The organism is Acidiphilium sp. C61, assembly GCF_905116885.1.
Classification (GTDB): domain Bacteria; phylum Pseudomonadota; class Alphaproteobacteria; order Acetobacterales; family Acetobacteraceae; genus Acidiphilium.
On the sequence record NZ_CAJHNI010000005.1, the window covers coordinates 1,088,275 to 1,142,524 of the forward strand.

The window sequence follows — 54,250 nt, forward strand, 5'->3', positions numbered from 1 at the left end:
ATCGCCGCACTCGGACTTGAGCGGGACGCGCTGATCCAGGCGCTCGGGCTGATCTTTTCTGCGGCGTCCCTCGCACTCGGCGCCGGACTGGCGTGGCACGGCGCGCTCCCCGCAACCTCTCTGGAGATATCGGCCATCGCCCTCGTGCCGGCCCTCGCCGGGATGAAGCTCGGCACCCGACTACGACGCAAGGTTCACCCTGACCGCTTCCGCGCCCTGTTCCTTTACGGCCTGATCGCACTCAGCGCGTTCATCATCTGGCAAGCGATCTCGGGCGCTGCGTGACCTCAGCCGGATCACCGGCAGGTGCTCGATGATCCCCCCTGCCGGCGCGCCGTTCCAACATGTCGGCGAACGCGTCGAGGATGCGCTGAACGGCCTGATTGCGATAGGCAAACTCCGCCTCCCGCTCAGGATGAACCAGCATAGCGGCATTCGCCTCGAAGACGAGAACTCGCCCGTCTGGAAGGATGGAAAAATCGATACCGGCATAATCGAGATCGAGGCGGCGCCCCACCGCGCTGACCGCCTCGAACGCTGCGGAACCCAGCACTGTCACGGGATCGTCGAGAAACCGAGCTTCCTCGGCCCTCCGCGCGGGATCGAGATCCATCCCCGCGGTCCAGTAATGCACCATCCAGTGCGGCCCGATCGCGAGATGATAGGGATAGACCTGCCGATCGACGAAGATCATCCGGTATTTGCGATAATAGCCGTCATCGCTCCGATAATCGATGAAACGGCTGAGATATTTGTCGCCGGCTTCGTGTGACGCTGCCGTCAGCTGCTCCGCGGTCTCCACGCGACGCAATCCATGGCCGCCATGCGTTCCCACAGGCCGGACAAGCGCCGGCAAACCAATGCTGACGGGAATCTCGCCAGCCGCAACCCGCAGCACCGGCGGCACCACAAGACCGTCGATCCCCGCGAGCAGCGCCGGCAGCGACGTACGCCCGGTGCGCATCACCGCCTCGGGCCGGTTCATCACAGGAAGTCCACCGGCGAGAAACCCGATTGTCGCGCCATCCAGCGGCGGCATCAGTTCGGCCTCGCCGATCGCATTGAAAACGAGGTCGTGCGGCGGCAGGTGGGGCAGATGGTTCACAGGATGATCGATGAACCAGTCGGTCAGCGCGTAGCGGGCATTCGGCAGCAAATGCTCGATGGGCAGGCTGGCTTCGGCGAGGCAGGTGAGTACCAGCACGCGCAATGCGTCTTGTGGTCCCGGGCGGACAAATACAGGGCCATTCCGGAACGCGACCTCGCGGTGCGCCGCGGCCGATTCGGGCTCGCTTCCGGCCAGCAGCACGGCAAGCGTGCGATGGGCGTCGATCAGTTCGGGACTGCACCGCAGCGCCGCTCGGGCGGCGTCGATCGCGAGGGCATTCTGCCCGAGGCGGGCCCGTGCCGAAGCCAGATTGGCAAGCGCTCGCCCGCTCGGATCATCTGGCGCAGCGCGCGCGAACCAGGTGGTTGCCTCTTCAAGCCGCCCGAGTTCGGCAAGACAGTTTCCAAGCGCCACCAGCACCGGCGCCCCCGTCGCACCGGCAGAGATCGCGGCGGCGAAGCCCTGCACCGCGGGTTCGAACTTCCCCAGCGCACGCAAGGCTCGCGCATGCACAAGAAAGACGCCGGGATCTGCGGTATCGGTGGCCGCACCGGCAATGGCGCACGCCGCCTCAGGATCTCCTCCCTCCAGCAACGCCGTCGCATAGGCCGCGACGATGCCGGGCTGACGGGGATCGGCAGCATGGAGATCACGATAGATACCGATGAGGTCGATCGCTCCATCCGCTGCGGCAAAGTTCATAACAGGAGTTTGACACGGCAGAGTGAAGGCTCGGTTAATCTTTCAGGCAGATCACGCAAGCCCGAATGAGGCCGCGTTGCGGTAAAGCATATAGACCGCCACGGCGAAAACAAGCCCGGCAAAAATCCGGTTGAGCGCGTCGCGCCGCCCCGCGAGGTGGATCGCCAGGCGCGTGCCGAGGAGCCCGCCAATCACGCCCCCCAGGATGAACTCCACGGCAACGGCCCAGTTCACAAGGCCGGAGGCCGCATAATTTACCGCTGTGGTCAGCCCGAAACTGCCGACCGAGAGCAGCGAGGAGCCGATCGCGAAAATCATCGGCATCCCGGTCGAGAAGAGCAGGCCAGGAACGATCAGGAAGCCCCCGCCAATGCCGAAAAAACCCGACAGCACGCCGACCGCGAGTGCCGCAACCGCTACCGCCAGCAGTCCGGTCATGTTCAGCCGTTCAGGCTGCCCGGTCTCGCGGTCGGCCATCTTGCGGGGGCGAAGCATCACCAACCCCACCGCGATCATCAGGATCGCGAAAAGAAACAGCAGCTTCTTGCCATCAAACGTCTTGCCGAGGGTGGAACCGGCCGCGGCGCCGACAATGCCAAGCACCGCGAAAATGGCAGCACTCCGCCACCGCACATTGCCCTTGCGGGCGTGGCCGCCAAAATTCGCAAAGGCATTGGCCGAAACCGCGAGCGCACTAGTGCCGATCGCGACATGGGGTGCCAGGCCAATGACGTAAAGCATCAGCGGGGTCGCCAAGATCGAGCCACCCCCGCCGATCAGCCCCAGCGTGAAGCCAACAGCGCTGCCGGATACAAGGGCAAGAACCGTCTCGATCATGGAAAATCTCCCCTGGCGGGTTACGCCACAAGACATTCTTATTCGCGAATATGTCTAGCCCCTGATATATCAGATTTCAAGAATACACCCCGCAGCCGCTTCAGGGCCGAACGATGACGTATCCCTTGCCAGCAAGTTCCATCAGCCGCGGCACGCCATAAGGAACCTGCTGCGCCTTTGGGTTCAGCACCGGCACATGGCCGGTCTCGCGCTTCAGAGTCTCGATCGTGTTCATGCAAACGTCGAACTCGACATTCTGCGCGATCAGGCTGTCGACCTGCTGGCGCAGCGGTGAGTCGGCAAAGGTAATTTCCACGCCTGGGCCGAAAGCCACCACGATGATCGACGCCGTCTCGGGCCAGACCTTCAGCACCGCATTGGCGTTGTTGAGAACCTCACGCTGCTTGCTCATCACCGAATCCGAGAGCTGCAACGCCAGCAGATGGGTGGCAAAAGGATTGTTGACGGCAGCGCGGCTCACACCCATTGCCGCCGCCGCAACGCCAAGACCGCCGAACAGCCTCCGGCGCGAACTCATGGGACAGCGTAGCCCGGATTGCCGGCGAGCCCGAGCACCTTGACCCGGTTGGGCCGCGTCAGCTTCACCGTCTTCACCTGGCGCAGATGCCGGGCCACCACATCCCAGACCGGCGCGCCGGTCTGCGGCAGTGACACCGAGGCCCAACTCGCAACGGTGTATTGTTTCGCCGCCTCGACCTTGGTGCCATTATCAAGCTCCATCGCGGAAATCCGGTGGCCGATCGATTGCCCCGGCGCGCAGGCATAGTTCATGCCGCCAACCCGGATCATGTCTCCCCCCTGCTGATAATACGGGTTGGGATTGAAGAGATTGTCACAGACATCTTCCATCACCGCCTTGATCTCGGCGCCAGTCATGGTCTGCTTGTACACCATCGGATAGGTGATGGCCGTTTCCGCCAGCAGATCGCCCATCGTCAGCGCTCGGTCGCCAAGCACCGTATTGCCCCAGCGAAAGCCGGGCGAAAAGGCGATCTGCGCACCGGTTTCGGCCCGCAGCGCGTCCATGATCACCTGATCGACAGAGCCGTAGAAATTGTTGCGCCGGTAGAGCAGCGTTTCCGTCTCGGCCAGTTTTTCATCGAGCATCGCGCGGTGCGGCGCCTCCTGCGCTTCCACCGCCGCCACCACCGCCGCGTCCTGCTTCACCTGATCGGCATAGATCGGCAGCAGCCGATAATGCACGTCCCTCACCCGGCCTTTCGTGAGTTCGAGGTCGAGTATTGCGACGAACTTGCCCCCCGTTCCGGCATTGGTCACCAGTGTGATGCCGCCGGGATTCTTTACCGGAACCGGATGCGGCACCGCATCGTGCGTATGGCCGCCGAGAATGACGTCGATCCCGCGCACCTGCGAAGCGAGCTTGAGATCGACCGGCATGCCGTTATGCGAGAGCAGCAGCACGGCATCGACCTTCTGCACCGCGCGCAATTCATCGACAAGCTTCTGTATCCGGCCGGGATGGATGCCGAACCGCCAGTCCGGCGTGAACCTCCTCGGATGCGCGATCGGCACATAGGGAAAAGCCTGGCCGATCACGCCGACGCGATAACCGCCAAGCTCGCAGATGATAGAGGGCTGAAACACGCGGCCGGTCTTCTGGTCGAAGGCGGGCGCGCCCATCATCTGCGATTCCGCCGAGAGAAATACGTTCTGCGCGATGAAGCGGCCGTGCATTGCCTTGATGAGCGCCTCGATCCCGTCCTGCCCGTAGGTGAACTCCCAGTGCCCGGTCATCGCATCGATGCCCAAAAGGTTGCCGAGCGCCACCATGTTCTGGCCACGGGTGAGATTGGCAATCCCCGTGCCCTGGCAGAGATCGCCGCCATCGAGCAGGATCGAGCGGCCCGGTCCGGCACCGGCGCGCAGATTGTCGATCACCGTCTTGAGGCTGGCGAACCCGCCAAGCCGCCCGTAGCGGTGCGCCAACGCCTCGAAATCGAGGAAGGTGAAGGCATGCGCATCCCGTGTGCCGGGTTTCATGTGATAAAAATCGAGGAAGGCAGCGCCAACCAGATGCGGCGGCTGCCCTGCTGCGCGACCAACCCCGATATTCTGCGTTGGCTCACGAAAATGCACCGGCCTTGCATTCGCATGCGTGTCGGTCTGGTGGATGATGCGGACATCGCCGCTCATCTTCACGTCATAAGGATCGGCGGCCGACCAGGCGAGCCGCGGCAGCAGCGATGTGCTGGCCGCAGCGGTGAGAAGAGCGCGTCGTGCAATCGTCATCCATTCGGTCTCCGCCTGGCCGGCTTAGAGCGCTGTCCGATCCTGATGGATCGGATGATGCTCTAGCGCGTTACTGCATTCCGCCAGAGGCGCTTCTGGCTGCGCGCCTGGGCAATCGAAGCGGCGGCCAGCGCCGCGGCCCGTTTGGCCGTTGCCTCGGCCTTCGCGTAATCGCCGGCAGCCTCGGCCGCCTTGGCTGCCTTGAATGAAGCGACCGTCGGCGTCCACTGGTCATCCAGCGTCGCGGCGGTCTTCATCTTCGCCGCCGCCGCGGCGATCGCCCGCGCTGCACCGTCCTTCCCGGCGGCATGGGCATGGGCAACGCCAAGACAAAAAGTCGCAGCAACCAGCACACAATTTATCCGTTTCATGATCGCGCCCCCGGGCCCGCGATCGGCAGGCCGTTGCTCATGTACGTGAGGAAATAGGCAAGGTCCCGATACGCCGCCGAATCCGGCTTCGCCGGCACCGAACGCACCTTCCTGTTGCAGCCGATGAACCGCCGCACCAGCGTGCCGACATCGCCCCATTTCGAACGATAGACGGGGAAAGAAGCCGTGATGCCAAGCGCCGGCGCGAGATACTGCCCCCGCAGCCGCTTGCCCGCTGCCTGCACATGGCAACTGGCGCAGGAAAAATTCAGCTGCCCCCTGCGGGAATAGAAATATTCCTTGCCCGCCTCATAGGCTGCAATGGCCCGCTTGTCGTTCGGAATAACGACATGGATCAGCTTGCCATCCGAGGTTGAGGTCATATAGGCGACGATATCGGCGAGTTCGCCCTTGGTCAGGCTGAGCGGCTTCAGCCCATGCCGCTTGCGGCATTCATTGATGGCGATGCCGATCGTGACGACCTTGCCGGTCTTTTCATCGAACTTCGGATAATCCTGTGCAATGCCGATCCCGCCCTGCGAAAAACACGAAGCATAGTCTGCACCATCGGGAAACTTCGTGCCGAATGCCGTCTTCCCGGCATCCACCGCGAAGGAATAGGGCGGGAATTCCAGTATCTGCTTCCACTGCGCCCGGTCATTGGCGCTGAAATTATAGGGCCCGTCGACGTAATTCTTCAGCGCGAGCATTGGAAAACGTGTCTGGAAATAGGCCTGGAACGCCTTCAGATCCGCCGCCGGCCCGGCCTTTGCAAGGGGCGCTGTACCAAGTGTCAGCGTTGCAAGAGCCACGATCATCGCCGATGTGCGTTGCATTGTCTGCTCCTCCCAGCCGCGCGCGCCGGCACAGAGGATGCCGACGCGCCTCGCTCACATGATTGACGCCGACATGTTGGCGGTTTCACCCTTGTTATCGACCCATGAAACCCCGATGGGATCGCCCGAGGCGCCGCCCTTGAAAGAGAATCTGATAAAGGGATTCTTGGAAACCGCGGGGCCCCAGAAGCCGCGCAGAACGAGCTTGCCCTTGTGGGTGAACTCGACGACCTCGATGTAATGCGGCGGAATGAGCTTGCCGTCCTTGCCCTTCACGAAGCCGGAATCCATCGGGTGCTTGATCAACGCCTCGACGGTCGTCACCCCGCCCGACGTGGTTGCGTGAACCAGAATCTGATGTGCCATCGTTCCTCTCCTCAGCCGCACCCGCCAAGCGTGACCTTCACCTGCTTCGACGTCGCGTAGAGCTTGCCGCCCGCCTTCACCGCCGCGACGACCTCCGTGGTACGGGCAAGTTTGAGGCGGCTCGAGATGGCCGGACTCGTGCCCTCCGGAATTTCATAGGCACAAGCCAGCGAGTACGGATTGTGCCGCGCCAGCAGGGCCGCACCGGTAATGGCGGTCTCGTTCGCATCGACGGAGATCGGCACCACGGCGCCATTTTCGGCGATATCCGGTGCCTCCATCTTCACCTGGTCGGTCGAAACCAGAGTGGAGCTGCCCCACAACGCCTTCAGCGCCGCATCGGGCACGGTCGCCTTGAAGGCCGCTTCGGGCCATAGCGAAGCCTTTGGCGCCGGCACCGAAGCGGCGGCGAGGCCGGAGCGCGGCATTGCCAGCGCCGCCGCGGCCCCTGCGGCGCCCAGCAGCACCGTCCGGCGTGCGGGCCCTGTCTTGCGTGGTTCGGTCATCATCGTGTGTTTCCCCATCTCTTGTCTGCTTCGGCGCAGTTCGGTCTTCATTTGGTGTAGAGAAAATCGATTACTTCGTTGATCTGTTTTGGTGTCAGAATCAGGTTCTTCCCGAAGGCGGGCATCACCGTCTGCGGATTTCGCGCCTGCTCGTCGAAGACGATCGCATAGAATGTCTTGCGATCGGGCATCATTGCCTTCACGTTCTTCAGCGTCGGGCCGACATTGCCCGGCTCCACCGCGCCGGCGAAACTGTGGCATGCGGCGCAGTTGCCGAGCGATTTCGTGGTGGCGATCGTCTCGCCGGCGGCAATCTGCTGCGGCGTGGCAGCCAGCGCGACAGCGGGCGACGCCGCGACGGCAAGGCCCAGCAGGATGGTGGCAGGCTTCATTTCACCCTCCTCATTTGCTGCTGCCCTTCATGTCGTCCACCGGGCCGGTGGTGCGCGGGGTCAGCCCCATCTTTGCCGCGCTCGAAGTGATCCTGACGGATCCGGGCGGCGCGCAGTTCTTCATGCAGGCCATATTATGTGTGACAGGACGCGGATCTTTCCAGTTGAACGAGTTGCGGTTGGGCATCTTCACCCGCGGTATGCTCTGCGCATCGGCGACGAATTTGGCGTTCACGATGCCGTTGAGGTTCAGGATGAAGGCAGTCAGCGCATAAGTCTGATCGGGCTTCAGCGTGTGCGGGGCATAGAACGGCATCGCGCGGTTGATGTAATCCCACAGCGTCGTCGCATAGGGCCAGTAGCTGCCCACCGTCTTCTGGGGGGCAGCGCCCGCCAGCGACCCGACGCCACCGGCAAGCGCCGGATAGCCGTGCGCACCCTCGCCGAAACCGCCATGGCACATTGCGCAATCGCTCGAAAAGAGCTTTTCGCCGGCAGCCACAGTGCCGCTACCCGGCGGCAGATTGGAGCCGTCGGGCGGCACGGCGATGGTCCAGCCGCCGATCTGCTGCATCGTCGGCGCGGTGCCGATGCCGTAATGGCCTGGCGGCGTCGCCGGCTTGTAATGCGTCAGCGCGCCATTGCCGGTGCCGAGATCGCGCCAAACCTCCAGCGTCGCCGCCGGCACGATTCCCTTGTAGGATGGCGCCGGTGCATCACCCGCGCGGGCCGCCGCAATCGCTGCGGCAAACCCGGTGACAGCAAGCAGAACCTTACGAGAGCTGGACATTGTTCACCGTCCCGTCGGCCAGCACCTGCCATGTCTGGATGGAGTTGTTCTCATAAACCGGATCACGCCCCCAGAATTTGTGTTTCTGTGCGATCGTGGGCTGAACATAACCGGTCTCGTCGGTCACGCGGGACTGGATGAGCGCCGGCTTGCCATCCCACCGCCAGTTGAAGGTGAACCGGGTGAGGCAGCGCGAGAGAACGGGTCCGTCCAGCGCGGCGCGATGATAGCTCACCCCGCCATCGAGCGAGACATCGACATGCTTCACCCGCCCGTTGCCGCTCCAGGCAAGGCCGTGGATCTGGTAAAAGCCGGGTCCGCCGGTCAGCGACCTTTCCGGGCAGGGGAAGGTGATGACCGATTTCGCATTCATCGCCCAGGTGAAGCCAAGCGATTTTCCATCGCCCAGCAATTCGCTGTACTCGCTGGTCTCCTCGCGGGTAATCCAGGGCTCGGACCCGACCTCGAGCTGGCGCAGCCATTTCACGTTCACGTTACCCTGCCAGCCCGGCACGACGAGCCGCACCGGATAGCCCTGCTCGGGGCGGATCGCCTCCCCGTTCTGCCCCCAGGCCACGATGCAGTCATCGAGGCATTTCACCATCGGCAGGGAGCGATCCATATGCGCGCCATCCGATCCGGTGGCGAGCACCCAGCGGCTGTCGGGCAGCAGCCCCGCCTCGTCGAGCAGGGTCGACAGCCGTACCCCCGTCCATTCGGCACACCCGATCATCCCGTGGGTAAACTGCAGCGAATTGAGCTGCGCCGCCGGCCATTCGGTTGCGCCATTGGCGGGGCACTCGATGAAATGGATGCGCGATACCGAGGGGTATCGCATCAGCTGGTCGAGCGTCAGCAGCAGCGGCCGCTTCACCCGGCCGGAGATCATCAGCCGGTAGTCCTTGGGGTCGATGCTGGGCCGGCCCGAATGGTAGCGCTCGAAGAACAGGCCATTCGGGGTGATGATTCCGTGATGGTCCTGCAAGGGCGTGAAGCTCGCATCCGCGTTCCTGGTTGGCGAAAGCCACGGCACGTAGCGACGGATGACGTTCTTTTCGAAGCGCGACGGCCTGCCGTAAGGGCGGGAGTCGACGCCCGCACCCAGCGCATTCGACCAGGCATTGTCAGCAGGCGGTGCGACCGTAGCCGCGCGAGCGCCGGTGGAAGCGGCTGTGGCGATCGCACCAAAAGCGGCGCCGAGCCTGAAAAGGCCCCTTCGATCGGTTTTGGACATTTCCCCTCGCAGCAGCAAAATTCTTCCTGATTGGGCGTCAGGAGCGATATTTTTCTGTCAAACCGACATTCATATAGTAAATCGAATATGTCAAACAGAAAATAAATATGGTGCAGGATCATGATCGCCATCCTCTCCTACATGCTGCTTTGGGCCAGCTTCGGCGCGGGGCACAGTTACCTGGCAGCGCCCGGCGGCCGGGCTTTGCTGTTGCAACTCGCCGGGCGCGGCGACCGCCTGGCCTATAACCTGATCGCCGCGGCACATCTCGCCCTGGTGCTGGCGATCGGCCGGCTCCTGTTCCCCGATCATGCCTTCAACCTGCCGCGCGAAATCATCCTGCCCGGCTGGATCGCGGCAGGTGCGGGCGCCATTGTCGTCGGGTTGGCAGGCCGGAACTACGATCTCGCCCGCTTTACCGGCCTTGCCCAGTTCCGGGCCGGCAAGCCCGACAGCGCCTCTCCGCCCGAACCACTGGCGATCGGGGGGATGAACAGGCTGGTGCGCCACCCCCTCTATCTCGGCCTGCTCCTGATCGTCTGGGGGCTTGCAACGTCGCCATTCCGCCTTGCCACCGCAGCCGCCGCAACGGTCTACCTTCTCATCGGCATCCGCTTCGAGGAACGAAACCTTCTGCGTCTCTACGGCGAGGCCTATCGAGACTACCGCGCCAAAGTGCCAATGCTGTTGCCGTTACTGCCAAAACGCCACTGAATTTACTTGACGCAAACGGCAATTGCCCCGACCCTGCCGCCCGAGGGAGGACCACCACCATGAACGTGACGACAAAGATCAATCCGCCTGATGGAATATCAGCCGAAGAATGGCAGATCCGCTGCGACCTTGCTGCGCTTTACCGGCTGGTCGCACATTTCCGGATGACCGATTTCATCTACACCCATATCAGCGCGCGCGTGCCCGGCCCGGAACATCATTTCCTCATAAATGACTACGGCGTGATGTTTCATGAGATGCGGGCCTCCGACCTCGTGAAGATCGACCTCCACGGCAACCGCGTCGAAACGCCGGGCATGTCGGCCAAACGCGTGAACCAGGCCGGCTTCACCATCCATTCCGCCATTCACATCGCCCGGCCCGACCTCGTCTGTGTCGTCCATACCCACACCGCCGCCGGCATCGCGATCGCAGCGCAGGAACAGGGGCTCCTGCCGATCAGCCAACATGCGATGAAATTCTATGGCCGCCTGTCCTATCATGGCTATGAGGGCATAGCACTCGACCTCGACGAGCGTGAGCGCATCGTGCACGATCTCGGCCAGAACAAGGCGATGATCCTGCGCAATCATGGACTTCTGGTGGGCGGGCGCAGCATTCCCGAAGCGTTCCACGAGATCTATTTCCTGGAGCGCGCCTGCCAGGCGCAGGTGGCCGCGATGTCGGGCGGCGCCAAGCTGGTAATCCCGCCACGCGAGGTTTGCGAGCATACCGCGGCCCAGTTCAACATGGACGAGGCAAACCGCATGGCCCATTACGAGATGGCATGGCAATCTGCCCTCCGTCTCATCGAAGGAAACGGCGACTACCGGAGCTAGAGCATTTTCCGATCCTGATGGATCGGATGTCGTGCTCTATCTTGTTGATAATTAGAGCATCTTTATCCGATCAGATGATTCCATCTGATCGGATGATGCTCTAAATCGTGCGGATTCGAAATCAAGCAGCAGCAGTGCTTACCCTTGCGGTCAGTGCGAAATACACGACACAAGACACCAGGGCGGAAACCGCAAACGAGATATCCCCAAACCCCGGATGAGTTGCCGCGAAACTTCCGACGAAGAGCGGATACTGGTTGAAGAACGGAACACTTGCGGCAATGCCGGCGATCCAGGCGGTAAATGCGGCATTGACCCCGCTTATCCGGCTGTGCCGGCGCGTGTAATGCGACAGCATCGTGACGGCGATCCAGGGGGCGGTCCAATATCCCAGGAAAAACAGAAAGCTCTCGTAGCTCTTGATGAAATGGGTGGCGGCAAGAACCGAGATCGCGGTGCCGATCGCGCCACTCAGCAGCGCGGCCTGATATTGCTTGAGCCGGAAACCGAGTGCCAGCGATGAAAGTGTCGCGGAGTATATGTTGATGATGTTGGCACTGATCGTGCCGACCACGATGGCAATGATCAGCGGCGCGTGGAACCAGTGCGGCATCCAGGGGGTGAACAGGTCCGACGGTTTCGAAAGTGCGACGGTTGCGCCGATCAGCGCCCCCAGTACTTCCATCCAGACGCAGGAAAGGAAGGTTGCCAGAAAGGCGTTGGTGAAGACGGCCCGACCGGTCACCGACCGGTCGCCAGTATGGTGAAGGTAGCGCGTGTAGTCGGACGAATAGGGAATCCAGCCGAGAACATAGGCGACGATGATCGAGGTGGTGAGGATAAAGGCACCGGACACACCACCGACATTCTTCAGCATTTTCGGGTTGGCGGGCGGCAGATGTCCGACATGGCCGGCAGCGAAGGCGGTGAGCACCAGAAAGATCGCCACCAGCAGGAAGAAGAAATATTTCTCCGCCGCATGGATGAGGTCATGACCGATCGCGGCGATCGCGACCTGGACCACGCACAGCGCAATGATGTTCGGGATCAGCCCGGTGCCGAGCATGTATTCGAGAGCATAGCCGCCGATGATGGTGTTGACGCCAAACCACGAGAAGCCGCCGAAGAAGTTCAGGAACGACGGCAACCGGTTGCCGAGGGGGCCAAACCATGCGGCGCCCTGGATCATCTGCGGCAAGCCGTATTCCACCCCGAAGGTCGAGAACATGCCCAGCAATACGGCGCCAATCAGGTTGCCGAGCAGGATTGCGGCGATTGCGTCGACCGCGGACAGGCCGAATACGCCGGTTGCCAGCGCGCCCGTGGTAATGGTTGCGAACTCCACGTTCGCGGCCATCCAGAGCCCGAACAGCGCGCGCGGGCTACCGCGGGTTTCGTCCGGAGTGACCTTGTCGATCCCTTTTGTCTCGACCGTGATTGTGCCCGCTTCGGCCATTCCCGCCTTGCCCCTGTTGTTTGTTCCTGTGCTTTCGGATGCAGCAAAAACCGTGCCTGTGTAAATAGGCTATGGCGGGCCAGGGATGGGCAAAATCAAGGCCAGCCTGCCCGTTCTGAAGGCAATCAGAGCCCCGCGCCGGGCAGCAGCACCCAGGCGGCCCCGGCGGCAATGGCGATGCCGTAGGGCAGAGCCGCCTTCCGGGCACGCCAGCGCTCGACCATCCACAGGCGGCGAAGCAACCCGGCACCGCGCGGGAGCGGCCGCAAAGGCAGGCGCACCATGCGCAAGGCCAGATAGGCGAGCGCCAGCACGCCACCGGCAAGGGCCGTCGCGAAGAGGAAACCGGGAAGGGCCAGAGGCGGAAAGCCGATGGCGAGCGCCACGATTAGCTTCACATCGCCTCCGCCGACCAGCCGGCGCAAATACAGCAGGAGCAGTACCAGAAACAGCGCCGCAGCCACAGCCAGGCTCACCGCCAGAGGCTGGATGCCATCGCGAAGGCGCAGCGCCATCCCCGCCAGGGCAAGCAGCATGGAAACGCCGTCAGGGATGCGGCGCAGCAGAAAATCCTGCCAGCAGGCGACCGCCAGCGGCACGAGCATCGCGATCTGCACCACATGATCCATTGAGGCTTCCAAGGCTTGCGCCCCGCCGGGGCTCATCCGGCACAGAGTGACAGGCCCGGACGAAGGATCGGTTAACGCGACACCCCGATCGCCAGCACGATCAACTCCTTCGTCTTGCGATCGAGCGCGCCGCTAGAGCACTTTCCGATCCTTTCGGATCTCCCCCTTCATCCCGACGCGCCGGCCAGCATCAACGCCACCGCACAGGAGGCAAGGCGGGTGCGGGCGTCATCCGCCCGGCTGGTGAGCACGATCGGGATGCGCGCGCCGACGACGACGCCGGCGGCATCGGCCCCGGCCAGGAAGGTGAGCTGCTTCGCGACCATGTTGCCCGCCTCGATATCCGGCACCAGCAGGATATCGGCCCGGCCGGCGACCGGCGACTCGATTCCCTTCTCGGCTGCGGCGCGCGCGTTCACCGCATTGTCGAAGGCCAGCGGACCATCGATGATGCCGCCGGTGATCTGCCCGCGCTGGCCCATCTTGCAGAGCGAAGCGGCATCGAGGGTGGACGGCATTGCGGGGTTCACCGTCTCCACCGCCGACAGAACGGCGAGGCGGGGCGTCTCGATCCCGATGGCGCGGGCAAGGTCGATCGCGTTCTGGGCAATATCGCGCTTGGTCGCGAGATCGGGGGCAATGTTGATCGCCGCATCGGTCACCAGCAACGGACGCGGATAGCTCGGCACGTCCATGACATAGACATGCGACAAACGCCGCCCGGTACGCAGGCCATTCTCGGCCAGCATCACCTCGTGCATCAGCTCGTCGGTGTGCAGCGCGCCCTTCATCAGCAGCTTCGCGGTGCCCTCGCGGACCAGTTCGACACCGCGCGCGGCAGCGGCGTGGCTGTGGGGAACCGGCTCGATCCGCAGATCCCCCAGATCGAGCCCGGCCTTTTCGGCGGCAGCACGGATCTTTGCCTCCGGCCCAACCAGGATGGGCACGATCAGCCCGGCCCGGGCCGCATCGAGCGCGCCGCGCAGGCTGACATCGTCGCAGGGATGCACCACGGCGGTGACCAGCGGGCCGCGCGCCCGCGCCTCGCCCAGCAGGATGTTGAACCGCTCGTGCCGGCTGAGCCGCACTTCTGGCAGCGGCATCGCCGGTCGCCGCACCTTCTCGGTCGGCGCGGCGACGAGGGCGGTACCGCGGAGCACTTCGGTACCCGACTGGTTGACCGCCGTGCAGGCGAGGGTGACCCGATGCCGCGCCGGCTCGAGCTCGGTCACCGTCACCGTTGCGGTGATCTCGTCCCCCGGCCCGACAGGGGCGCGAAACTGGAGGCTCTGGTCGAGATAGATCGTGCCAGGGCCGGGCAATTTCGTGCCGAGCACCGCAGAAATCAGCCCCGCCGTCCACATGCCATGGACGATGATATGGTGGAACACGTCACCGCGGGCATATTCGGGGTCGAGATGCGCCGGATTGATATCTCCAGAGATATAGGCGAACAGGGCTATGTCATCGGGCCGCAGGATGCGGCTCACGCTCGCGGTATCGCCCACCTTCAACTCGTCGAACACACGGTTCTCGATCATCGGCGCCGCGAGGGGAGCGGGCACCGGTCCGATATCGTTCATCTCGGTCTCCGGTCAGCGTTCGTGGATATAATGTCCGGGGGCGGCGCCGAGCACCGGATATCCGGCCTCCTCGCGGCCGAGCGGCGGCGGCGCGGCTGGCGCGCCGGAATGCACGCCGAGGAAAGCGACCCATTCCGGCCACCACGAACCATCATGCTGCGGCGCCTCGTCCTGCCAGGCCTCCGGCGCGAGATAGGGCTCGCCCGGGAGGCGCTGGAGCAGTACATAATGGCGATGCGGATGGCCCGGCTCGCTGACAATGCCTGCATTGTGCCCGCCGGAGGTCAGCACGAAGGTGATCGGGCCGCGGTTGAGCAGGTGCAGCTTGTAGACCGAGTGCCAGGGCGCAATGTGATCGCGCTCGGTACCGACGACGAAGAACGGGACATCGATATCGCCGATCGCAACCGGCCGGCCGCCGGCCGAAAGCCGCCCCTCGGCGAGATCGTTATGCAGGAAGAGATGGCGCAGATATTCGGCGTGCATGCGATAGGGCATGCGCGTCGCGTCCATGTTCCAGGACATCAGGTCGTTCGTATGTTCCTGCTCGCCGATGAAATAGCGGCGGATCATCCGCGACCAGATCAGGTCGTTCGAGCGCAGCATCTGGAAGGCGCCAGCCATCTGCTTGGTGTCGAGATAGCCCTGCTGCCACATCAGGTCTTCGAGGAAGGCGAGTTGCGCCTCGGTGATGAAGAGCTGGAGTTCGCCGGCCTCGGTGAAATCGGTCTGCGCGGCGAAGAGCGTGACGGAGGCGAGACGGCTGTCATGGTCGCGGGCCATGGCGGCGGCCGCAATCGAGAGCAGCGTGCCACCGAGGCAATAGCCGGTGGCGTGGATCTTCCGCGCACCAGTGATGGCGCTGACGGCATCGAGCGCGGCCATCACGCCATCGGCACGGTAATCATCGAGGGTGAGGTCGCGGTCGCCCTTGTCGGGGTTGTGCCAAGACATCATGAACACCGTATAGCCCTGCCCGACGAGGTAGCGGACCAGCGAGTTCTCCGGCGAAAGATCGAGGATATAGTATTTCATGATCCAGGCCGGGACGATCAGCACCGGCTCGGGCCGGACCTCACCCGTCGTTGGAGAATACTGGATCAGTTCGATCAGCCGGTTGCGGTAGACCACCTTGCCCGGCGTGACCGCGACGTCGCGCCCCGGCGCGAGCGGCAGCCGGTTCTCATGGTTCAGGGCGATCTCGGTATCCTTGAGCAGGTTGCGCAACCCGGCACGGATCGACTCGCCATGACTTTCGCGGGCCGCATGTTCGACTTCCGGATTGAGCATCGGCAGGTTGGCGGGCGCCATCGCGTCCAGCGCCTGGCGGATCATGAAATCGACGATGCGCTCATGGGCGGCATCGACCCCGGCGATGCCGGTTGCCGCATCGTGCCACCAACGTTCGACCCGGAGGAAATATTCCTTGTAGAGCCGGTACGGCATGTCCTGCCACCGGGGATGATCGAAACGATGATCATTGTCGCAAGGCGGGGTGACGGCCTCCTCAAGGCCAAATGCCACACGCCAGACCGCAGCCCAATCCTCCATCGCGCGCCGGGCGAGGTCCATCCGCCGTGTGGGCTGGTTCGCGAGATGCGCCGCCCAGTCGCGCCAGGCCAGCGCGATACCGGCCGGCGCCAGGCCAGCGGTGAACCGGGCCTCGGCCGCGTGCAGCGAACGGTCGAGCGCATCCGTGGTCGACACCGGCTCGTGCGGCGCGATCGAGGCAGGCAGCACGGGTGGCGGCAGGGGCGACGGCCTGATCGCCTCGGCAGGCGGCTTGGGGCTTTTGCCTGTTCGGCTGCGGCGGGTCTCGGTGCTCACGGGTCTGATTGTCCTTGCAAGTCTGTCGGTGATGTCACGCCATGATGTGTTGTCCGCCATCCACCGGCACAACCGTGCCGGTGATTCTGGTGGCGGCCGGACTGGCGAGGAAGGCTGCAAGGGCGCCGACATCCTCGATCGTCACCAGATGACGCTCCGGCGCCAGACGGGCGGCTTCGGCCAGGAGATCATCGAAATGGTCGATCCCGCTTGCCGCCCTTGTGGCGATCGGCCCGGGCGAGAGCGCGTTGACACGAAGGCCGCGCGGGCCGAGTTCGGCGGCGAGATAGCGCACGCTGGATTCCAGCGCCGCCTTCACCGGCCCCATCAGGTCGTAATGCTCGACCACGCGGACCGATCCCTCGTAGGAAACGCAGAGCAGCGCCCCGCCAGCGCGCATCAGCGGCTCGGCAAGCCGGGCACAGCGGATGAAGGAATGGCAGGAAACGTCCATCGCCTGGGCAAATCCGGCGGCGGAGGAGTCGACAAGCCGGGCGCGCAGGTCGGCCTTCGGCGCGAAGGCGATGGAGTGGAGCAGGAAATCGAGCTTGCCCCAGCGGCGGGCAATCGTGTCGAACACGGTTTCGAGCGCACCCTCCTGCTGCACATCGCAGGGCAGCAGCATGTCGCACGGCAGGTCGCGGGTGACGGTCTCGACGAAGGGCTTCGCCCTGTCGTTCAGATAGGTGGCGCAAAGACGCGCGCCGGCGGCGGAAAAGGCACGTGCACAGCCCGTCGCGATCGAATGCTCGTTGGCAATGCCGAGGATAAGCCCGACCTTGCCGGAGAGATCGACGACGGGTGGCGCCATCGGCTCAGGCCGCCGCCCGGCCGCTCTCCCGCCCGGCCGCGCGCCCCATCCGCTCCGCGGCAGGAGCGCCCATGCGGAACACAGCCTCCATCATGCCGAACTGTGCCTGCATGATGGCCTGCATCAGCGCGAATTCAGCCTCGGCCACACGCATCATGCTGCCGGCCATCGTCTCGAACATCACCGGCGAGAGGCTCGACATGAGGAACATTTCGGCTCCCTTGCCCATCCGATGCGCCTCGAAAGTGCTGGTCATCGTACCCTCCGTTTTTTCAGGCGTCTCGTGATGTCATGCAGACTCGCCGCCGTCCTTGATGCAGGTCAAGCCGGGAACGCGATTGTCCCGATATGTTCATCGTGTCGCGGATAAAACCCCGGCACAGCCCCCGGCACTGCCGGGTGAACAGGAGACGGCATGGGATGGCGCGCGGCGCTGCGGCAGGCTGCGCCGGTCGCGGTCGGGGTGGGGCTGGGGCTTGGCCTGGCCGCACGCGCGGCCGGCTTCGATGACCTCGCCGCCGGATTGTGGATCGCGCCGGCACTGCTGGTCGCAGCCGAGGTTGCCGCCGATTTCATCGCCGGGGTGCTTCGCGGGATGCTGGGCGTCGACCTGATCGCGCTCCTCGCCATACTGGGCTCGGTGCTGCTCGGCCAGCACCTCGCCGGCGTGATCATCGCGGGCATGGTGGCCGGCGGCGCAGCGCTCGAGGATTATGCCGGCGCGCGCGCCCGGCGCGAACTTTCCGCACTGGTCAAACGCACGCCAACGACAGCGCACCGCCACACGGATGGCACAATCGAGGACATTCAGGCAGCAGCTGTCGTCATCGGCGACAATCTTCTGGTCAAGCCCGGCGAGATCGTGCCGGTCGATGGCACGCTGCAGAACGCCGCCACGCTCGATGAGTCGGCCCTGACCGGCGAACCGTTGCCGGTTGCGCGGCTGGCCGGCGACGCCGTGCGCAGCGGTGTGCTGAACGCGGGCGGGCCGGTTTCCCTGCTGGCCACGGCAAGCGCCGAAGCGAGCACCTATGCCGCGGTGATCAGGCTGGTTGCCGCAGCCGAACGGGAACGCCCGCCAATGGCCCGCCTGGCGGATCGCTGGGCGGTGGGATTTCTCACTCTCACACTCACGGTCTGCACTGCCGCCTGGCTGGTCAGCGGCGACCCGTTGCGCGCCCTCGCCGTGCTGGTCGTCGCCACCCCATGCCCGTTGATCCTGGCCACGCCGGTCGCGCTGATCTGCGGCATTTCGCGGGCGGCCGGGCGCGGGGTGATCGTCAAGGGCGGCGGCGCGCTGGAACGCCTGGCGCGCGCCGACATCGCCCTGTTCGACAAGACAGGCACGCTGACCGCCGGCACCCCATCGCTCACCGGCGTTGCAGCACTCGACGGTTTTGCGCCGACGGATGTGCTGCGCCTTGCCGCCTCGCTCGAACAGGTCTCCCAGCACGGCGTGGCCGGGGCAATCGTCGCCGCCGGGCGCGCTTCTGGCCGGCTGGCCACACCGGCCGGAGTCACCGAGACGCCCGGCCTCGGCCTTGCCGGCCAGGTCGGCGCGGATTTCGTGATGGTGGGTGGCCCCCGTATGTTCGAGACCGCGGGAATATCACTCCCGCGCGACAATCATGTGGCCGAACAGGCAAATGGCGCGGCGGCAACCGCCTGGGTCGCCATCAACGGCGTGCCGGCTGGCGCGATCATGCTGACCGACGCGATCCGGCCCGACGCGAAGCCGCTGGTCGCATCGCTCCGCCGGCTTGGCTTCCGCCGCATCGTGATGCTGAGCGGCGACCGCGCCGAACCGGCGGCGCGGGTGGGCGCCGAACTCGGGCTCGATGCGGTCCATGCGGGGCTGTCGCCGGCGGACAAGATCGAACGCGCGCGCGCGGAACGGGCGCTCGGCACGACGATGATGATCGGCGACGGGATCAACGACGCTCCGGCCCTGGCGGCGGCGGATGTCGGCATTGCCATGGGCGCCCGCGGCACCGCCGCGGCAGCCGAAGCCGCCGAGGTGGTGCTGATGCTCGACCGGCTGGACCGAATCGCCGAAGCCGTGTCGATCGCGCGTCGTGCCCGGTTCATCGCACTACAATCGATCGTGGCCGGCATGGGACTCTCTCTGCTGGCAATGGCTGCTGCCGCCGCCGGCTATCTCCCGCCGGTTGGCGGGGCCTTGTTGCAGGAGGCCATCGACGTCGCGGTGATCCTCAACGCACTCCGGGCACTCGGATCGGGGCGCTGAAACCGCCCCGAAATCACAGCCTGTCGCCTATGGCTTCAGATAGGCGAACCCATGGGCTTCGAGCTGCACGATACGCTCCGCGCCCGCCGGCACGACCACCGCCTGCGGCACCAGCTTCGGCATGTGACCGAGATGCCGGGCCATCGCCGCCATCGTGTTGTGGCAGACGTCGAACTCCACTCCTTGCGCATCGAGTGCCGCCACCCGCCGCGCGAGAGGCGAGTCAGCCAGCAGCATCTTCAGCCCGGGCCCGAACGCCACCACGACGATCTGCACCTTTTTCGCCCCCAGCGCGGCAAGAAGATTCTGCGCATTATTCAGCGCCATGAGCCAATGGCCCGGCGCGGCCGCGCTGACCTGGATCACCACATGACGGGTCGCCGCGGGGTTCGCGTGCAGAAATGCCGGATGGTCGAAATCGAAGGTCCCGAGCATCGAGGGATTCGCCCGGGCCATACCGCCAGAGACGGCAAGCGCCAGAATCGTGGACAGAATCGTGGCCAGAACCGCCACGGCGCGCCGCGCGATACGCATGACCCGCATCGGCAGATCCTCCTCTGATGTCATCACCTCAGAGCATCATATCGACCGTCATGATGGTGAAGACAACGGAAAATCCGGGATATCTGCCGAACGCGAGGCAGCCCTGGCGCCGCCTTATGGCCGGCCCGGCCCGAAGCCCGTCATCCCCGGGCCATAGCCACCGCCAAATCCACCCATCATGCCCCAGCCGCCGAAGCGATGACGGCCATAGCCAAGCCCATAGCCTGCCTGTGCCAGACCCGGCAGAACCATGCTCGCCTGCCCCTGCTGATATTCGCTCAAATGGGGCAGCAGGGCCTCGGCGGCGGATTTCTCGCTCTCGAACGTCTTTTTCCGCAGATCAAGCATGTCCTGCATGTAGGCAAAGCGCTGGTCTGGCGTGATGCTCATCATGGAGCCCGGCCGCATCACCGACTGCATGCCGGACCAGGCCTGCTGGTGGGCATCCGTCACGGCCTTCACGTAACGATTCCAGGCCGGCTGCTGGGCGGTGGTGATCTTCAGCATCTGCCGCAACGCATCGAGCCGCGCGGCAGAATACTGCCGCCCTGCCCGGCCACTCCAGGCACCTTGCCCTTGCCCGTTTCCGCCCATCATGCCCGGCCCGTAACCGCCGGGGCCTGGCCCCTGCGCCAAAGCCAGGGTGCTTCCCGCGGCCAGCAGGACAGAGGCTGCCGCAAGTTTCCATTTGATCGCCATCGGCATGCTCCTTTCGCCTGCGGGGGCATGCTGCCCCCGCAACGTCAGAAAGCTAGCCGTTGGAGTTTACGGGGTCGTTGACCTCGATCAAGCGGCCGTGAGCGGCCGGTTGGCGCGGGCCAGCACGACATCGAACAGGATCTGCGCACCGGCCTCGGCCTCGGCCTCGGTGATCGACTCCGCCTCGTTGTGCGACAGGCCATCCTTGCAGGGTGTGAAGATCATGGCGCTCGGCACCACGCGGGCGAGGTGCACGGCGTCATGCCCCGCGCCGGAGACCATCTCCCGGGCGGCCAGCCCGCGTTGCCGGCAGGACGCGCGGACAAGATCGACGCAAGTGGGGTCGAACGGCGTCGCCTCGACGCGAAAGACAGGCGTGATCACGATCTCGAGCCCGCGCGCCGTCGCGAGTGCCGTCGCCTGCTCGGGAAACTCCCGTGCGAGACGGACGATCTCGGCATCCGACGGGTTGCGGAACTCGGCGGCAAAGCGCACCTCGCCGGGAACCACATTGGGCGAGTTGGGATGAACGCTCAGCCGCCCGACCGTGCCGCGCCCCTGCTCACCGCAATCGCGCATCAGCCGCTCGACCAGGAGAATGATCTCGGCGGCACCTGTCAGCGCGTCACGCCGGACGGCGGGCGGGGTGGTGCCGGCATGGGAGTCGCGGCCGGTCAGCACGATATCGAACCACACCTGCGCCTGCGCGCCGGTGACAATGCCGATCGCCTCGCCCCCGGCCTCAAGCAGCGGCCCCTGCTCGATATGCAGCTCGAAGAACGCATCCGCCGGACGATGGGTCGCTGGCTCGCCGCCCTCGGCGCCGATCGCGGCCAGCGCCTCGGCAACGGTGATGCCCGATGCATCCCGCAGCGCCCGGATCGTCGCCTCGGGCTGCACGCCGGCCCAGACCGCGCTGCCCATCATCGCACGGCCAAAGCGGCAGCCTTCCTCATCGGTCCAGTTGACCAGCTCGAGCGGCGCCTCGGTGACGATGCCAAGCTCATCGAATGTGCGCATGACCTCGAGCCCGGCGAGCACGCCGAGCGCGCCATCGAACTTGCCGCCGGTGGGCTGGCTGTCGAGATGCGAGCCGAACATCACCGGCGGGCGGGTGGGGTCGCGCCCCTCACGGCGGGCGAACATGTTGCCCATCGTGTCAGTCCCAAGGCTTAACCCGGCGGCGGCGCACCATTCGGCGAAACGGGCGCGGCCAGCGCGGTCCACCTCGGTCAGCGTCACGCGGTTGACCCCGCCTTTCGGGGTCGCGCCGATCTCGGCCATCTCCATCAGCGCGCGCCACAGGCGGGCGCCATTGATGCGGTAATTCGTGTTCTGCGTCATGAAGGCATGATGGCCTCCGACGCCGCCCGCGCGCAAGACCGCACCCCGCGCAGCCGCGCCGACACGGAACATCATGACACACCGGAAGGCGGGGTCATCGACCCGATTGTGGCACGGCCGGCCCTGTGCCGGCCCATCCGTGGCTTAACCGGCCTCAGATGACCGGCGCGAACGCCGCCTGGTCCGGTGGGCCTGCTGCAAACAGGAACCGCGCGCGTTCACTGCCGAGGCCGATCAGCGCCGAGGACACGGTGCCGAACCCACCGCGCGGGCCGACATTGAGCGCGGTATCGTCAGGTGGGGCGCGATCCGCCAACAGCGCCCGCCAGGCGTCCCACGCATCGGCGGCGGGATCGGGGCGGGGAGCTGCCTCGAACACGCCGCGATAGCGGGCGATGCGCGGGCTGTCCGGATCGTTCGGGTCATGCGCGGTGATCATGGTGATGCCGGGGTCGAGCCGCATCGCCTCCGGCGCGCCGCGTTCCAGCCCGCGCAGGACGTATCCGCCGGCCGCATCGGCAACGAGCAGGTTGAAGCTGCGGTAGCGCCCGGCATCGAGCCGGGTGAGACGCGCCGCCGCCGCCGCCGCCGAGCGCTCCTCCAGCGCCAGCAGCGGCAACGCGCCCCGGCTTGCCTTGTCCGGCGCGGGGCCGAGGCTGCCGGTGCGGTTGAGCAGGGCGGCGACTACGCCATGGCGGTTCAGGCCGAGCCAGGTGCCGCCGGCGGTGCGATCGCGCCCGGCGATCACGCCGGGACGGTCCGGCCAGTGCGCGGCCGGAGGGTCCCACGGCCGCGCCAGCATCTCGTCACGATTGGCGCCGATCACGACCGGCCAGGCATCCCCCGGCAGGAACGACAGGATCAGCGAGCACATCGCGCGATATCGGTCAGTGCGAGCCGAACACCCGGTCGAAAATGGCATCGATCCGGGCGAGATGCAGGCGCGGGTCCATCGCCGCGTCGATCGCCTCCGGGCTGATCCGGCCGGCCACGTCCGGGTCTGCCAGCAGATGATCGCGGAAGCGACGGAAATCGGGCTTGCCGAGCGCGGTCCAGGTCGCCATCGCGTTGCGCTGGATGATCCGGTAGGCATCCTCGCGCGAGATCCCGGCGCGGGCGAGCAGCAGCAGCACCTCGCCCGAATGCACCACGCCGCCGAGCGATTCGATGTTTTCGGTCATCCGCTCCGGATAGACGGTCAGCTTCTCGATCATGCCGGCGAGCCGGTGCAGGGCGAAATCGAGCGTGATCGTCGCGTCCGGGCCGATCACCCGCTCGACCGAGGAGTGGCTGATGTCGCGCTCGTGCCAGAGGGCGACATTCTCCATCGCCGGCACCACATAGCCGCGGACGATGCGGGCAAGGCCGGTGAGGTTTTCCGACAGCACCGGGTTGCGCTTGTGCGGCATCGCCGACGAGCCTTTCTGCCCGGGGTGGAAGAATTCCTCGGCCTCGCGCACCTCGCTGCGTTGCAAATGGCGCACCTCGGTGGCCAGCCGCTCGATGCCGGAGGCGATCACGCCGAGGGCTGCGAAGAAGGCGGCGTGGCGGTCGCGCGGGATCACCTGGGTCGAGACCGGCTCGGGCCGCAGGCCGAGCTTCTGCGCCACATGCGCCTCGATCGAGAGATCGAGATGCGCGAAGGTGCCAACCGCGCCGGAAATCGCGCAGGTCGCGATCTCCTCGCGCGCGGCGAGCAGGCGGGCGCGGTTGCGGGCGAATTCGGCGTAGTGGCCGGCGAGCTTGAGGCCGAAACTGGTTGGCTCGGCATGGATGCCGTGGCTGCGGCCGATGGTCGGCGTGAGCTTGTGCTCGATCGCCCGGCGCTTGAGCGCCTCCATCACCGCGTCGACCCCCTCCAGCAGCAGATCGCTCGCCTGGGTGAGCTGCACGGCGAGGCAGGTGTCCAGCACGTCCGACGAGGTCATGCCGAGATGGACGAAGCGCGACTCCGGCCCGATGCCCTCGGCCAGCCAGGTGAGGAAGGCGATCACGTCATGCCGCGTCTCGCGCTCGATCTCGGCAATGCGCTCGACATCGGCCTCGGTCATCGCCGCGATGCGCGCGCCGCCCTTCTCGCGGATGATGCGCGCGGCCTCGGCCGGAACGTCGCCGGTGGCGGCCATCGCCTCGGCGGCCAGCGCCTCGATCTCGAACCAGATCCGGTAGCGGTTCAAGTCCTGCCAGATCGCGACCATCTGCGGGCGGGCGTAACGCGGAACCATCGAAATTCTCCCCATCTTCAAGGCCGGAGGCCGGCGCGGCGCCGTTTTGGGCCGGGGCCGTCCGGTTGACAAGACCGGCCGGCTCCGCGAACCCGATACGATGGAATTGATGCTCGCCGATGCGCTGGTGCTCGCGCAGGTCCTGATGATCGACCTCGTCCTCGCGGGCGACAACGCGATCGTCATCGGCCTCGCCGTGGCGCGGCTGCCCAAGGCGCAGCAGAAACAGGCGATCCTGATCGGCGTCGCGGCCGCCACCGTGATCCGCATCGCCCTCGCGCTGGTTGCCCTCCGGCTGCTGGCGATCATCGGACTGACGCTCGCAGGCGGCATCCTGCTGCTCTACGTGGCATGGAAATCCTGGCGGGAGTTCAACCACCGGCCAGAAGGGGCAACAGCCGCCCCACCGGGCAAGCTGCGCGACGCGGCGCTGCGCATCATCATCGCCGACATCTCGATGAGCCTCGACAATGTGCTGGCGGTCGCCGGGGCGGCGCGCGATCATCCCGCCCTGCTCGCCGCCGGGCTGCTGGTCTCGGTCGCGCTGATGGGCATTGCCGCCAACCTGGTCGCGCGCCTGCTCACGAAACGGCGGTGGCTGGTCTGGGTCGGGCTCGCGATCGTGCTATATGTTGCGCTTGAGATGATCCATGGCGGCATCCTTCAGGTGGCGGCGCGTCTTGGCTGGCACCTGCCGGGCTGGTTCGGATGAGCGAGGCCGCAATCGAGATCGCGGGCGGCGCGGACGGGCCGGTGATCGCCCTGACCGGGTCGCTCACCGCCGCCGCGCTGACCGAGGCCTGGCCGCGCGCCATTGCCGTCGCCCGCGCGGCGCAGGGGGTGATGACACTCGATCTCTCGCGCGCGGCGCGGATCGACACTTCGGGTGCGGCACTGCTGCTCGCGCTCGAACGCGGCCATGCGGGGGAAACCCGGTGGCAGGGGATGACGCCGGCAGCCGAGAGCCTGATCGCCCGGCTGCGCACCGCCCTGCCCGCAACCGACACGCCACCGCCACCGCGCGTCGTGCGCATGCAGGGGCCGCTGCGGACCCTGGGCGTGCGGATCGCCTTTTTCGGCGAAACCATTCTTGCCACGATCGGCCTGCCGGGGCGCCGGCGCTTCCTGCGCGGGGGCAATTTCTTCCGCATCGCCGAGCGTGCCGGCGCACAGGCGCTGCCCCTGGTGATCATGCTCGGCTTTCTCATCGGCATGATCCTCGCTTTCCAGTCGGCGATCCCGATGCGGCAGTTCGGCGCAGACATCTATGTGGCAGCCCTGGTCTCGCTGTCGCTGTTCCGCGAGCTTGGTCCGCTGCTGGCGGCCGTCATTCTCGCCGGGCGCACCGGCTCGGCCTTCGCCGCCGAACTGGGCACGATGATGGTGAACGAGGAAGTCGCGGCGTTGACAACGATGGGGATCGACCCCGGCACCATGCTCGTCATCCCCCGGATGGCGGCGGCGATGCTGGTGATGCCGGCCCTCGCCCTCGGGATCGACGTTTCCGGCGTGCTCGGCATGGGCTTCGTGATGGGCATTCTCGGCTTTCCGCCCTCGGCAATCGTCGCACAGATGCAGATGGCGGCCAGCCCGCACGACGTGCTGCTCGGGCTGATGAAATCGGTCGTCTTCGGTGCCGCGGTCGGGCTGATCGGCTGCCGCGCCGGGCTGACCGCCGGCGGCGGGCCGCGCGCGGTGGGCGAGGCCGCGACCTCGGCGGTGGTGGGTGGCATCGTCGCGACCATCCTGCTCGATGGGCTTTTCGCGGTGGTCCTCTACAGGCTCGGCCAGTGAACGGCGAGCCCCCCGCCATTCGCGTCGAAGGCGTCGCGCAGAGCTTCGATGCGCGGGTGATCTTTCAGGACGTCAGTTTCGAGGTCGCGCGCGGCGAGGTATTCGTCGTGCTCGGGGGCTCGGGCTGCGGCAAATCCACCCTGTTCAAGCAGATGATCGGGCTGATCCGCCCCACCGAAGGGCGGATCAGCGTTGCCGGGCACGACACGGTGACCGAGGTCGAGGCCGTCCGCCGCGAGATCGGCGTGATGTTCCAGTCCGGCGCGCTGTTCGGCTCGATGACGCTGCTGGAGAACGTGATGCTGCCGCTTACCGTCTTCACCGATCTGCCGGCCACCGCACGCGCCGAGATCGCGCGGGTGAAGCTCGCACTGGTCGGCCTCGCGGACGCGGCGAACCTGCTCCCGGCGGAGATTTCCGGCGGCATGGCCAAGCGTGCCGCGATTGCCCGTGCGCTGGCGCTCGACCCGCCGATCCTGTTTCTCGACGAGCCCTCCGCCGGGCTCGATCCCATTACCGGCGCCGGGCTCGACCGGCTGATCCTCGACCTGCGCGCCGCCCTCGGCTGCACCTTCGTCGTGATCACCCATGAACTCGCCTCGATCTTCGCGATCGCCGACCGCTGCCTGATGCTCGACCGCGAGGCACGCGGCATGATCGCGCTCGGTGTGCCGAGGGAACTCAAGACCACGGCCGCGCATCCGCGTGTGCGCGCATTCTTCAACCGCGAGGAGGATCCCGCATGAGCCGGATCACGAGAGAGCGCTGATGGAACCCAGAGGCGCCGCATTGCGCACCGGCCTGTTCGTGATCGGCGCAATCGTCGTGCTGATCGGGCTGGTCTTCCTGCTGTCTGGCAACATGTTCCAGCGCGGAGCGGTCTATGAATCCTATTTCCGGGAGTCGGTCCAGGGGCTCGATGTCGGCTCGGCGGTGAAGTTCCGCGGCGTCACCATCGGCAAGGTGACCGCCATAGCGCTTGTCGCCGCCGAGTATCCGCCGCCTGACAAGAAAAACCTCAATCGCAAGGTCTATCATCAGGTCGTGGTCCAGTACCGGATCGACCCGCGCAAGCTCGGCCGCGATGCCGACATCCGCGAGGCGATCAGCCACGGGCTGCGCGTGCAGGTGGCACCGCAAGGGATCACCGGCCTTGCCTATCTCGAACTCAGCTTTGCCAATCCGCAGACCAATCCGCCGCAATCGGTGCCGTGGGCGCCGCATCACCTCGTCATCCCCTCGGTGCCGAGCACACTGACCGAGGTTCAGGATGCGGTTCAGGGCCTGCTCAACAACATGCGCAACGTCAAGCTGGGCCGTACGATCGACACGCTCACCTCGATGATCGACACGGTGAACCGGGAACTGAGCACCGGCAGCGCTCATGACGCGCTCGTCAATGTCAACGGCCTGCTGGTCGAGTTGCAGCAGCAGGTCAAGCAGGCCGACCTGCCGGCGACGACAAGCTCGATGCGCACCCTGGCCGACGGCACGCAGACCCGCGAAATCCTGCAGCAGCTCGAAGCCACAAGTGCTGCTCTCGCGAAGGCAAGTGCGGCGATGCCCGCGCTGGTCGCCCAGTCGGCCGCGACCATCCGCCACGCCAACGAGGCGACGGCGACAGTCGAACGGCAGATGCTGCCGATCCTGCAATCGCTGAAGCAGGCATCGGCGAATCTCGAAGACCTGTCCGATACGCTGAAACGCAATCCCGCCGCCGTGCTGCGCGGCCGGGAACCTCCGAGAGGGACGCCATGACCCCGATCTCCCGCCGCCTCGCTTTCGCAGCCCCGCTGGCGCTTGCCGGCTGCGGCACGGTGCTGTCGGAACAACCCTACCGCCCGCGCATCGACTGGCCGCTCGCGCCGCCGCCGGATCTCCGCGCGGCATCCCGCCCTTCACGCAGTGTGGTGAAGGTGCATGGCCTCGATGCCGGCCCGGCGCTGACCGATCGCGGGCTGATCACGCTCGAAGCCAATGGCAGCATCCATCGCGGCTACTACAACCGCTGGGCCACGGCACCGGCGGATGCGGTGACCGCCGCGCTGATCGCCTGGCTGCAGGCCTCGGGCGATTTCGCCGCGGTGGTCGGGGATGGCTCGTCGGTGACGGCGGATCTGACCGTGGGCGGCACGCTCGATACGCTGCTGGCAGCACCCGCACGGGGCGAGGCGCGCGCGGCGCTGACCCTTGTCGTGGCAAAGCCGGTCGGCATCGGCGACAGGCCGCTGGCGCAGCGACGCTTGTCCGGCTCGGCACCGCTCGCCGGCACGACGCCGGAAGACCTGGTTGCCGCGCAGCGCAACGCCCTCGCCGGCGTGCTGCGTCAGGCGGTTATCCTGGTCGCGCGGTTTCGAGCCTACAGAATGGGATGATGCTCCCGAGCCGGTTATCCGTTCAGCCCTCTTCCGGCGTGTTCGGATCGAGCGTCGCGACCACGGGCGTGGTGCGCGTCAGGATCTGGTAGGGCTGCTGCTGCTCGTTCGGAACCGGCTCACGCACCCGCTGCCGCCAGACCCCGAAGCCGACCGCGGCCAGCGCCGCGAGCGCGAGAAAGATGAACAATCCGCCCGGGCCTGTCCGTGTCATCGCAATGGCTGCGATCACCGGCCCGATCGCAGCGCCGATCGAGTAGACCAGTACAAGGCCGCCGCTTGCCCCGACACGCTGCTCGGGATCAAGAAAGTCGTTGGTATGGGCGACGCAAAGCGGATAGAGGGTGAACACCAGCCCGCCGAACAGCAATCCCAGCGCATCCACCACTCCGGGTGGCCAGAGCGGAGCGCCGAGTATCATGCTCACGATTCCGGCCCCGGCGAAGGTTCCGATGATGACCTTGCGGCGATCGAACCGGTCTGAGAGGCGACCTATGGGAACCTGCAGCACGACGCCCCCCATGATCACCACGCTCATGAACAGCGCGGTCTGCGACCGGGCCATGCCGAGTCCGTGGGCGTAGATCGCGCCGAGTGCGTAGAAGCCGCCCAGCATCACCCCGGTCATCGCCGCCCCGAAGATCCCGAGCGGCGAAATCCGGTAGAGCCGGAGGAAGGAAAGCGGCGTCGAGACGCCCAGCACGGGACCGGGAAGCCGGGTCAGCGCGATCGGGATCACGGCCAGCGACAGCAGGATCGAGGCGGCGATGAAGGGCAACGCCGGGGCGCGGTTGCCGAGGTCGAGCAGGAATTGCCCGGCCCCCTGCCCGGCATAGAGAGCAACCATGTAAAAGGCGAGAATGGCACCGCGGGTCTGCGGCGTGGCCCGTTCGTTCAGCCAGCTTTCGATGCAGATGAACACGCCGGCCAGAGATACGCCCTCGACGAAGCGCAGCACCGCCCAGAAGCTGAAATCCTGCCAGATCGTGCATGCCAGCGTGCTCGCCGAGAACAGCGAGACGAACGCGGTGAAGGCGCGGATATGACCGACCCGCTCGATGATCCGCCCCGCGCGCAGCGCGCCGAGGGTGAGCCCGGCGAAATAGGCGGTGCCGATCAGGCCGATCAGCAACTGGCTCGTCCCGTTCGCCTCGAGCCGCAAGCTCATCAGCGTCGAGAGAAAGCCGCTGCCGGCCATCAGCATGAAGATCGAGAGCAGCAGGCTGCGGACGGAAATCAGTGAAGCAACCATCAGACCTTACCTTCCTGCACCACCTTCCTGCCCCGCGACAACGCAGACACGCGACGGCAAGAGATGGTCCGTCCCGAAAGTTGAGCCATCGCCTAGGCGTGGTTCTTGGCCTGGTCAATGCCGCCGGCGTCGGTCAGTTGCACACGGATGCGCGATCAGGCTGCCGCAAGTAGCTTACGGCCCTCGTCATCCTCCGCCATCCGGCATTCCACCAGCGCTGCATGCAGGGCGCGGATTGCGTCATCGAAACGGTCAGCATCGAGGATGAACTGGATGTCGACATTGCGCATCTGATGCTGCATCGCCTTCACCCCGATTCCCGCCGCGCCGAGCGCACCGAGCGCGCGGGCAACGCAGCCCTCCTCGCTGAGATCACTGCCGATCAGCGCAACCATGGCCAGGCGCGGCGCCGAGACCTCGGTATTCGGAAACCGCGCCTCGAGATCGGCGATCACCCGGCGCACCGTCGGCCCGCCGGCAGCGAGGTAATGGGTGATGGTATTGGCGTTGGAGGATTTGCTGACAATGCGCGCGCGGTGTTTCGTCAGCGTGTCCAGAATTGCCGCGTCATAGCCTTTCTTCCCGACCATGTCCTGCTCGAAGAACTGCAGGGCGCGGACCTCGCGAATGCCGGTAACGATCTCGATGCGCGGCGCGGCAGAGACGTAATCGGCGCAGATCAGCGTGCCCTCGTCGTGCCGGTCGAATGTATTGCGCACCCGCAGCGGGATGCCCGCCTGACGCAGGCCGCGCGCCGCCCCCGGGTGAATGGCCTCGACGCCGAGATTGGCGAGCTGGTCGGCCACGTCGTAATTGGTGCGGCCGATCTTGCGCGCCTTGCCGACGCCGACGACCTTCGGATCGGCGCTGGAGAGATGAAACTCCTTGTGGATGATCGCCTCGCGCGCGCCGGTAAGCACGGCGAGCCTGGCAAAGGTCATCTCGGTGTAGCCACGGTCGTATTTGCGGACCATGCCGTCGCTGCATTTCGCATAGCCGGTGACAATCGGCAGGGTGGTCGCGAGGTCGATCCCGTCGAGCCCCGTGCGGATTCGCTCATCGAGATCGAAATTCCGCCCATCCTGCCAGCCGGTCAGATCGACGAAGGCCGCATTGACGCCACGGGCGCGCAGCAACAGGGCGGTATTGTGCGCGCTATGCGCCTCACCGAGCCCGGCAAGCAGCTCGCGCAAGTTGGCGAGCGGCTCGTCGAGTCGGAAATGGCCGTGGCCGCGCAGGCTGTCGAGATCATCGAGACAGGCTCGGGTCTCGCCGATCCGGGCGTTGACGAACTCATCCGCCACGGTGCGCTCGGGCGCGTTGCCGAACACCTCCTTGTTGCAGGCGCGCATCGCGGCGGCGACCGTATCGAGCGCGTCGTGCCAGTCACCCTTCTCGCCATCGGCGGCGAAGCTCGCATAAAGCCCGGGCGGTTTCGCGGCGTCGGTCTTCTTCTTCGGCTCCAGCAGCAGGTCGGTGATCCCGCCATAAGCCGACACCACGAAGATCCGCCGGTAGAGATCGCGGCCGGCGCGGCCGGCGATCAGCACGTTGTCAGCGACCGCATCCCTCGCCGCGATCGACGTACCGCCGATCTTCTCGACACTCGGGGCCACGCTCATGCCGCGCGCTCGCGCCGCACCAGCGGGCCCTTCACGATGTCCACGGTCCTGAAATCGCGACCGGCGATGAATTCCGGCCGCCGTGATTTCGGGCCGAATGGCTCGACCAGGCTGTTCGCCTTCGCGTTGAACACAAAGAACGCGTTCGACCGCGGGAAGGGCGTAATGTTGCCGTTCGAACCGTGCATCGTGTTGCAGTCGAACAGGACCACGGTACCGGCCTTGCCGGTCGGCGCGACGATGCCATGATCGCTGGCGAGGGCCGTCAGCATCTCGCGGTCAGGCACGCCGTATTCCTGCTTCTTCAGCGAGGAGCGGTAATGGTTCTCCGGTGTCTCGCCGACGCAGGTGAGATATTTGCGGTGCGAGCCGGGAATGACCATCAGCGGGCCGTTATTCGCGGTGTTCTCGGCCAGCAGGATCGACATCGACAGAGCCCGCATCCGCGGCATGCCATCCTCGACATGCCAGGTCTCGAAATCCGAGTGCCAGTAGAACTCCTTGCCCTCGAAGCCCGGCTTGTAGTTGAGCCGCGACTGGTGGATGTAGACATCGTCATCCAGCAGGAAACGCGCCACGCCGGCAATTCGCGAATCCGCCGCGAGCCGGCCGAGCAGTTCATTCTGCGCGTGGATCGCGAAGATCGAGCGCACCTCGTCGCTGCCGCGCTCGGTTATGATGGTCTCACGGTCGAGCCCGGCTGGATCGGCGAGCAGGTCCATTGACTCGGATTGCAGCAACGCGATCTCGGCGGCATCCAACACGTTCTCCAGCACGAGATAACCGTTGGTGTCGTAGAACCGTGTCTGCTCGTCGCTCAACGGCGCGCCGGGCGCCCACCGCCCATGCACCACCGGATCATGGCGCGGCAGCAGCGACGGGGTGGGTTCGCGGCGCGAGGGATAGAGATCGTCCATTGTCAGTTCTCCCACGTTTCGTTCGTTGCGGACCACGATCTCAGGCTGCCTCGCCCACCGGGGCGGGCGGATAGGCGCCGGACGCGTCATGAACTTCCTGCCCGGTGACCGGCGGGTTGAAGACGCAGGCGGTCACGATGTCGGTCTTCGGGCGAACCACGTGGCGGTCATGCTTGTTGAGCAGATAGAGTACGCCCGGCTTCAGCTCGTGGGTCGCGCCGGCGTCGAGATCCTCGATCGTGCCCTCGCCGCTCAGCACGAAGACGGCCTCGAAATGATGCTTGTAGTGCATCTGCAGTTCCTTGCCCGCGTACATCGTGGTGATGTGGAACGAGAAGCCCATGCCGTCGTCGCGCAGCAGCATGCGCACGCTGTCCCAGCCATCGGTGACGACCTTTCGCCCGGAGGCCTGCGCCTCCTTCAGAGTCCGGATGATCATGTTTCTGCTCCTTGATCGGGTATCGCTGCGCGTTATTCGGCGGCGATGCTGTAGGTGGGCGCCGCGGCCTCGTTCACGGCGCGTTCGAGAATGTCGAGCCCGGCCGCCAGCAGATCGTCATCGATGGTGAGCGGCGCCAGCACCTTGACGATCTCACCGTCGGCACCGCTGGTCTCGATCACCAGCCCCTCGCGGAAGGCGATGCCGGTGATGCGGTCGGCCATCTCGCCGGTGCCGACATCGATGCCGCGCATCATGCCGCGCCCGCGCGTGCTCATGCCATGCCGCGCCGCGATCGCCCCGAGCCGGCGGCCGAGCAGGTCGCCGCGCCTTGTGATGTCGGCAGCGAAGGCGCCATCGCTCCAGAAGTGGCGGATCGCCGCAGCCGCGGTGACGAAGGCGTGGTTGTTGCCGCGGAACGTGCCATTGTGCTCGCCTGGCTTCCACTGGTCGAGTTCCGGGCGGAACAGGGTCAGTGCGAAGGGCGCGCCAATGCCGGAGAGCGATTTCGCGAGGGTGATGATGTCCGGGCGGATGCCCATCTCCTCGAAGCTGAAGAAGCGGCCGGTGCGGCCGCAACCGGCCTGGATGTCATCCACGATCAGCAGCGCGCCGTGGCGCTTCGCGAGGGTCGCGATCTTGCGCAACCATCCGGCGGAGGCGGCGTTCAGCCCCCCCTCGCCCTGCACCGTCTCGACCAGGAACGCCGCCGGCGCATCGAGGCCGGACGAGCCGTCGGCGAGGCGCTGCTCGAGCAGATCGGCGGTATCGATCCCCGGTCCATAATACCCGTCATAAGGTTCGTGGCTGACATGGGCGAGCGGCACGCCGGCACCGCCGCGCTTGCCCTCGTTGCCGGTGCAGGCGAGCGCACCGAGCGTCATGCCGTGGAAACCATTGGTGAAGGCGATCACGGTCTGCCGGCCAGTCACCTTGCGGGCGAGCTTGAGCGCGGCCTCGACCGCGTTGGTCCCGGTCGGGCCGACGAACATGGCGCGATAGTCCATGTCGCGCGGCTTCAGGATCACGGTTTCCAGCGCGTCGAGGAAATCGGCCTTCGCGTCGGTGTGGAAATCCAGCCCGTGGGCAATGCCGTCGCGGGCGATGTAGTCGATCAGCGCCTGTTTCAGCACCGGATGGTTGTGGCCGTAATTCAGCGACGAGCAGCCGGCGAGGAAATCGAGATATTTTCCGCCCTGGCTGTCATGCATCCAGGCACCTTCGGCCCACGTGAACTGGCGCGGAATCGCGGTGCAATAGCTACGAACCCTGGATTCCATGCGCTCGTAGATGGCGGTATCCGGCTTGCGCCGGGACGGGCGCGGCAGATCGGTCATGTCATGTCCTTTCATGCTTGGTCGGTGACAGGTCGGGGCAAGCCGATCGTCACGGCAAACTCGGTGTCGTGGCGGCCGGCGAAATGGGTGGCGCGGTCGAACCGCACCGCGCGGACGAAGGAAGCGCCGCGCCGACGCGCGAGGCTTTCAAACAGCCGCCACGAGGCTGTGTTGGCTTCGGTAATGGTTGTCGTCAGGGCGCGGGCGCCCGCCACAGCTTGGCGGTCGAGCAGCGCATCGAGCATCTGGCCGCCGAGGCCGATGCCGCGCGCAGCGGCCGACACCGCAACCTGCCAGACAAAGATGCGCGACGGGTTGGATGGCGGCAGATATCCCGAGATCCACCCTACCACCTCACCCTCACGTTCCGCGATCACGCAGGTTTCGGCGAAATCCGTGCATTGCAGAAGGTTGCAATACGCCGAGTTCGTATCGAGCGGCGGGCACTCCGCGATCAACGCAGTCACCGCCGGGCCATCGGCAGCTATTGGCCGACGCAACGACACCGCGCTGCCGCACGGTGCCGCAAGATGATCGAGTTGACCCAAAATTATTTTAAACTCCGAAGCAGTATTATGTCGTATGATGCCGCACTCGGCGACCTCGTATCTTACAATTTGTGAAATCACGCTCGTTTTTCAAGTTTTTTATCGAGGCATTCAACCGCGGACCGTCGCCGCTTCAGAAAATTTCTTCGTTTATCGAAATACCATGTGGTTGCAAACGCCCGGATTCTCAGGCTCCATCACCCGCATGGACGATGTTCTCACCAGCGCGACCTTGCGCGCGATCCGCCGCATCCTGCGGGCCACCGATCAGGGCAGCCATCGCCTTTACGCGGCGACGGGGCTGACCACGTCCCAGTTTCTCGTGTTGCAGGAAATCGACCGCCGGGGGGATGCCACGCCGGGCGCCATCGCCACGGCGCTGCAATTCGGCCAGGCGACCATTACCAATATCGCCGACCGGCTCGTCGGCGCCGGGCTGATCACCCGACGGCGCGGCGAGCGGGACAAGCGCCAGATGATCATGGCCGCGACCGATGCCGGCCGTGCCGCCCTCGGCAGGGCGCCAGACCTTCTACAGGAGCGCTTCCGCGACAGGTTCGAGACCCTGCCGCTCTGGGAACAGGCAATGATCCTCGCCGCGCTCGAACGCGTCGGAACGTTGCTCGACGCGGCGGAGATCGACGCCGCACCGCTGATCGCCGCGGGCGCCATCGACCGCCCCGCCGGCCCGTCGCAAGGCTGATTCCCCGCCCGGCGGGCGCAAGAGTGCTACCCTGCCTCTTCCTCGCGGAAGATTGCCTTTGCCATGCGGAAGCCGGCATTCGCCGCCGGCACCCCGGCATATATCGCAACCTGCATCAGCGCCTCGGCGATTTCCTCGCGCGTCGCACCGGTGTTGCGGGTCGCGCGCAGATGCAGCTTGAACTCTTCCTCGCGCCCGAGTGACGCGGTGATCGCCAGCACCAGCAGCGAGCGCATCGCCCGCGGCAGGCCAGGCCGGGTCCAGACCTTGCCCCAGGCGGTTTCGGTGATGAAGTGCTGGAAGTCGCGGTCGAACTCCGTCGCCCCTTCCAGCGCGCGGGCGACATAGGCAGGGCCGAGCACGGCCCGGCGCATGTCGAGCCCGGCTTCGAACGCATCGCCCCCATTGCGGGCGGCGAGGAAGTCCAGCATCGCGCGGGTGACCTCGTCGGGCTTCTCGACGGTGGGGATATGCGCGGCATTCTCGATGACCACGAAGCGCACATCCGGCGCGCCGCCCTCGGCCAGCGCAGTCATCAGCGCCTGCGCGCTGGCCACCGGCGTCGAGACATCGCCATCGCCGACCAGCACCAGAGCCGGCATCTTGAGCCGGCGCGTCGTCGGCGCGAGATCGGCCATCGCGATCGCCATGGCGCAGCCGGCATAGCCATCGACGCTGGTGCCGCGCAGCATCGCGCGCAGGCCGCGCGCCGGCGGCGCGTCGATGAAGCCGGGCGTCACCCAGCGCGCCAGCACGCCGTCCTCGATCGAGCCGATCCCGTGCGCGCGCAGGTTCGTCACCCGCTCGCGCCAGGATTCGAACGAGGGGATCGCCATCGCGGTGTCGCAGAGCATCAGCGCCTCGGTGCGCCCGGGATGCCGCGCCGCGAATTCCTGGGCGATCATCCCGCCGATCGAGATTCCGCCGATCTCCGCAGCCCCGACGCCGAGCACATCGAGCACCGCGGCGACATCACCGGCCAGTTGCGCCATCGTGTAGTCGCCCGGTGTCGCCTCGGTCAGGCCGTGGCCGCGCATGTCCGGGCGGATGACGCGGAAGTTCCGCGCAAGTGCCGCGGCCTGGTCATCCCAGACCCGGTGGTCGGTCCCGAGCGAATGGAGCAGCACCAGCGGCGGCGATCCGTCCCGCCCGTCGATCCTGACGTGAACATTTATGTCACCCGCCGTCACGAACATCGCCCGCTCCTCTTCTCGCGCCGTTGCGCGGCGGACCATAAGGCCGACGCGTTGCATCCGGCAACCATCAGCCCCCTTGATCGCCGCTCCGCCGCATGATCTTGTCATCAATGTGTGACGATACTGTCATCGCCACGCCATGCAGTCGCGTTAACTGGCTACGCCAACTCCAGTCAAAGGGACTTCTCATGAAACGTCGCACCCTGATCGCCTCGGCCCCGGCCACGGCGCTGGTCGCCGCCACCGCGCGCGCCGCAGCCCCCACACGGGTCGTACTCTGGCACGCCATGGGTGGCGCGCTCGGCGACAAGCTGCAGTCGATCGTCGATGCCTTCAACAAGAGCCAGCCGGATTTCGCGGTCGACGCCGTCTACAAGGGCTCCTATCCGCAGGTGCTGACGGCCACGATCGCTGCCTGGCGCGCCGGCAAGGCGCCCTCGATCGCCCAGGTGTTCGATGTCGGCACCGCCGACATGCTCGGCGCCGGCCGCGCGGTGGTCGATGTCTACAAGCTCGCCGAGATGACGGGCGTGGCCATCGAACCCTCGACCTACATTCCCGCCGTGCGCGGCTATTACAGCCTCAATGACGGAAAGATGGGGGCCGCCCCGTTCAACTCCTCGACCGCCCTGATGTGGATCAACGAGGACGCCTTCGAGAAGGCCGGGCTCGACCCCAAGGCCCCGCTCGCGACCTGGGATGACGTGATCAAGGCCGCCCGGGCGATCAAGGCGAAGGGGGCGGCCGAGATCCCGGTGATGACCTCATGGCCGACCTGGGTGCATTTCGAGCAGTTCGCCGCCATCCACAATGTCGAATACGCGACACTGAACGACGGGTTCGGCGGCCCGAACCCGAAGCTGCGGCTCGACTCGCATCCCTTCGTGCGCAATCTCGACACGCTGCTGACGATGCAGAAGGACGGCCTGTTCCACTATGAAGGCCGCGACGGCAAGCCGAGCCCGATCTTCTACTCGGGCAAGGCGGCGATCACCTTCGACAGTTCCTCGATCTACGGCCAGCTGGTGAAGAGCGCGAAGTTCCGCTTCGCCAATGCCTATCTCCCCTACCACCAGTCGATCATCAAGAGCCCGATCAACTCGATCATCGGCGGCGCCGCGTTCTGGGCGATGACGGCGCCGGGGCGCGACAAGGCCGAATACGAGGCCGTTGCACGTTTCTTCAAGTTCATCTCCGAACCGCAGAACGATGCCGGCTGGGCCGAGGCCACCGGCTATGTGCCGGTGACTCTGGCGGGGAACGACTACATCGCCAAGCAGGGCTTTTACGCGAAGCAGCCGGGCGGCGATCTCGCGGTCAAGCAGCTGACCCGCACGGAGCCGACGAAATATTCGCGCGGCATCCGCCTTGGCGGCATGCCGGAAGTCCGCGTGATCATCGAGGAGGAGTGGGAAAGCGCGATCCAGAGCGGCACGCCGGCCCACAAGGCGCTGGCGCGCGCCCAGCAGCGCAGCCAGGCGGTGGTCGACCGCTTCGCCCGCGCCCTGCACGGCTGATCCACCCGGCGCGATGGAGAGACGCACCCTCTTCGGCGGCCGGCTGCTGCCGGCCGTCCTGGTGGCCCCGCAGCTCGCCATCACGGTCCTGTTCTTCCTGCTCCCCGCCTGGCGCGCTTTCTCAGAAAGCGTCCAGGCGACGGATGCGTTCGGGCTGAACACCACCTTCGTCGGCCTCGCCAATTTCCGCACGCTGCTGGGCTCGCCGGTCTATCAGGCGGCCCTGCTGCGCACCGTGATCTTCTGTGCGGCAGTCACCGTGCTGTCGATGGCGGGCGGCCTCGTGCTTGCCTGCTTCGCCAATCGCGGCATACGCGGCCAGTCGGTCTATCGCGTCCTGCTGATCTGGCCCTACGCCATCGCACCGGCGCTGGCCTCGGTGATCTTCGTTTTCCTGCTCCAGCCGCAGATCGGGCTGCTCTCCAACGTCCTTGCCCGGTTGGGGATCGATTTCAACTACGCCACCAACGGCACCGACGCCTTCGGCCTGATCGTGCTGATCGCCGCCTGGAAGCAGGTCAGCTACAATTTCATCTTCTACCTCGCGGGCCTGCAATCGGTGCCAGCCTCGGTGATCGAGGCCGCGACGCTCGACGGCGCGCGGGGCTTCTACCGGTTCCGTACCATGATCTGGCCGCTGCTCGCCCCCACCACCTTCTTCCTGCTGGTGATCAACACCGTCTATGCCGCCTTCGACGCCTTTGCGCTTATCTTCGCGCTCACTGGCGGCGGCCCCGGCAGCTCGACGACGACGCTGGTGGTCAAGGTCTATCGCGACGGGGTGATCAATCTCGATCTCGGCGGCTCGGCCGCGCAATCGGTCATCCTGATGGCGCTGATCATGGTCCTCACCACGATCCAGTTCCGCTACACCGGCAAGCGCGCGACATGAACCGCAGGCCCGATTACCTTGCCCATGCCGTGCTCATCATCGGCGTACTGATCTTCATCTTCCCGATCTGGGTCGCCTTCGCCGGCGCGACGCAATCGGCCGGCGCGATCAATCGCGGCGACCTGTCGCTGATCCCGCGCCTCTCGGGCCTGCCCGTGTTCATACACGCGCTCGGCTTCGGCAACACCGCCAAGGGCGGCGTACCGATCTGGCACATGATGATGGTCAGCGCGCTGATGGCGCTCGGCATCGCCATCGGCAAGATCGCAATCTCCTCGATCTCGGCCTTCGCCATCGCCTTCTTCCGCTTTCCCTTCCGCATGGTCGCCTTCTGGCTGATCTTCATCACGCTGATGCTGCCGGTCGAGGTGCGGATCATCCCGACCTATTCGGTGATGTCGGATTTCCACCTGATCAATACCTTCACCGGCCTGACCATGCCGCTGATCGCCTCGGCCACCGCGACGCTGCTGTTCCGCCAGGTCTTCCTCGCGGTGCCGGACGAGCTGGTCGAGGCGGCAAAGCTCGACGGCGCCGGGCCGATGCGCTTCTTCTTCGATATCCTGCTGCCGGTCTCCGGCGCCAATCTCGCCGCCCTGTTCGTGATCCTGTTCGTCTATGGCTGGAACCAGTATCTCTGGCCATTGCTGGTCGCGACCAACGGGCGGCTCGATACGATCGTGCTCGGCATCGTGCAGTTGATCACCTCGGACCAGCTCACGCCCTGGAACCTCGTCATGGCGGCCACCATCCTTGCCATCGTGCCGCCGGTTTTCGTCGTGGTGGCGATGCAGCGCTGGTTCGTCGCCGGCCTCACCGAAGTGGACAAGTAATGGCAACGCTGGAACTGCAGGGACTGACCAAGAGCTTCGGCGGGACGACCGTCCTGCACGGCATCGACCTGCGGCTCGCGGATGGCGAGATGCTGGTCATCGTCGGCGCGTCGGGCTGCGGCAAGTCGACCCTGCTGCGTCTTGTCGCCGGGCTGGAAGCGCCGAGCGGCGGCCGCATCCTGCTCGATGGCCGCGACATCACCGATGTCGATCCCTCGAAGCGCGACATCGCGATGGTGTTCCAGAATTACGCGCTCTACCCGCATATGAGCGTGTTCGACAACATGGCCTACGGGCTGAAGCTGAAGGGCATGGCGAAGGCCGAGATCGCCCGCCGGGTGGAGGATGCCGCCGACACGCTCGGGCTTTCGGAACTGCTCGGCCGCAAGCCGCGCGCGCTCTCCGGTGGCCAGCGCCAGCGCGTCGCCATGGGGCGCGCCATCGTGCGCGAGCCGAAGCTGTTCCTGTTCGACGAACCACTCTCCAACCTCGATGCCAGGCTGCGCGTGCAGGTGCGCGCCGACATCCGCAAGCTGCAGAAGCGCCTCAACGTCACCAGCCTCTACGTCACCCATGACCAGGTCGAGGCGATGACACTGGCCGACCGGCTGATCGTCATGCACCAGGGAGTTGCGGCGCAGATTGCCCCGCCGGTCGAGGTCTTCGCCCATCCCGCCGATACCTATGTCGGCGGGTTCATCGGCGAGCCGGCGATGAATTTCTGCGCCGCCCGCCTCGGGCCCGAAGGCCGCAGCGCCCGGCTCGATGCCGGGCCGGAGATCGCGCTGCCCGCCGGCTCATGGGGGCGCGAGGGCACGGGTGTTACAATCGGCATCCGCCCGCAGCATGTGGCGCTCTCGACGGCTGCCGATGCCCTGCGCGTCACGATCGATCTCGTCGAGCCGCTCGGCTCGGAAACCCTGCTGCACGGCCATCTCGCCAATGGCGACGCTTTCTCGATCCGCGTCAGCGGCCCGGCGCCCGACGCTGCCGAACTTGAGGCTGCCGAACTCGGGGCCGGCGAACTTGGGGCCGCCGAACTCGGGGCCGACCTGCCCGCCGAACAGCTCCATGTTTTTGACGGAGAGTCCGGCCGCCGCCTCGCGCCCGGCTGAAGGTTCAGGCTTTCGGCAACCGTCCCATCGCGAAGAATTCCGGGTTGGGCTGCATCCCGGCCATGTTGGCGAGCCGGTTCGACATCGCGAAGAATGCCGCGATCGCGCCGATATCCCAGATCTCGTCGGCGTCGAACCCCTGTTCGCGGAGTGCCGCGTGATCGTCTGGCCCGACCGTGTCCGACGCGGTTGCGACCTTCATCGCGTAATCGATCATGGCCCGCTGGCGCGGGGCGAGTCGTGCCTTGCCCGGGTTGACCGCCAGCCGGTCGGCGATTTCCGGGTCCTTCGCATAGATCCGCAGGATCGCCCCGTGCGCCACCACGCAATAGAGGCAATGATTGACACCCGAGGTCGCGACCACGATCATCTCGCGTTCCGCCTTGCTCAGCCCTGCGGGACGCAGCATCAGCGCATCGTGATAGGCGAAGAAGGCGCGGAACTCGTCGGGCCGGTGCGCGAGGGCAAGGAACACGTTCGGCACGAAGCCCGCCTTTTCCTGCACGGCGAGGATTTTCTCGCGGATATCCGCGGGAAGCGAGTCGAGATCAGGCACGGAAAACCGGCTGATCGCGTCATGCTGCATGTCGTTCATCGCCATCGCGCCCGTCTCCGACCCTGTTTTGCCCTGCACATTCGGCGCGTGGGGTCAGAAAATCAACCGGGCCGCGGCGGGCTCAGAGGCCACAACCGGCACGGCAGAGCTTGATGAAACCGGCGACAGCAGGGCCCTGCGGCCGGCCGGCGATCGCGGCAAGGCGCACCTCGCGGTTCAATGGTGGCTTGGCGAGGCGGCAGGTCACCAGCGGCGACGGCACCGCCATCCGTTCCGATAGAATGGCGATGCCAAGCCCCGCCGAGACAAGATCCAGCATGTTCCCAATGCCGCCGTCGCAACGTCGCACGCGGAACGTCCCATCGCAGGCCGCGCGCAGCGCCTGGACGAAGCCGCCGCAGCGCTCACCATGCAGCAGCACCTCGCCGTCCAGGTCGGAGGCAGTGATGCTTTCGGCATTCGCCAGCCGGTGCTGCGGCGGCATGACCACGACAGCACCCTCGTCATAGAGTTTCCAGTGATTGAAGCGTTCCGGCAGGGCGCAGTCGGCGGGCAGCACCGCGCAATCCAGCATGTCGGAGAGCATCGATTCGACGAGCATCGCCCCAGCGGCTTCCTCAAAGCGGACCATAAGGTCGGGCATCAGCGACGCGACCTCGCGCACCGCACCGGCAATCGCCGCAGCGCCCACGCCGGGGCCCAGACCGATCTTCAGGCTCGCCACCGGCTGCTGCCGCCGCGCCTCGGCCAGCGCCGACGCATTGTCCGCCGCCTCCAGCATCGCCTCGAGATGCGGCAGCATGGCCCGGCCGAGTTCGGTCAGCTGCGTCAGGTTGCGTTCGCGATAGACCAGCGGCCCGCCAAGTTCGTCCTCCAGCCGCTGTATCGCCCGCGTCAACGCCGGCTGGCTGACATTGCAGGCATCGGCGGCGCGGGTGAAGTTGAGCAGCCGGGTCAGCGCGACGAAATACCGCACCTGGGTCAGCTCCATCGCGTCTACTCCTGTTCCGGCGCGGCAAGGCGGCGCAGCTCGCCGAGAATGCGATCGGGCGCAGCGCGGCGGGTGAAATCGACACTGACGAATCGCCACGCGACCCGCCCGTTGACATCGAGCAGGAACACCGCCGGCACCGGCAGGAACTGCGACCCGTTCCCGTGCCGTTCAGCGAAATCGATCCCCGCCCTCATGAGGCGTGACCGATAGAGCGCCGGAATGCGGAACACCACCCCGGCCGCGAGTCCAACCCCGTAATCCACATCCGACAGCACTTCGAACGTCGCGCCGTGATTCTGCTTGGCCTGCCGCGCCCAGGGGCCCATGTCCGGCGTCAGCGCCAGCAATGATGCTCCGGCCGCCTCGATCTCCGGCAGGGCGGCCACCAGCGCGTCGAGCATCAATCGGCAGAACGGGCACCACTCGCCACGGAAGAACTGCACGACAACCGGCCCCTCGGCGAGACGGCTGGCAAGCGAGACGAGCCGCCCCTCGGCATTGGGCAGCACGAAATCCGGAAACGCGGCAGTTTCCCCGAGCACGCCGGAGAGAAAACCGTTCTGGCTGAGCGTCGTGAAGACGTCCTCATAGGCAAGGCGGACGGCGTCATCTGCAGTGCGGCGTTGGCGTTCCGCCTGAAGCTGCTCGTCGAGGCCCATGGCCGATACTGTCTCCCTGGCTTTCTTATAGTAGCAAAGTCGCCATCCCGATCAATTGCCGGCCAGAGATCCAATAAAATAGAGCACGTCCCGAGCCGCAAGGGCCGGAACGTGCTCTGAAGCCGGGACGATCAGGCGGCGGCTGCGATGGATCGGGGCATCCATCGATCCGACAGGAGCGAGAGCGCCCTACGAGGCAGGGTGGCCCATCTTGTCATGACCCATCTTGTCATGGCCCATCTTGTTGTGACCCATCGTGTCGTGACCCATCGTGTCGTGACCAATGGCGGTGCCGTGGCTCATCGCACTCTTGTGGCCCATCGTGTCGTGCCCCATCGCGCTGGTGGTCTGCGCCTGGGCAACGCCGGCGACGAGGCCGAGGGCAAGGGCGGTGGTGGCGAGAATGCGGATCATGGTGGTCTCCTCTGTGTGGGGGGCGGCGCCCCGGTCTGCTTCCTGCGGACCGGTCATCGTGGTCCGCCCCGCAAACATGACCGGCCATGCGCGGCCGATCCAATGCCGTTTGGTCATCGTTTCGATACCTCGACCCCGGCGCCGCGGCGGGCGCATCATGGCGCCATCGCAACAACAAGCGAGGAAACCGAAAATGCGCCGATACCGCCCCATCCACCCGCTGCCATTGCGAATCATGCACTGGCTGAACGCAATCGCCATCATCACGCTGATCGGCAGCGGCTGGGAGATCTACGATGCCTCTCCCTTCCTGCCCTTCACCTTCCCGCAATGGGCGACGATCGGGCAATGGCTGGGCGGGGCGATCGCCTGGCATCTCGCCGCGATCTGGCTGCTGATGCTCAACGGGCTCGCCTATCTCGTCTGGGGCACGGCAAGTGGCCATTTCCGCCGCAAGCTGCTGCCGGTCACGCCCCGCGCCGTGCTGCGCGACATCTGGGCCGCCCTGCGCCTGCACCTGCCGCATGAAGTCGGCGTCTACAACGCGGTGCAGCGGGTGCTCTATCTCGGGGTCATCGCGCTCGGCGTTCTCGCCGTGCTGTCGGGGCTTGCGGTCTGGAAGCCGGTGCAGCTCTGGTACCTGTCGGATCTGTTCGGCGGATTCTTCGATTCCCGCGTTGTCCACTTCGTCGCGATGGCCGGGATTTCCGGCTTCCTGATCGTCCATGTCCTGCTGGTCGCCCTGGTGCCGCGCGTCCTCCCCGCGATGATCACCGGCGGCCGCCTGCCCGATCCTCTTCCCAAAATAACCGAAGCCGCGGAGTAAGACCCATGCGCACGCTCCTCAACCGCCGCGCCCTGCTCGGCCGCAGCCTCGCCTTCGGCGCCGCCGCCAGCCTCACCGGCTGCGACTACGACGACCTGAAACATCCCGACCTTGCGGACCGCGCGCTCACCGCGATGTCGCGCTGGAACGACGAGGTGCAGGCTGCCCTGTTCGACCGGCATACGCTAGCGCCGACCTTCCCGGCCTCCGCCATCACAAGGCCGCCGCGCTTCAACGCCTTCTACAGCATCGACCAGGCGCCGCGCGTCGATCTCGCGACCTGGCGCCTCGGCCTCACCGGCCGCATCGGCGACAAGCGGCACTGGCGCCTCGCCGAACTGCGCGCCCTGCCGCAGGAGAGCCAGATCACCCGCCTCGCCTGCGTCGAGGGTTGGCGCGTTGTCGGCCAGTGGAGTGGTGTGCCGCTCGGCCATTTCCTGCGACGGGTGAATGCCGATCTCAAGGCGCGCTATGTCTCGTTCCAGTGCGCCGACGGGTATTACGAGAGCATCGACATGGCTTCCGCCCTGCACCCCCAGACGATCCTCGCACTCGATTTTCTCGGCGCGCCGCTCACCGCCCCGTTCGGCGCGCCGGTGCGGCTGCGGATTCCGACCAAGCTCGGCTACAAGAACCCGAAATCGGTCGTCGCCCTCGGCGTCACCAACACCTTCCCCAGCGGCTACTGGGTGCGGCAGGGCTATAACTGGTTCGGCGGCTCCTGAGCGGCGGCAATGCGTTCGAGCACTGCGCGCCGCGGTCCCTCCGGAGCCGCGGCGATCGCCTCGGCCAGTGCGCGCATCCGCCGGCGGGCATCGTAGAGCTGGTCGAGCAGCGAGAGCACCACCGGCATCGCCTCCTCGTCCACAAGCAGGTCGGACGCGAGCTCGTGGATCAGCCGCACCCGCGCGATATCGATGCCATGGAACCGCCAGCCTCCCCCAGCCCGCGCCGGGCGCACCCATTCCAGCGCCAGCCAGCGTTCGAGATCGGCCCGTGCCAGCCCCGCCACCTCGGCGATGACGACCTCGATCGTCACCCCTTCGCTCATGACGGCACCTCCGTCTCGGTCATCCCGGCGCGCGGATCGGGCGTCTCCTCCGGCGTCCAGCCGCGCAGGAACGCCTCCAGCGCCGGGTCCGCCTTGCCGATGACGACCCGCAGCGTCGCGTAGAGATCGCCCGCGGCGGCGGTGCCATGCGCCGCCACGCCGCGGCCGCGCAGTCGCAATACCGTACCGCTGTCCGACCCTGCAGGAACCCGCATCCGCACCGCGCCACCCGGCGTCGGCACCTCGACCTGCCCACCCAGCACCGCCTCGGCCAGCGTCACCGGCAGATCGAGCCGAATGTCCTGTCCCTCGCGGGTGAAGAAGCGGTGCGGCGTCACACTCACGCGGATCAGCGCATCGCCTGCCGGCCCACCATTCCATCCCACTCCGCCCTTGCCGCGCAGGCGCAGCATTTGCCCGTCCTCGGTGCCAGGGGGAATCCGCACGTCGAGCGTGCCGCCATCGGGCAGCGACAGCCTCCTTGTGCCGCCAGCCACAGCCTCAACGAAGCCGATCGTCATGGAATAATGCCGGTCCTGCCCGCGCCCCGGCCCACCGCGCCGTCCGCCGCCGCCGAACATCGAACCGAACATGGCCTCGAGATCGTCGGTGGTCCAGGCGCCACCGCCACCGCCGTAGCGCGCGCCCTCGCCGGTCTCGGCATAGTCGCGCCAGGTGCCGTGCCGCGCGCGTTCCTGCCCTTCGGCATCGATCTCGCCGCGGTCGAACCGGGCGCGCTGATCGGCGTCGGACAGCAGGTGATAGGCCGCCGAAACGTCCTTGAACCGCGCCTCCGCCGCCGCATTGCCGGGGTTGAGGTCGGGATGATGGTCCTTCGCGAGCCGTCGATAGGCCCGCCTTATCTCATCCTGACCCGCATCCCGCGCCACACCAAGAACATCGTAAGGATCCTTCACTCTGCCTCATCCCGGAACAGCATCATCGGTTGCGATCAAAGCACGCCGCGGAACAACTGTCAGCCGCCCCGCGCTGCGGGACGCACGAGGCTCGCCTGCGGCCCGTCCCGCCCCTCGGCCGCCGCAAAGCGCACGGCATCACCCACGCGCAGCCGCCCGAACCCGTTTCCGGCCACACTGTTGCGGTGAAAATACACCTCTCGCCCGTCATCGGTGGCAATGAACCCGTATTCGGCATCGGCGACGAACCGGACCACCTGACCATGCGCCAGCGCCTCCGCGTGGTGCTTCACCGCATTGTCGAGCCGCCGCGCATGGTCTTCCAGCTTGCGCACCGCGGCATCGAACGCGTCGCGAACCGCGACATACGGATCCTCGTGCGCGTGGTTCTCGGGACTTTCCCGGTTGATCACGATATCGCCCCGCGGCACCGCGATCTCGATCCGCGCACGGTAGAGCTTGCCCTTGTGGTGATGCCGGTGCGGCGCCTCGATGATGACATGGCAGCGCAGGATCCGTCCCTCGAACCGCCCCAGCACCTCCGCCTTCTCGCGGATGCGCGCCTCAAGCGCGGGAGAACGGTCGATGTCCTTGAAGGTAATCTGCAGCTTCACGGTCATGGCGACAATCCCTGTCTGGTATTCCAGACCCTGATGGTCCGGGACCAGAGCCTAGGCGCGTGGGGCGCTGGCGCCTTGACCAGGATCAAGACCCGCAGCGTCCGGGCTGTCGCATCGACCGGTGCCGGTAACGCAGAGCGGCCCGGCAGCCCAATCTTTCATTAAGCATTTTCTGGTTTGCTGCACCTGCTTTTGAAAATGAGGATTTTCCGTGCTGCAGAAACTCTCGATCCGACATCAATTCGCAACGATCGGCCTGTTCGGCATCACGATGGCGGCGGCCGCCCTGGCCATCAGCCTGCTCGGGGCCTATCGCCTCGAGCTTGCTGATCGCAAGGCAGAAGTGCGCACGCTGGTGAACAACGCCGTCGCGATCGCGTCGTCGTTTGCCCGCCTCGTGAAATACGGCGCCATGCCGAAAGATCGCGCCCAGGCCATCGCGCTGGAAATCATCGGCGCCACGCGCTTCGATCACGGAAACTACTACTTCGTGGACGACAAGGACGGCACGATCATCCAGCACGCCAAGAAGTCGATGCTCGGCAAGAACCGTCTCGACAGCAAGGACGCCTACGGCCATTACATCATCCGCCCGATGCTTGAGGGCGCGCTGGCTGGTCACCCGGTGTTCAACGAATATTACATCTCGAAAGCCAACGGCAAAAAGCCTTTGGAAAAGATTTCGTACATGGCAAAAGTCCCGGGGTGGGACTGGGTGATCGGCACCGGCGTTTATGTCAGCGAGATCCACGCCGCATTGTGGGAGAATATTACCCGTATCGCGGAAATCTTCGTTCCGGTGTTTCTGTTCTTTCTCCTGGCGATGTATTTCATTCAGCGGAATATCGCGGCCATCCTCCGCGCAATGACGGGGGCGATGACCCGGCTCTCGAAGGGCGACACCACGACACCTGTTCCCTATGTCGAGCGTAACGACGAGATTGGCGGGATGGCGCGCGCCGTGGAGGTCTTCAAGGCCGCGGGTATCGAGAAGGGGCAGCTCGAAGCCGAGGCCCGCGAGGCACGCGAGGCGCGCGAAGCGGAGGCCGCCCGCGCCGCGGCGGAACGCGATCAGGCGGCGCGAGACCTTGCACTCGTCGTCGACTCGCTTGCCACCGGCCTCGAAAATCTCGCCGCCGGGCGGATCAGCTTCCGTCTGACGACCGCCTTCGCAAATGGCTACGAACGCCTGCGTACGGACTTCAACGCCGCGATGGACCATTTGCAGGAACTGCTCCAGGTCATTGCCGCCAATGCCTCGGCAATCCGTTCCGGCACCGGAGAAATCGCTACCGCGGCCGACGATCTCGCCCGGCGCACCGAGCAGCAGGCCGCCACCATCGAGGAGGCTGCGGCTACGCTGGCGGAAATCACGGAAACCGTCAGCGGTACAGCCGACAATGCGGCACATGCCCGCGAGGCGGTGAGCACGGCGATGAAAGATGCCGAAAGCGGTGGCGCGGTCGTCGCTCGCGCCGTGGCGGCGATGGGCGAGATCGAGGCCTCCGCCGACCAGATTGGCAACATCATCGGTGTCATCAATGAAATTGCCTTCCAGACCAATCTGCTTGCGCTGAACGCCGGCGTCGAGGCGGCTCGCGCCGGTGAAGCCGGACGGGGCTTTGCCGTGGTCGCATCGGAAGTGCGGGCTCTTGCCCAGCGCTCGGCAGACGCTGCGAAGGAGATCAGGACACTGATCTCGACCTCCAACCAGCAGGTTACCTCAGGCGTCGAACAAGTGGCGGAAACAGGCAAGGCCCTTGAGCGGATCGTTGCCCAGGTCACTGAAATCAACCAAGTGGTCAGCGTAATCGCAGCAGGCGCGCAGGGCAACTCGGCGCGGCTTATCCAGGTCAACGATGCAGTCAGCCAGATGGATCGGGCGACGCAGCAAAATGCCGCGATGGTGCAGCAGTCGACTGCCGCGAGCCATAGCCTCGCACAGGAGGTCGAACAGCTCGCAACCCTGATCCAGCGTTTCGATTTCGGCAACATCGCCTCGCCAACACCGGCACGGCCGAACTCCCAGGCGACAACCCGTCGTCCGTCCGCGCGCCATACCACCAAGCCTGTTGCCGTAACCCGGCAGGCACCAGAGATGGAGGCCGCCGCGGAGAGCTGGGAAGATTTCTGATCTGATCGATCAATCCAAGATAGCAGCATCCTGAATTAATCATTTTTTCACCTTTTCAAATTAATGCGTTGTATTTGAGATGATTCAGAAATGCTTGGGTGCAGAGGTAGTGGCCGGATATTTTCATAAACGTCCGGCCCCCTCTACAGAGCTATTCTTACCTTGAGCGCTCAGCTTCAGTAAGCGATTTTGAGATAACACGGGTTCGCATGCATGTCGGCACGTCGGAACATCGTAAGGATCCTGCGGAATGATCGCCGCGGCAACATCGCGATCATCACTGCACTGGTATCGCTGACTCTGGTATTCGTTCTGGGTGTCGGTGTCGATTATGGTCTTGCGGTCGACCGCAAGGCGCAACTGGAAACCTATGCCGATGCCGCCGCCCTCGCTGCTGTGACGCCCGCCATGGTCGCAGCGGGTCAGACAGCGGCCATCACGAAGGCTGAAAACGTCTTCAACGCACAGGCTCTTTCGCTCAGCGGAATCGACTACAATGCCAGTGGCGTGACTGTAAGCATCAGTGCCAACGGCAACCTGCAGACTGCGACGGTGCAGTACCAGGCAAAATCGAACTCGATTCTGCCGGGCATCATGGGCTCAAGTGGAATTGAGATCGGCGGCCAGGCTACCGCGACGACCACTCTCGCACCGAATATCGACTTTTACCTTCTGCTTGACGATTCACCTTCAATGGCTATCGCCGCGACGCAGGCCGGCATCGATACGATGGTCGCCAAAACGTCCTCGCAGGGCGGCTGCGCCTTCGGCTGCCACGAGCAGGCCCCCTGGAATGACGGTCTTCAGGAGGATAATTACGCGCTCGCCCGCAGCCTCGGCGTGACCCTGCGGATCGATACGCTGCGCCAGGCAACACAAGATCTGATGACAACGGCGCAAAATACCGAAAATCAGAATGGCAGCACCTACCGGATGGCAATTTACACGTTCGACGTCGGGTTGAACTCCATCGAACCGTTAACCTCTGACCTGACGCAGGCACAGACCGAAGCATCGAACATACAGCAGCTTGAGGTGTATTCGAACAACTGGCTCACGTCGAGCTACAATAATGACGATGAGGATACCGACTACGACACCGCCCTGAACGGGATCAACGCAATCATGCCTAATCCGGGGAACGGCACCAGAACGTATGGCGATACACCTCAGGAGGTATTGTTCTTTGTGACGGACGGGGTCGAAGACGAGAACGTAAATGGCGGCCGCCAACAATCAGTTCTAAATGCAACTTTGTGTTCAAATATTAAAAGTCGCGGCATCCGTATCGCTGTGCTTTATACAGAATATCTCCCACTCCCGACAAATTCATGGTACAATACTTATATTGCTCCTTTTCAAAGCAATATATCCCCGACGCTGCAGCAATGCGCTTCGCCTGGACTTTATTTCGAAGTGCAGACCGGCGGCGATATTTCAGCCGCAATGTCGGCACTGTTCAATAGCGCCGTACAATCGTCTTATCTTTCGAAGTAACGGCGCATAGCCATGCTCCGGAACCTCAAACATCATCGGCGGATCAAGCAGCGCCAACGCTCGCTATCAATGAAAGGTTTTGCCAGCGATACACGAGGCGCGGCCGCCGTAGAATTCGCGCTTGTCGCAATACCATATTTCGCATTGATCTTTGCCATCATCCAGTCAGGATTGATTTTTTTTTCACAAGAAGTACTGCAAAACGCGACACAACAGACTGCCCGCCTGATCATGACCGGTCAGGCCCAGACATCAGGAATGACTGCACAGCAATTCCTTCAGGATGTCTGCGCCGAGGGCAGCCCATTGCTCACCTGCGCCAGTCTCAACGTCAATGTTCAGACCTTCCCTTCCTTCAGCGCCATCACGCAGGTCAATCCGGTCGTCAACGGCAACTTCAATACATCAACCCTGCTCTACAGCCTGGGCGGACCCGGAGACATCGTGCTGGTACAGGTTTTCTATCAGCTACCGGTCTTTGCCGGGCCGCTGAATTTCAGCTTCGCGACAGTAAATGGCAGCCAGCGGCTGCTTGAGGCAACGGCAGTGTTCCGCAATGAGCCTTACTGACCGGCATAGCGGCGAGCCGATACCGCGGCGTCTGTTCCGGTGCCTCGCGAGTCTGTGCCGCAGCCGCAAGGGCGGGGCAGCGGTGGAATTCGCGCTCATCCTGCCGGTGCTTCTGCTGTTCTTCTTCGCGACGACGGAAATCGAACAGGCCGTGATCGTCTACCAGCTTGTCGGGCAGACCAACTCCACGATCATGAACATCGTGTCGCAATACACGAGCATCAGCGCAGGCTCGCAACTGCAGGACATTTTCGCGGCTGGGACGAACATCCTTGCGCCCTATCCGGTGACGCCGATCGAAATCGTGATCTCGAGCATCGCGATCGATGGCAACGGCAACGCCACGGTGGCGTGGAGCCAAGGCTACAACGCCTCCGCGCTGACTGTCGGCCAGACCATCAACATTCCAACCTCGCTCGACCAGCCGAACACGTCGGTATTGCTCGGCCAGATCGAATATCCGTTTGCCCCGGCGCTTGACTTCCTCAAGCTCGGCCCCTTCGACATGTCATCCACGGTCTACATGCTGCCGCGAAACTCCAGCAGCATCATTCTCACACCGTGAAGACCCTCATGCAGAAGGAACCGCCCTTCACGCCTTCACGGCAAGTGGCGCACCCGTGCGTTCACGCACCTGATCGGCGGTGACACCCGGCGCCAGATCCCGCAGCACGAACCCCTCCGGGGTGATGTCGATGACCGCGAGATCGGTATAGACGCGGGTGATCGAACCCAGCGCGGTCAGCGGATAGGTGCAACGCTCGACCAGCCTTGGCTCGCCCTCTCTGGTGCAGTGCTCCATCAACACCCAGACCCTCGCCGCACCAGCGCCAAGATCCATCGCCCCGCCAACTGCCGGCGCAACCCCCTTGCGCCCGACCGACCAGTTGGCGAGGTCGCCATTCGCCGCCACCTGGTAGCCGCCGAGCACGCACAGATCGAGATGCCGCCCGCGAATGATCGCGAAACTGTCCGCCTGGCCGACAATCGAGGCTCCCGGTCGCAACGTGACCGGCTGCTTGCCCGCGTTGATCAGGAACGGATCCTCCTCCCCCTCGCCCGGAGCAGGCCCCATTCCCAGAATCCCATTCTCGGAGTGAAAGATCACCTCCCGATCCACGGGGACATGGTTTGCCACCTGAGTCGGCAACCCGATGCCGAGATTGACCACCCAGCCCTCGGGAATGTCCGTTGCAACACGTGCCGCCATCTCGGCACGCGACCAGCCCTGCCGCATCATCGTATCCCCCATCACGCCGCCTCACCTTCCATCGGCTCCGACACCATCACCACGCGATCGACGAAAATTCCCGGCGTGACGATCCGGTCCGGATCGAGAGCGCCCAGTTCAACTCGCCGATGTACGCTCGCCACCGTTACCTTGGCCGCCCCCGCCATGATCTGGTTGAAGTTCCGGCCAGCCCGTCTGAATGTCAGATTCCCCCAACGGTCCGCGGCCCAGGCTTCGATCAGCGCGAAATCGGCCTCGATCGCGTATTCCAGCACACAATCCCGCCCGTTGATCCGCTTGGTTTCCTTGCCGGCTGCCAGTTCGGTGCCCGCCGAGGTCGGCGTGAAGAAAGCCGGGATCCCTGCATTTGCAGCACGGATACGTTCTGCAAGTGTGCCTTGCGGAACCAGCTCCAGTTCGATCTTCCCAGCCTCATAGAGTTCGTCGAATGCCGTCCGCCGGCTTGCCCGGGGATAGGAGCAGATCACCTTGGCAATGCCTCCACGCTCGATGAGCTTGGGCATTCCGCCGAAATCCCCACCTGCATTGTTGGCAATCAGCGTAAGCCCCCGCAGGTTGCGCGCCGCCAGCGCGTCGATCAGCTCATTCGGCTGCCCCACTGCGCCGAACCCGCCCACCATGATCGCGGCACCATCGCCAATCCCCTCCAGCGCCGCCTCGATCGAGGGCACAAACTTGTCGATCATCGTCTCACACCCGCTCGATCAGAACCGCAATGCCCTGGCCCACGCCGACGCACATCGTCGCGATCGCCCGCCGCCCGCCGCGCGCCTCCAGCGCCCGCAGCGCGGTGCCCGCCAGCCGCGCCCCGGAGGCGCCAAGCGGATGACCGAGCGCGATCGCGCCACCATGCGGGTTAACGCGGGGATCGTCATCCGCCAGCCCGAGGTCGCGGGTCACTGCCAGCGCTTGCGAGGCGAAAGCCTCATTCAGCTCGATCACGTCGATCTCTTCCAGCGCCACACCAGTGCGCGCCAGCAGTTTCTTGACCGCAGGGGCAGGCCCCATCCCCATGATGCGCGGTGGCACGCCCGCCGTCGCCATGCCGATCACCCGCCCGCGCGGCACCAACCCATGCGCCTTCGCCGATTCTTCCGACGCGAGGATGAGCGCCGCCGCCCCGTCATTCACACCGGAGGCGTTACCCGCCGTCACCGTGCCAGGGTCGCGGAACGGCGTCTTCAGCTTTGCCAGTCCTTCCAGCGTCGTTTCCGGACGCGGATGCTCGTCGGTGTCGATCACCGTATCACCCTTGCGGCCCTTGATGATCACCGGGGTGATCTCGCCGGCGAAGAAGCCGGCCTCGGCGGCCGCCTTGCATTTCTGCTGGCTGGCAAGGGCGAACCGATCCTGGTCCTCACGCGAGACATTGAAATCCGCCGCAACGTTCTCGCCGGTCTCCGGCATCGATTCGGCGCCAAATTGCGCCTTCATCTGCGGATTGACGAAACGCCAGCCAATCGTTGTGTCATAGACCGCGTTCGAACGGTCGAACGCCGCGGTTGCCTTTGGCATCACGAAGGGGGCCCGGCTCATGTTCTCGACCCCGCCGGCGATGGCGATGGAAGCCTCGCCAAGCCGGATTGCCCGCGCCGCACTGCCCACCGCGTCCAGCCCGGAGCCGCAGAGCCGGTTGACCGTGGCCCCCGGCACGCTCTCGGGCAACCCGGCGAGCAGGAGGGCCATGCGCGCCACATTGCGGTTATCCTCGCCGGCCTGGTTGGCGCAGCCGAACAGCACCTCGTCGATCGCCGCCGGATCCAGCCCCGCCGCCCGTGCAACCACGCCACGGATCGCCACCGCCGCAAGATCGTCCGCCCGCACCGCAGAAAGCGCGCCGCCATACCGGCCAAACGGTGTGCGGACATATTCGCAAATAAAGGCCTCGG

The 54,250-nt window shown here is 65.4% G+C and carries 59 protein-coding genes and 1 pseudogene (2 of these 60 running past the window's edge); 20 read left to right on the forward strand and 40 right to left on the reverse strand.

What is annotated here, in order from left to right:
- Positions 1–285 carry the 3' portion of a sulfite exporter TauE/SafE family protein gene (locus tag HUW10_RS07890; RefSeq protein WP_174502992.1) on the forward strand. Its footprint begins 471 nt before the window's first position, so the window shows 285 of its 756 coding nt (coding positions 472–756); its start codon lies off the left edge, out of view; the stop codon is at positions 283–285.
- Here the strand turns inward: HUW10_RS07890 and HUW10_RS07895 are convergent.
- The 11 genes from HUW10_RS07895 to soxC all read right to left on the reverse strand — a co-directional run bounded on the left by HUW10_RS07895 (position 254) and on the right by soxC (position 9,413).
- On the reverse strand, positions 254–1,810 hold the full coding sequence (locus tag HUW10_RS07895; RefSeq protein WP_236656289.1) for a hypothetical protein: 1,557 nt from the start codon (positions 1,808–1,810) through the stop codon (positions 254–256). The genes HUW10_RS07890 and HUW10_RS07895 overlap by 32 nt on opposite strands.
- A gap of 51 nt (positions 1,811–1,861) precedes the next feature.
- On the reverse strand, positions 1,862–2,647 hold the full coding sequence (locus HUW10_RS07900; protein WP_174502993.1) for a sulfite exporter TauE/SafE family protein: 786 nt from the start codon (positions 2,645–2,647) through the stop codon (positions 1,862–1,864).
- 100 nt (positions 2,648–2,747) lie between these two features.
- Positions 2,748–3,185, reverse strand: a complete 438-nt coding sequence (locus HUW10_RS07905; protein WP_174502994.1) for a hypothetical protein — start codon at positions 3,183–3,185, stop codon at positions 2,748–2,750.
- Complete coding sequence (gene soxB, locus HUW10_RS07910) at positions 3,182–4,918, reverse strand: thiosulfohydrolase SoxB (protein ID WP_174502995.1); 1,737 nt, start codon at positions 4,916–4,918, stop codon at positions 3,182–3,184. Before soxB ends, HUW10_RS07905 begins: the two co-directional genes overlap by 4 nt.
- Positions 4,919–4,980: 62 nt before the next feature.
- Complete coding sequence (locus HUW10_RS07915; protein WP_236656290.1) at positions 4,981–5,271, reverse strand: hypothetical protein; 291 nt, start codon at positions 5,269–5,271, stop codon at positions 4,981–4,983.
- Positions 5,272–5,285: 14 nt separating this feature from the next.
- Positions 5,286–6,125, reverse strand: coding sequence for a sulfur oxidation c-type cytochrome SoxA (gene soxA, locus HUW10_RS07920; protein WP_174502997.1), 840 nt, complete (start codon positions 6,123–6,125; stop codon positions 5,286–5,288).
- A 54-nt stretch (positions 6,126–6,179) separates the two neighbouring features.
- Positions 6,180–6,491 carry a thiosulfate oxidation carrier complex protein SoxZ gene (soxZ, locus tag HUW10_RS07925; RefSeq protein WP_174502998.1) on the reverse strand — a complete coding sequence of 104 codons (312 nt, stop codon included), beginning with the start codon at positions 6,489–6,491 and terminating at the stop codon, positions 6,180–6,182.
- Positions 6,492–6,502: 11 nt separating this feature from the next.
- Complete coding sequence (gene soxY / locus HUW10_RS07930; RefSeq protein ID WP_174502999.1) at positions 6,503–7,000, reverse strand: thiosulfate oxidation carrier protein SoxY; 498 nt, start codon at positions 6,998–7,000, stop codon at positions 6,503–6,505.
- Positions 7,001–7,044: 44 nt separating this feature from the next.
- Complete coding sequence (soxX, locus tag HUW10_RS07935; RefSeq protein ID WP_174503000.1) at positions 7,045–7,389, reverse strand: sulfur oxidation c-type cytochrome SoxX; 345 nt, start codon at positions 7,387–7,389, stop codon at positions 7,045–7,047.
- Between the two features lie 10 nt (positions 7,390–7,399).
- The gene (locus HUW10_RS07940) at positions 7,400–8,179 is read right to left on the reverse strand and encodes a c-type cytochrome (RefSeq protein WP_174503001.1); all 780 of its coding nucleotides are present in this window, start codon (positions 8,177–8,179) and stop codon (positions 7,400–7,402) included.
- Positions 8,163–9,413 carry a sulfite dehydrogenase gene (gene soxC, locus HUW10_RS07945; RefSeq protein WP_174503002.1) on the reverse strand — a complete coding sequence of 417 codons (1,251 nt, stop codon included), beginning with the start codon at positions 9,411–9,413 and terminating at the stop codon, positions 8,163–8,165. The genes HUW10_RS07940 and soxC overlap by 17 nt, the downstream gene beginning before the upstream one ends.
- Before the next feature lie 120 nt (positions 9,414–9,533).
- On the opposite strand from soxC, the gene HUW10_RS07950 reads away from it, so the two are divergent.
- Positions 9,534–10,127 carry an isoprenylcysteine carboxylmethyltransferase family protein gene (locus HUW10_RS07950; protein ID WP_174503003.1) on the forward strand — a complete coding sequence of 198 codons (594 nt, stop codon included), beginning with the start codon at positions 9,534–9,536 and terminating at the stop codon, positions 10,125–10,127.
- A 59-nt stretch (positions 10,128–10,186) separates the two neighbouring features.
- Entirely contained in the window at positions 10,187–10,966 is a 780-nt protein-coding gene (locus HUW10_RS07955) for a class II aldolase/adducin family protein (protein WP_174503004.1), read from the forward strand.
- A 121-nt stretch (positions 10,967–11,087) separates the two neighbouring features.
- Here HUW10_RS07955 and HUW10_RS07960 read toward each other — a convergent pair whose 3' ends face one another.
- The 6 genes from HUW10_RS07960 to HUW10_RS07985 all read right to left on the reverse strand — a co-directional run bounded on the left by HUW10_RS07960 (position 11,088) and on the right by HUW10_RS07985 (position 17,528).
- A complete protein-coding gene (locus tag HUW10_RS07960) occupies positions 11,088–12,422 on the reverse strand; it encodes a cytosine permease (RefSeq protein ID WP_174503005.1) in 1,335 nt (444 codons plus the stop codon).
- 125 nt (positions 12,423–12,547) lie between these two features.
- On the reverse strand, positions 12,548–13,051 hold the full coding sequence (locus HUW10_RS07965; RefSeq protein ID WP_174503006.1) for a prepilin peptidase: 504 nt from the start codon (positions 13,049–13,051) through the stop codon (positions 12,548–12,550).
- A gap of 167 nt (positions 13,052–13,218) precedes the next feature.
- Positions 13,219–14,634 (reverse strand): bifunctional enoyl-CoA hydratase/phosphate acetyltransferase, encoded by a 1,416-nt coding sequence (locus HUW10_RS07970; protein ID WP_174503007.1) that lies wholly within the window; start codon positions 14,632–14,634, stop codon positions 13,219–13,221.
- A gap of 12 nt (positions 14,635–14,646) precedes the next feature.
- Positions 14,647–16,461, reverse strand: coding sequence for an alpha/beta hydrolase (locus HUW10_RS07975; RefSeq protein ID WP_174503008.1), 1,815 nt, complete (start codon positions 16,459–16,461; stop codon positions 14,647–14,649).
- 34 nt (positions 16,462–16,495) lie between these two features.
- Entirely contained in the window at positions 16,496–17,272 is a 777-nt protein-coding gene (fabI, locus tag HUW10_RS07980) for an enoyl-ACP reductase FabI (protein WP_174503009.1), read from the reverse strand.
- 4 nt (positions 17,273–17,276) lie between these two features.
- Positions 17,277–17,528 carry a hypothetical protein gene (locus HUW10_RS07985; RefSeq protein WP_174503010.1) on the reverse strand — a complete coding sequence of 84 codons (252 nt, stop codon included), beginning with the start codon at positions 17,526–17,528 and terminating at the stop codon, positions 17,277–17,279.
- A gap of 159 nt (positions 17,529–17,687) precedes the next feature.
- Between HUW10_RS07985 and HUW10_RS07990 the strand changes: the two genes are divergently transcribed.
- A complete protein-coding gene (locus HUW10_RS07990; protein ID WP_174503011.1) occupies positions 17,688–19,520 on the forward strand; it encodes a heavy metal translocating P-type ATPase in 1,833 nt (610 codons plus the stop codon).
- Between the two features lie 27 nt (positions 19,521–19,547).
- Here HUW10_RS07990 and HUW10_RS07995 read toward each other — a convergent pair whose 3' ends face one another.
- From HUW10_RS07995 to purB, 5 genes are all read right to left on the reverse strand, one after another.
- On the reverse strand, positions 19,548–20,063 hold the full coding sequence (locus HUW10_RS07995) for a DsrE family protein (protein WP_236656291.1): 516 nt from the start codon (positions 20,061–20,063) through the stop codon (positions 19,548–19,550).
- Positions 20,064–20,177: 114 nt separating this feature from the next.
- A complete protein-coding gene (locus HUW10_RS08000; RefSeq protein ID WP_174503013.1) occupies positions 20,178–20,762 on the reverse strand; it encodes a Spy/CpxP family protein refolding chaperone in 585 nt (194 codons plus the stop codon).
- A gap of 87 nt (positions 20,763–20,849) precedes the next feature.
- Positions 20,850–22,178, reverse strand: a complete 1,329-nt coding sequence (locus HUW10_RS08005; RefSeq protein WP_174504798.1) for a Zn-dependent hydrolase — start codon at positions 22,176–22,178, stop codon at positions 20,850–20,852.
- A gap of 82 nt (positions 22,179–22,260) precedes the next feature.
- Complete coding sequence (locus HUW10_RS08010) at positions 22,261–22,980, reverse strand: NRDE family protein (protein ID WP_174503014.1); 720 nt, start codon at positions 22,978–22,980, stop codon at positions 22,261–22,263.
- A gap of 13 nt (positions 22,981–22,993) precedes the next feature.
- Positions 22,994–24,331, reverse strand: a complete 1,338-nt coding sequence (gene purB / locus HUW10_RS08015; RefSeq protein ID WP_174503015.1) for an adenylosuccinate lyase — start codon at positions 24,329–24,331, stop codon at positions 22,994–22,996.
- A gap of 100 nt (positions 24,332–24,431) precedes the next feature.
- On the opposite strand from purB, the gene HUW10_RS08020 reads away from it, so the two are divergent.
- The 5 genes from HUW10_RS08020 to HUW10_RS08040 are packed head-to-tail and all read left to right on the forward strand — an operon-like array spanning position 24,432 to position 28,500.
- Positions 24,432–25,043, forward strand: coding sequence for a YjbE family putative metal transport protein (locus tag HUW10_RS08020; RefSeq protein WP_174503016.1), 612 nt, complete (start codon positions 24,432–24,434; stop codon positions 25,041–25,043).
- Positions 25,040–26,125: an ABC transporter permease gene (locus HUW10_RS08025; protein ID WP_174503017.1), complete on the forward strand. Its 1,086-nt coding sequence runs from the start codon at positions 25,040–25,042 to the stop codon at positions 26,123–26,125. The genes HUW10_RS08020 and HUW10_RS08025 overlap by 4 nt, the downstream gene beginning before the upstream one ends.
- Positions 26,122–26,871 (forward strand): ABC transporter ATP-binding protein, encoded by a 750-nt coding sequence (locus tag HUW10_RS08030; protein WP_174503018.1) that lies wholly within the window; start codon positions 26,122–26,124, stop codon positions 26,869–26,871. Before HUW10_RS08025 ends, HUW10_RS08030 begins: the two co-directional genes overlap by 4 nt.
- A 22-nt stretch (positions 26,872–26,893) precedes the next feature.
- Positions 26,894–27,883: an MlaD family protein gene (locus HUW10_RS08035; protein ID WP_174503019.1), complete on the forward strand. Its 990-nt coding sequence runs from the start codon at positions 26,894–26,896 to the stop codon at positions 27,881–27,883.
- Positions 27,880–28,500: an ABC-type transport auxiliary lipoprotein family protein gene (locus HUW10_RS08040; RefSeq protein ID WP_174503020.1), complete on the forward strand. Its 621-nt coding sequence runs from the start codon at positions 27,880–27,882 to the stop codon at positions 28,498–28,500. The genes HUW10_RS08035 and HUW10_RS08040 overlap by 4 nt, the downstream gene beginning before the upstream one ends.
- Before the next feature lie 22 nt (positions 28,501–28,522).
- Here HUW10_RS08040 and HUW10_RS08045 read toward each other — a convergent pair whose 3' ends face one another.
- The 6 genes from HUW10_RS08045 to ectA form a co-directional block, all read right to left on the reverse strand.
- Positions 28,523–29,752: an MFS transporter gene (locus HUW10_RS08045; RefSeq protein WP_174503021.1), complete on the reverse strand. Its 1,230-nt coding sequence runs from the start codon at positions 29,750–29,752 to the stop codon at positions 28,523–28,525.
- 155 nt (positions 29,753–29,907) lie between these two features.
- Complete coding sequence (locus HUW10_RS08050; RefSeq protein WP_174503022.1) at positions 29,908–31,374, reverse strand: aspartate kinase; 1,467 nt, start codon at positions 31,372–31,374, stop codon at positions 29,908–29,910.
- Complete coding sequence (thpD, locus tag HUW10_RS08055; RefSeq protein ID WP_236656292.1) at positions 31,371–32,306, reverse strand: ectoine hydroxylase; 936 nt, start codon at positions 32,304–32,306, stop codon at positions 31,371–31,373. The genes HUW10_RS08050 and thpD overlap by 4 nt, the downstream gene beginning before the upstream one ends.
- 25 nt (positions 32,307–32,331) lie before the next feature.
- Positions 32,332–32,730, reverse strand: coding sequence for an ectoine synthase (locus tag HUW10_RS08060; RefSeq protein ID WP_174503023.1), 399 nt, complete (start codon positions 32,728–32,730; stop codon positions 32,332–32,334).
- 32 nt (positions 32,731–32,762) lie between these two features.
- Positions 32,763–34,067, reverse strand: a complete 1,305-nt coding sequence (gene ectB, locus HUW10_RS08065) for a diaminobutyrate--2-oxoglutarate transaminase (protein WP_174503024.1) — start codon at positions 34,065–34,067, stop codon at positions 32,763–32,765.
- An 11-nt stretch (positions 34,068–34,078) separates the two neighbouring features.
- A complete protein-coding gene (ectA, locus tag HUW10_RS08070; RefSeq protein WP_174504800.1) occupies positions 34,079–34,573 on the reverse strand; it encodes a diaminobutyrate acetyltransferase in 495 nt (164 codons plus the stop codon).
- Positions 34,574–34,820: 247 nt separating this feature from the next.
- Between ectA and HUW10_RS08075 the strand changes: the two genes are divergently transcribed.
- A complete protein-coding gene (locus tag HUW10_RS08075; RefSeq protein WP_174503025.1) occupies positions 34,821–35,318 on the forward strand; it encodes a MarR family winged helix-turn-helix transcriptional regulator in 498 nt (165 codons plus the stop codon).
- A gap of 26 nt (positions 35,319–35,344) precedes the next feature.
- On the opposite strand, the gene pcaC is transcribed toward HUW10_RS08075, so the two are convergent.
- Entirely contained in the window at positions 35,345–35,749 is a 405-nt protein-coding gene (pcaC, locus tag HUW10_RS18690; protein WP_366925309.1) for a 4-carboxymuconolactone decarboxylase, read from the reverse strand.
- A 15-nt stretch (positions 35,750–35,764) separates the two neighbouring features.
- Positions 35,765–36,622 (reverse strand): annotated as a pseudogene (locus HUW10_RS18695) (alpha/beta fold hydrolase); the annotation flags it as partial.
- A gap of 80 nt (positions 36,623–36,702) precedes the next feature.
- On the opposite strand from HUW10_RS18695, the gene HUW10_RS08085 reads away from it, so the two are divergent.
- Genes HUW10_RS08085 through HUW10_RS08100 form a run of 4 tightly spaced genes read left to right on the forward strand, consistent with a single transcriptional unit; the run spans position 36,703 to position 40,871 of the window.
- Positions 36,703–38,031 carry an extracellular solute-binding protein gene (locus HUW10_RS08085; protein ID WP_174503026.1) on the forward strand — a complete coding sequence of 443 codons (1,329 nt, stop codon included), beginning with the start codon at positions 36,703–36,705 and terminating at the stop codon, positions 38,029–38,031.
- A gap of 13 nt (positions 38,032–38,044) precedes the next feature.
- On the forward strand, positions 38,045–38,923 hold the full coding sequence (locus HUW10_RS08090) for an ABC transporter permease subunit (RefSeq protein WP_174503027.1): 879 nt from the start codon (positions 38,045–38,047) through the stop codon (positions 38,921–38,923).
- Positions 38,920–39,756: a sn-glycerol-3-phosphate ABC transporter permease UgpE gene (gene ugpE, locus HUW10_RS08095; protein WP_174503028.1), complete on the forward strand. Its 837-nt coding sequence runs from the start codon at positions 38,920–38,922 to the stop codon at positions 39,754–39,756. Before HUW10_RS08090 ends, ugpE begins: the two co-directional genes overlap by 4 nt.
- Positions 39,756–40,871 carry an ABC transporter ATP-binding protein gene (locus tag HUW10_RS08100; protein ID WP_174503029.1) on the forward strand — a complete coding sequence of 372 codons (1,116 nt, stop codon included), beginning with the start codon at positions 39,756–39,758 and terminating at the stop codon, positions 40,869–40,871. Before ugpE ends, HUW10_RS08100 begins: the two co-directional genes overlap by 1 nt.
- Positions 40,872–40,875: 4 nt before the next feature.
- On the opposite strand, the gene HUW10_RS08105 is transcribed toward HUW10_RS08100, so the two are convergent.
- The 4 genes from HUW10_RS08105 to HUW10_RS08120 form a co-directional block, all read right to left on the reverse strand.
- Positions 40,876–41,466: a peroxidase-related enzyme gene (locus HUW10_RS08105; RefSeq protein WP_201712598.1), complete on the reverse strand. Its 591-nt coding sequence runs from the start codon at positions 41,464–41,466 to the stop codon at positions 40,876–40,878.
- A gap of 82 nt (positions 41,467–41,548) precedes the next feature.
- Positions 41,549–42,418, reverse strand: coding sequence for a LysR family transcriptional regulator (locus HUW10_RS08110; RefSeq protein WP_174503030.1), 870 nt, complete (start codon positions 42,416–42,418; stop codon positions 41,549–41,551).
- A gap of 5 nt (positions 42,419–42,423) precedes the next feature.
- Positions 42,424–43,080, reverse strand: coding sequence for a peroxiredoxin-like family protein (locus tag HUW10_RS08115; RefSeq protein WP_174503031.1), 657 nt, complete (start codon positions 43,078–43,080; stop codon positions 42,424–42,426).
- Positions 43,081–43,269: 189 nt separating this feature from the next.
- Positions 43,270–43,611 carry a hypothetical protein gene (locus tag HUW10_RS08120; protein WP_236656295.1) on the reverse strand — a complete coding sequence of 114 codons (342 nt, stop codon included), beginning with the start codon at positions 43,609–43,611 and terminating at the stop codon, positions 43,270–43,272.
- A 76-nt stretch (positions 43,612–43,687) separates the two neighbouring features.
- Between HUW10_RS08120 and HUW10_RS08125 the strand changes: the two genes are divergently transcribed.
- Both HUW10_RS08125 and HUW10_RS08130 read left to right on the forward strand, forming a co-directional pair.
- Complete coding sequence (locus HUW10_RS08125) at positions 43,688–44,320, forward strand: cytochrome b/b6 domain-containing protein (protein ID WP_174503032.1); 633 nt, start codon at positions 43,688–43,690, stop codon at positions 44,318–44,320.
- 5 nt (positions 44,321–44,325) lie between these two features.
- Positions 44,326–45,045: a molybdopterin-dependent oxidoreductase gene (locus HUW10_RS08130; protein WP_174503033.1), complete on the forward strand. Its 720-nt coding sequence runs from the start codon at positions 44,326–44,328 to the stop codon at positions 45,043–45,045.
- Here HUW10_RS08130 and HUW10_RS08135 read toward each other — a convergent pair.
- Genes HUW10_RS08135 through HUW10_RS08145 form a run of 3 tightly spaced genes read right to left on the reverse strand, consistent with a single transcriptional unit; the run spans position 45,021 to position 46,908 of the window.
- Positions 45,021–45,371, reverse strand: coding sequence for a chaperone modulator CbpM (locus tag HUW10_RS08135; protein WP_174503034.1), 351 nt, complete (start codon positions 45,369–45,371; stop codon positions 45,021–45,023). The two genes, HUW10_RS08130 and HUW10_RS08135, sit on opposite strands and share 25 nt — an antisense overlap.
- Positions 45,368–46,288 carry a DnaJ C-terminal domain-containing protein gene (locus HUW10_RS08140; protein ID WP_174503035.1) on the reverse strand — a complete coding sequence of 307 codons (921 nt, stop codon included), beginning with the start codon at positions 46,286–46,288 and terminating at the stop codon, positions 45,368–45,370. The genes HUW10_RS08135 and HUW10_RS08140 overlap by 4 nt, the downstream gene beginning before the upstream one ends.
- A gap of 59 nt (positions 46,289–46,347) precedes the next feature.
- Positions 46,348–46,908: an HPF/RaiA family ribosome-associated protein gene (locus HUW10_RS08145; RefSeq protein ID WP_174503036.1), complete on the reverse strand. Its 561-nt coding sequence runs from the start codon at positions 46,906–46,908 to the stop codon at positions 46,348–46,350.
- Between the two features lie 211 nt (positions 46,909–47,119).
- On the opposite strand from HUW10_RS08145, the gene HUW10_RS08150 reads away from it, so the two are divergent.
- From HUW10_RS08150 to HUW10_RS08165, 4 genes are all read left to right on the forward strand, one after another.
- Positions 47,120–49,042, forward strand: a complete 1,923-nt coding sequence (locus HUW10_RS08150; protein WP_174503037.1) for a methyl-accepting chemotaxis protein — start codon at positions 47,120–47,122, stop codon at positions 49,040–49,042.
- A gap of 213 nt (positions 49,043–49,255) precedes the next feature.
- Positions 49,256–50,539 (forward strand): pilus assembly protein TadG-related protein, encoded by a 1,284-nt coding sequence (locus tag HUW10_RS08155; protein ID WP_174503038.1) that lies wholly within the window; start codon positions 49,256–49,258, stop codon positions 50,537–50,539.
- 12 nt (positions 50,540–50,551) lie between these two features.
- The gene (locus tag HUW10_RS08160; protein WP_174503039.1) at positions 50,552–51,109 is read left to right on the forward strand and encodes a TadE/TadG family type IV pilus assembly protein; all 558 of its coding nucleotides are present in this window, start codon (positions 50,552–50,554) and stop codon (positions 51,107–51,109) included.
- Positions 51,096–51,674 carry a TadE/TadG family type IV pilus assembly protein gene (locus HUW10_RS08165; RefSeq protein ID WP_174503040.1) on the forward strand — a complete coding sequence of 193 codons (579 nt, stop codon included), beginning with the start codon at positions 51,096–51,098 and terminating at the stop codon, positions 51,672–51,674. Before HUW10_RS08160 ends, HUW10_RS08165 begins: the two co-directional genes overlap by 14 nt.
- A gap of 27 nt (positions 51,675–51,701) precedes the next feature.
- On the opposite strand, the gene HUW10_RS08170 is transcribed toward HUW10_RS08165, so the two are convergent.
- The 3 genes in view from HUW10_RS08170 to pcaF are tightly spaced (at most 4 nt apart) and all read right to left on the reverse strand, a layout consistent with a single transcriptional unit that may run on beyond the window.
- Positions 51,702–52,361, reverse strand: coding sequence for a 3-oxoacid CoA-transferase subunit B (locus tag HUW10_RS08170; RefSeq protein WP_174504804.1), 660 nt, complete (start codon positions 52,359–52,361; stop codon positions 51,702–51,704).
- Positions 52,361–53,047 carry a 3-oxoacid CoA-transferase subunit A gene (locus tag HUW10_RS08175; protein WP_174503041.1) on the reverse strand — a complete coding sequence of 229 codons (687 nt, stop codon included), beginning with the start codon at positions 53,045–53,047 and terminating at the stop codon, positions 52,361–52,363. Before HUW10_RS08175 ends, HUW10_RS08170 begins: the two co-directional genes overlap by 1 nt.
- Positions 53,048–53,051: 4 nt before the next feature.
- Positions 53,052–54,250, reverse strand: the 3' portion of a protein-coding gene (gene pcaF / locus HUW10_RS08180) for a 3-oxoadipyl-CoA thiolase (RefSeq protein WP_174503042.1). 4 nt of this gene lie beyond the right edge of the window; the window shows 1,199 of its 1,203 coding nt (coding positions 5–1,203); the start codon falls outside the window, past its right edge; the stop codon is at positions 53,052–53,054.

What these genes read in the sequence shown, in the direction of transcription:
- HUW10_RS08010 (WP_174503014.1), bottom strand. Translation starts at nt 22,980, where the DNA reads ATGTGCTCGCTGATCCTGTCGTTCCTGCCGGGGGATGCCTGGCCGGTC.
- soxC (WP_174503002.1), bottom strand. Translation starts at nt 9,413, where the DNA reads ATGTCCAAAACCGATCGAAGGGGCCTTTTCAGGCTCGGCGCCGCTTTT.
- ugpE (WP_174503028.1), top strand. Translation starts at nt 38,920, where the DNA reads ATGAACCGCAGGCCCGATTACCTTGCCCATGCCGTGCTCATCATCGGC.
- HUW10_RS08100 (WP_174503029.1), top strand. Translation starts at nt 39,756, where the DNA reads ATGGCAACGCTGGAACTGCAGGGACTGACCAAGAGCTTCGGCGGGACG.
- ectB (WP_174503024.1), bottom strand. Translation starts at nt 34,067, where the DNA reads ATGACCGATCTGCCGCGCCCGTCCCGGCGCAAGCCGGATACCGCCATC.
- HUW10_RS08020 (WP_174503016.1), top strand. Translation starts at nt 24,432, where the DNA reads ATGGAATTGATGCTCGCCGATGCGCTGGTGCTCGCGCAGGTCCTGATG.
- HUW10_RS08060 (WP_174503023.1), bottom strand. Translation starts at nt 32,730, where the DNA reads ATGATCATCCGGACTCTGAAGGAGGCGCAGGCCTCCGGGCGAAAGGTC.
- HUW10_RS08050 (WP_174503022.1), bottom strand. Translation starts at nt 31,374, where the DNA reads ATGAGCGTGGCCCCGAGTGTCGAGAAGATCGGCGGTACGTCGATCGCG.
- HUW10_RS07995 (WP_236656291.1), bottom strand. Translation starts at nt 20,063, where the DNA reads ATGCGGGTCATGCGTATCGCGCGGCGCGCCGTGGCGGTTCTGGCCACG.
- HUW10_RS07905 (WP_174502994.1), bottom strand. Translation starts at nt 3,185, where the DNA reads ATGAGTTCGCGCCGGAGGCTGTTCGGCGGTCTTGGCGTTGCGGCGGCG.
- purB (WP_174503015.1), bottom strand. Translation starts at nt 24,331, where the DNA reads ATGGTTCCGCGTTACGCCCGCCCGCAGATGGTCGCGATCTGGCAGGAC.
- HUW10_RS08175 (WP_174503041.1), bottom strand. Translation starts at nt 53,047, where the DNA reads ATGATCGACAAGTTTGTGCCCTCGATCGAGGCGGCGCTGGAGGGGATT.
- HUW10_RS07990 (WP_174503011.1), top strand. Translation starts at nt 17,688, where the DNA reads ATGGGATGGCGCGCGGCGCTGCGGCAGGCTGCGCCGGTCGCGGTCGGG.
- HUW10_RS08125 (WP_174503032.1), top strand. Translation starts at nt 43,688, where the DNA reads ATGCGCCGATACCGCCCCATCCACCCGCTGCCATTGCGAATCATGCAC.
- HUW10_RS07965 (WP_174503006.1), bottom strand. Translation starts at nt 13,051, where the DNA reads ATGGATCATGTGGTGCAGATCGCGATGCTCGTGCCGCTGGCGGTCGCC.
- pcaC (WP_366925309.1), bottom strand. Translation starts at nt 35,749, where the DNA reads ATGCTGGACTTCCTCGCCGCCCGCAATGGGGGCGATGCGTTCGAAGCC.
- HUW10_RS08040 (WP_174503020.1), top strand. Translation starts at nt 27,880, where the DNA reads ATGACCCCGATCTCCCGCCGCCTCGCTTTCGCAGCCCCGCTGGCGCTT.
- HUW10_RS08115 (WP_174503031.1), bottom strand. Translation starts at nt 43,080, where the DNA reads ATGGGCCTCGACGAGCAGCTTCAGGCGGAACGCCAACGCCGCACTGCA.
- HUW10_RS08165 (WP_174503040.1), top strand. Translation starts at nt 51,096, where the DNA reads ATGAGCCTTACTGACCGGCATAGCGGCGAGCCGATACCGCGGCGTCTG.
- HUW10_RS08170 (WP_174504804.1), bottom strand. Translation starts at nt 52,361, where the DNA reads ATGGGGGATACGATGATGCGGCAGGGCTGGTCGCGTGCCGAGATGGCG.
- HUW10_RS08145 (WP_174503036.1), bottom strand. Translation starts at nt 46,908, where the DNA reads ATGACCGTGAAGCTGCAGATTACCTTCAAGGACATCGACCGTTCTCCC.
- HUW10_RS08085 (WP_174503026.1), top strand. Translation starts at nt 36,703, where the DNA reads ATGAAACGTCGCACCCTGATCGCCTCGGCCCCGGCCACGGCGCTGGTC.
- HUW10_RS08025 (WP_174503017.1), top strand. Translation starts at nt 25,040, where the DNA reads ATGAGCGAGGCCGCAATCGAGATCGCGGGCGGCGCGGACGGGCCGGTG.
- soxA (WP_174502997.1), bottom strand. Translation starts at nt 6,125, where the DNA reads ATGCAACGCACATCGGCGATGATCGTGGCTCTTGCAACGCTGACACTT.
- HUW10_RS08090 (WP_174503027.1), top strand. Translation starts at nt 38,045, where the DNA reads ATGGAGAGACGCACCCTCTTCGGCGGCCGGCTGCTGCCGGCCGTCCTG.
- HUW10_RS08130 (WP_174503033.1), top strand. Translation starts at nt 44,326, where the DNA reads ATGCGCACGCTCCTCAACCGCCGCGCCCTGCTCGGCCGCAGCCTCGCC.
- HUW10_RS07900 (WP_174502993.1), bottom strand. Translation starts at nt 2,647, where the DNA reads ATGATCGAGACGGTTCTTGCCCTTGTATCCGGCAGCGCTGTTGGCTTC.
- HUW10_RS08110 (WP_174503030.1), bottom strand. Translation starts at nt 42,418, where the DNA reads ATGGAGCTGACCCAGGTGCGGTATTTCGTCGCGCTGACCCGGCTGCTC.
- HUW10_RS07950 (WP_174503003.1), top strand. Translation starts at nt 9,534, where the DNA reads ATGATCGCCATCCTCTCCTACATGCTGCTTTGGGCCAGCTTCGGCGCG.
- HUW10_RS07955 (WP_174503004.1), top strand. Translation starts at nt 10,187, where the DNA reads ATGAACGTGACGACAAAGATCAATCCGCCTGATGGAATATCAGCCGAA.
- fabI (WP_174503009.1), bottom strand. Translation starts at nt 17,272, where the DNA reads ATGGCGCCACCCGTCGTCGATCTCTCCGGCAAGGTCGGGCTTATCCTC.
- HUW10_RS08155 (WP_174503038.1), top strand. Translation starts at nt 49,256, where the DNA reads ATGTCGGCACGTCGGAACATCGTAAGGATCCTGCGGAATGATCGCCGC.
- HUW10_RS08045 (WP_174503021.1), bottom strand. Translation starts at nt 29,752, where the DNA reads ATGGTTGCTTCACTGATTTCCGTCCGCAGCCTGCTGCTCTCGATCTTC.
- HUW10_RS07985 (WP_174503010.1), bottom strand. Translation starts at nt 17,528, where the DNA reads ATGACCAGCACTTTCGAGGCGCATCGGATGGGCAAGGGAGCCGAAATG.
- HUW10_RS07895 (WP_236656289.1), bottom strand. Translation starts at nt 1,810, where the DNA reads ATGAACTTTGCCGCAGCGGATGGAGCGATCGACCTCATCGGTATCTAT.
- HUW10_RS08135 (WP_174503034.1), bottom strand. Translation starts at nt 45,371, where the DNA reads ATGAGCGAAGGGGTGACGATCGAGGTCGTCATCGCCGAGGTGGCGGGG.
- HUW10_RS08000 (WP_174503013.1), bottom strand. Translation starts at nt 20,762, where the DNA reads ATGGCGATCAAATGGAAACTTGCGGCAGCCTCTGTCCTGCTGGCCGCG.
- soxX (WP_174503000.1), bottom strand. Translation starts at nt 7,389, where the DNA reads ATGAAGCCTGCCACCATCCTGCTGGGCCTTGCCGTCGCGGCGTCGCCC.
- HUW10_RS07940 (WP_174503001.1), bottom strand. Translation starts at nt 8,179, where the DNA reads ATGTCCAGCTCTCGTAAGGTTCTGCTTGCTGTCACCGGGTTTGCCGCA.
- soxY (WP_174502999.1), bottom strand. Translation starts at nt 7,000, where the DNA reads ATGATGACCGAACCACGCAAGACAGGGCCCGCACGCCGGACGGTGCTG.
- HUW10_RS08075 (WP_174503025.1), top strand. Translation starts at nt 34,821, where the DNA reads ATGGACGATGTTCTCACCAGCGCGACCTTGCGCGCGATCCGCCGCATC.
- soxB (WP_174502995.1), bottom strand. Translation starts at nt 4,918, where the DNA reads ATGACGATTGCACGACGCGCTCTTCTCACCGCTGCGGCCAGCACATCG.
- HUW10_RS08120 (WP_236656295.1), bottom strand. Translation starts at nt 43,611, where the DNA reads ATGACCAAACGGCATTGGATCGGCCGCGCATGGCCGGTCATGTTTGCG.
- HUW10_RS08160 (WP_174503039.1), top strand. Translation starts at nt 50,552, where the DNA reads ATGCTCCGGAACCTCAAACATCATCGGCGGATCAAGCAGCGCCAACGC.
- HUW10_RS08005 (WP_174504798.1), bottom strand. Translation starts at nt 22,178, where the DNA reads ATGTTCCGTGTCGGCGCGGCTGCGCGGGGTGCGGTCTTGCGCGCGGGC.
- HUW10_RS07970 (WP_174503007.1), bottom strand. Translation starts at nt 14,634, where the DNA reads ATGAACGATATCGGACCGGTGCCCGCTCCCCTCGCGGCGCCGATGATC.
- HUW10_RS07960 (WP_174503005.1), bottom strand. Translation starts at nt 12,422, where the DNA reads ATGGCCGAAGCGGGCACAATCACGGTCGAGACAAAAGGGATCGACAAG.
- HUW10_RS08105 (WP_201712598.1), bottom strand. Translation starts at nt 41,466, where the DNA reads ATGAACGACATGCAGCATGACGCGATCAGCCGGTTTTCCGTGCCTGAT.
- HUW10_RS08035 (WP_174503019.1), top strand. Translation starts at nt 26,894, where the DNA reads ATGGAACCCAGAGGCGCCGCATTGCGCACCGGCCTGTTCGTGATCGGC.
- soxZ (WP_174502998.1), bottom strand. Translation starts at nt 6,491, where the DNA reads ATGGCACATCAGATTCTGGTTCACGCAACCACGTCGGGCGGGGTGACG.